48 protein-coding genes, 1 tRNA gene, 2 rRNA genes and 1 pseudogene (2 of these 52 running past the window's edge) are annotated in these 57023 nt (G+C 67.9%); 24 read left to right on the plus strand and 28 right to left on the minus strand.

Annotation, left to right across the window (positions count from 1 at the left end; translation table 11 throughout):
• The 3 genes from SPHPH_RS0115665 to SPHPH_RS0115675 all read left to right on the plus strand — a co-directional run.
• Positions 1 to 1709 (plus strand): 23S ribosomal RNA (locus SPHPH_RS0115665); it begins 1070 nt to the left of the window's first position.
• Positions 1710 to 1837: 128 nt separating this feature from the next.
• Positions 1838 to 1952 (plus strand): 5S ribosomal RNA (gene rrf, locus SPHPH_RS0115670).
• Between the two features lie 49 nt (positions 1953 to 2001).
• Positions 2002 to 2078 (plus strand) — tRNA-Met (locus SPHPH_RS0115675).
• A gap of 105 nt (positions 2079 to 2183) precedes the next feature.
• Here the strand turns inward: SPHPH_RS0115675 and SPHPH_RS0115680 are convergent.
• Positions 2184 to 3791, minus strand: a complete 1608-nt coding sequence (locus tag SPHPH_RS0115680) for a DUF5597 domain-containing protein (RefSeq protein WP_028967549.1) — start codon at positions 3789 to 3791, stop codon at positions 2184 to 2186.
• A 104-nt stretch (positions 3792 to 3895) separates the two neighbouring features.
• Here SPHPH_RS0115680 and SPHPH_RS0115685 point away from each other — a divergent pair, with 104 nt between their 5' ends.
• Positions 3896 to 6241, plus strand: a complete 2346-nt coding sequence (locus tag SPHPH_RS0115685) for a glycoside hydrolase family 31 protein (protein WP_028967550.1) — start codon at positions 3896 to 3898, stop codon at positions 6239 to 6241.
• Between the two features lie 172 nt (positions 6242 to 6413).
• Here the strand turns inward: SPHPH_RS0115685 and SPHPH_RS0115690 are convergent, their stop codons facing one another.
• From SPHPH_RS0115690 to SPHPH_RS19950, 3 genes are all read right to left on the minus strand, one after another.
• Positions 6414 to 7799 carry a family 43 glycosylhydrolase gene (locus SPHPH_RS0115690; protein ID WP_081668652.1) on the minus strand — a complete coding sequence of 462 codons (1386 nt, stop codon included), beginning with the start codon at positions 7797 to 7799 and terminating at the stop codon, positions 6414 to 6416.
• Complete coding sequence (locus tag SPHPH_RS0115695) at positions 7787 to 9250, minus strand: glycoside hydrolase (protein ID WP_238303130.1); 1464 nt, start codon at positions 9248 to 9250, stop codon at positions 7787 to 7789. The genes SPHPH_RS0115690 and SPHPH_RS0115695 overlap by 13 nt, the downstream gene beginning before the upstream one ends.
• A gap of 185 nt (positions 9251 to 9435) precedes the next feature.
• Positions 9436 to 11577, minus strand: a complete 2142-nt coding sequence (locus SPHPH_RS19950; protein ID WP_037488686.1) for a transglycosylase domain-containing protein — start codon at positions 11575 to 11577, stop codon at positions 9436 to 9438.
• Positions 11578 to 11646: 69 nt separating this feature from the next.
• Here SPHPH_RS19950 and SPHPH_RS0115705 point away from each other — a divergent pair, with 69 nt between their 5' ends.
• Positions 11647 to 12246, plus strand: a complete 600-nt coding sequence (locus SPHPH_RS0115705; protein ID WP_028967553.1) for an NADPH-dependent FMN reductase — start codon at positions 11647 to 11649, stop codon at positions 12244 to 12246.
• Positions 12243 to 13097, plus strand: coding sequence for an HpcH/HpaI aldolase/citrate lyase family protein (locus tag SPHPH_RS0115710; RefSeq protein WP_028967554.1), 855 nt, complete (start codon positions 12243 to 12245; stop codon positions 13095 to 13097). The genes SPHPH_RS0115705 and SPHPH_RS0115710 overlap by 4 nt, the downstream gene beginning before the upstream one ends.
• A gap of 273 nt (positions 13098 to 13370) precedes the next feature.
• Here the strand turns inward: SPHPH_RS0115710 and SPHPH_RS0115715 are convergent, their stop codons facing one another.
• Positions 13371 to 13826, minus strand: coding sequence for a hypothetical protein (locus SPHPH_RS0115715; protein WP_028967555.1), 456 nt, complete (start codon positions 13824 to 13826; stop codon positions 13371 to 13373).
• A gap of 103 nt (positions 13827 to 13929) precedes the next feature.
• On the opposite strand from SPHPH_RS0115715, the gene rpiB reads away from it, so the two are divergent.
• From rpiB to SPHPH_RS0115740, 5 genes are all read left to right on the plus strand, one after another.
• The gene (gene rpiB, locus SPHPH_RS0115720; protein ID WP_028967556.1) at positions 13930 to 14364 is read left to right on the plus strand and encodes a ribose 5-phosphate isomerase B; all 435 of its coding nucleotides are present in this window, start codon (positions 13930 to 13932) and stop codon (positions 14362 to 14364) included.
• A complete protein-coding gene (glyA, locus tag SPHPH_RS0115725) occupies positions 14361 to 15668 on the plus strand; it encodes a serine hydroxymethyltransferase (protein ID WP_028967557.1) in 1308 nt (435 codons plus the stop codon). The genes rpiB and glyA overlap by 4 nt, the downstream gene beginning before the upstream one ends.
• A 12-nt stretch (positions 15669 to 15680) precedes the next feature.
• Entirely contained in the window at positions 15681 to 15872 is a 192-nt protein-coding gene (locus SPHPH_RS0115730; RefSeq protein ID WP_028967558.1) for a hypothetical protein, read from the plus strand.
• Between the two features lie 8 nt (positions 15873 to 15880).
• Positions 15881 to 16342, plus strand: coding sequence for a transcriptional regulator NrdR (gene nrdR, locus SPHPH_RS0115735; RefSeq protein ID WP_028967559.1), 462 nt, complete (start codon positions 15881 to 15883; stop codon positions 16340 to 16342).
• A gap of 80 nt (positions 16343 to 16422) precedes the next feature.
• Entirely contained in the window at positions 16423 to 17595 is a 1173-nt protein-coding gene (locus SPHPH_RS0115740; protein WP_081668653.1) for a TrmH family RNA methyltransferase, read from the plus strand.
• A gap of 15 nt (positions 17596 to 17610) precedes the next feature.
• On the opposite strand, the gene SPHPH_RS0115745 is transcribed toward SPHPH_RS0115740, so the two are convergent.
• From SPHPH_RS0115745 to SPHPH_RS0115775, 7 genes are all read right to left on the minus strand, one after another.
• The gene (locus SPHPH_RS0115745) at positions 17611 to 18483 is read right to left on the minus strand and encodes a hypothetical protein (RefSeq protein ID WP_028967561.1); all 873 of its coding nucleotides are present in this window, start codon (positions 18481 to 18483) and stop codon (positions 17611 to 17613) included.
• Positions 18484 to 18939: 456 nt separating this feature from the next.
• The gene (locus SPHPH_RS0115750) at positions 18940 to 20262 is read right to left on the minus strand and encodes a dicarboxylate/amino acid:cation symporter (RefSeq protein ID WP_051273054.1); all 1323 of its coding nucleotides are present in this window, start codon (positions 20260 to 20262) and stop codon (positions 18940 to 18942) included.
• Between the two features lie 196 nt (positions 20263 to 20458).
• Positions 20459 to 21424, minus strand: coding sequence for an NAD-dependent epimerase/dehydratase family protein (locus SPHPH_RS20560; protein ID WP_028967563.1), 966 nt, complete (start codon positions 21422 to 21424; stop codon positions 20459 to 20461).
• Positions 21421 to 23046, minus strand: a complete 1626-nt coding sequence (locus SPHPH_RS0115760) for an FAD-dependent oxidoreductase (protein WP_037488690.1) — start codon at positions 23044 to 23046, stop codon at positions 21421 to 21423. Before SPHPH_RS0115760 ends, SPHPH_RS20560 begins: the two co-directional genes overlap by 4 nt.
• Positions 23047 to 23149: 103 nt before the next feature.
• Complete coding sequence (locus SPHPH_RS0115765; RefSeq protein WP_028967565.1) at positions 23150 to 23830, minus strand: SGNH/GDSL hydrolase family protein; 681 nt, start codon at positions 23828 to 23830, stop codon at positions 23150 to 23152.
• The gene (locus SPHPH_RS0115770; RefSeq protein ID WP_028967566.1) at positions 23782 to 24303 is read right to left on the minus strand and encodes a hypothetical protein; all 522 of its coding nucleotides are present in this window, start codon (positions 24301 to 24303) and stop codon (positions 23782 to 23784) included. The genes SPHPH_RS0115765 and SPHPH_RS0115770 overlap by 49 nt, the downstream gene beginning before the upstream one ends.
• Position 24304: 1 nt before the next feature.
• Complete coding sequence (locus SPHPH_RS0115775) at positions 24305 to 24571, minus strand: spike base protein, RCAP_Rcc01079 family (protein ID WP_028967567.1); 267 nt, start codon at positions 24569 to 24571, stop codon at positions 24305 to 24307.
• A gap of 189 nt (positions 24572 to 24760) precedes the next feature.
• Here SPHPH_RS0115775 and SPHPH_RS21455 point away from each other — a divergent pair, with 189 nt between their 5' ends.
• Positions 24761 to 26896, plus strand: a complete 2136-nt coding sequence (locus SPHPH_RS21455) for a metallophosphoesterase family protein (RefSeq protein ID WP_081668654.1) — start codon at positions 24761 to 24763, stop codon at positions 26894 to 26896.
• Between the two features lie 18 nt (positions 26897 to 26914).
• Here the strand turns inward: SPHPH_RS21455 and SPHPH_RS0115785 are convergent, their stop codons facing one another.
• From SPHPH_RS0115785 to gnd, 4 genes are read right to left on the minus strand one after another with little or no spacing between them, the layout of a single operon-like run.
• On the minus strand, positions 26915 to 27238 hold the full coding sequence (locus SPHPH_RS0115785) for a hypothetical protein (protein ID WP_037488694.1): 324 nt from the start codon (positions 27236 to 27238) through the stop codon (positions 26915 to 26917).
• Positions 27239 to 27242: 4 nt separating this feature from the next.
• Positions 27243 to 27989, minus strand: a complete 747-nt coding sequence (locus tag SPHPH_RS0115790; protein ID WP_028967570.1) for an HAD-IIB family hydrolase — start codon at positions 27987 to 27989, stop codon at positions 27243 to 27245.
• Positions 27986 to 28792: a Cof-type HAD-IIB family hydrolase gene (locus tag SPHPH_RS0115795; RefSeq protein ID WP_028967571.1), complete on the minus strand. Its 807-nt coding sequence runs from the start codon at positions 28790 to 28792 to the stop codon at positions 27986 to 27988. Before SPHPH_RS0115795 ends, SPHPH_RS0115790 begins: the two co-directional genes overlap by 4 nt.
• Entirely contained in the window at positions 28792 to 29772 is a 981-nt protein-coding gene (gnd, locus tag SPHPH_RS0115800; RefSeq protein WP_028967572.1) for a phosphogluconate dehydrogenase (NAD(+)-dependent, decarboxylating), read from the minus strand. Before gnd ends, SPHPH_RS0115795 begins: the two co-directional genes overlap by 1 nt.
• Positions 29773 to 29855: 83 nt before the next feature.
• Between gnd and wecB the strand changes: the two genes are divergently transcribed.
• Positions 29856 to 30995, plus strand: a complete 1140-nt coding sequence (wecB, locus tag SPHPH_RS0115805) for a non-hydrolyzing UDP-N-acetylglucosamine 2-epimerase (protein WP_028967573.1) — start codon at positions 29856 to 29858, stop codon at positions 30993 to 30995.
• An 84-nt stretch (positions 30996 to 31079) separates the two neighbouring features.
• Positions 31080 to 31859: a sulfite exporter TauE/SafE family protein gene (locus SPHPH_RS0115810; protein WP_028967574.1), complete on the plus strand. Its 780-nt coding sequence runs from the start codon at positions 31080 to 31082 to the stop codon at positions 31857 to 31859.
• A gap of 361 nt (positions 31860 to 32220) precedes the next feature.
• On the opposite strand, the gene SPHPH_RS0115815 is transcribed toward SPHPH_RS0115810, so the two are convergent.
• From SPHPH_RS0115815 to ubiA, 3 genes are read right to left on the minus strand one after another with little or no spacing between them, the layout of a single operon-like run.
• Positions 32221 to 33027 (minus strand): 3'(2'),5'-bisphosphate nucleotidase CysQ, encoded by an 807-nt coding sequence (locus tag SPHPH_RS0115815; protein ID WP_081668655.1) that lies wholly within the window; start codon positions 33025 to 33027, stop codon positions 32221 to 32223.
• Positions 33020 to 34366 carry a TldD/PmbA family protein gene (locus tag SPHPH_RS0115820; protein WP_028967576.1) on the minus strand — a complete coding sequence of 449 codons (1347 nt, stop codon included), beginning with the start codon at positions 34364 to 34366 and terminating at the stop codon, positions 33020 to 33022. The genes SPHPH_RS0115815 and SPHPH_RS0115820 overlap by 8 nt, the downstream gene beginning before the upstream one ends.
• A gap of 60 nt (positions 34367 to 34426) precedes the next feature.
• Positions 34427 to 35335, minus strand: a complete 909-nt coding sequence (gene ubiA / locus SPHPH_RS0115825; protein ID WP_037488701.1) for a 4-hydroxybenzoate octaprenyltransferase — start codon at positions 35333 to 35335, stop codon at positions 34427 to 34429.
• Between the two features lie 304 nt (positions 35336 to 35639).
• On the opposite strand from ubiA, the gene SPHPH_RS0115830 reads away from it, so the two are divergent.
• From SPHPH_RS0115830 to SPHPH_RS0115845, 4 genes are all read left to right on the plus strand, one after another.
• Positions 35640 to 36026 carry a DUF2147 domain-containing protein gene (locus SPHPH_RS0115830; RefSeq protein WP_037488704.1) on the plus strand — a complete coding sequence of 129 codons (387 nt, stop codon included), beginning with the start codon at positions 35640 to 35642 and terminating at the stop codon, positions 36024 to 36026.
• Positions 36023 to 36187 (plus strand): hypothetical protein, encoded by a 165-nt coding sequence (locus tag SPHPH_RS21460; protein WP_028967579.1) that lies wholly within the window; start codon positions 36023 to 36025, stop codon positions 36185 to 36187. The genes SPHPH_RS0115830 and SPHPH_RS21460 overlap by 4 nt, the downstream gene beginning before the upstream one ends.
• Positions 36187 to 36927 carry a 16S rRNA (uracil(1498)-N(3))-methyltransferase gene (locus tag SPHPH_RS0115840; RefSeq protein ID WP_028967580.1) on the plus strand — a complete coding sequence of 247 codons (741 nt, stop codon included), beginning with the start codon at positions 36187 to 36189 and terminating at the stop codon, positions 36925 to 36927. The genes SPHPH_RS21460 and SPHPH_RS0115840 overlap by 1 nt, the downstream gene beginning before the upstream one ends.
• A 67-nt stretch (positions 36928 to 36994) precedes the next feature.
• A complete protein-coding gene (locus tag SPHPH_RS0115845) occupies positions 36995 to 38368 on the plus strand; it encodes a glutamate--cysteine ligase (protein WP_028967581.1) in 1374 nt (457 codons plus the stop codon).
• Positions 38369 to 38598: 230 nt separating this feature from the next.
• Here the strand turns inward: SPHPH_RS0115845 and SPHPH_RS0115850 are convergent, their stop codons facing one another.
• The 3 genes and pseudogenes from SPHPH_RS0115850 to SPHPH_RS0115860 form a co-directional block, all read right to left on the minus strand.
• Positions 38599 to 39588, minus strand: coding sequence for an arabinan endo-1,5-alpha-L-arabinosidase (locus tag SPHPH_RS0115850; protein WP_028967582.1), 990 nt, complete (start codon positions 39586 to 39588; stop codon positions 38599 to 38601).
• A gap of 180 nt (positions 39589 to 39768) precedes the next feature.
• Positions 39769 to 40815: pseudogene (locus tag SPHPH_RS19960) on the minus strand (glycoside hydrolase family 43 protein); the annotation flags it as partial.
• Complete coding sequence (locus tag SPHPH_RS0115860) at positions 40815 to 42386, minus strand: alpha-N-arabinofuranosidase (RefSeq protein WP_028967583.1); 1572 nt, start codon at positions 42384 to 42386, stop codon at positions 40815 to 40817. The gene SPHPH_RS0115860 and the pseudogene SPHPH_RS19960, both read right to left, overlap by 1 nt.
• Before the next feature lie 158 nt (positions 42387 to 42544).
• On the opposite strand from SPHPH_RS0115860, the gene SPHPH_RS0115865 reads away from it, so the two are divergent.
• The 4 genes from SPHPH_RS0115865 to SPHPH_RS0115880 are packed head-to-tail and all read left to right on the plus strand — an operon-like array spanning position 42545 to position 45274.
• Positions 42545 to 43333, plus strand: coding sequence for a FadR/GntR family transcriptional regulator (locus SPHPH_RS0115865; protein WP_081668657.1), 789 nt, complete (start codon positions 42545 to 42547; stop codon positions 43331 to 43333).
• Between the two features lie 54 nt (positions 43334 to 43387).
• Complete coding sequence (locus SPHPH_RS0115870) at positions 43388 to 43936, plus strand: EF-hand domain-containing protein (protein ID WP_028967585.1); 549 nt, start codon at positions 43388 to 43390, stop codon at positions 43934 to 43936.
• Positions 43933 to 45066, plus strand: coding sequence for a tRNA guanosine(34) transglycosylase Tgt (gene tgt / locus SPHPH_RS0115875; RefSeq protein ID WP_028967586.1), 1134 nt, complete (start codon positions 43933 to 43935; stop codon positions 45064 to 45066). The genes SPHPH_RS0115870 and tgt overlap by 4 nt, the downstream gene beginning before the upstream one ends.
• 1 nt (position 45067) lies before the next feature.
• Positions 45068 to 45274: a hypothetical protein gene (locus SPHPH_RS0115880; protein WP_238303133.1), complete on the plus strand. Its 207-nt coding sequence runs from the start codon at positions 45068 to 45070 to the stop codon at positions 45272 to 45274.
• A gap of 339 nt (positions 45275 to 45613) precedes the next feature.
• On the opposite strand, the gene katG is transcribed toward SPHPH_RS0115880, so the two are convergent.
• From katG to SPHPH_RS0115910, 6 genes are all read right to left on the minus strand, one after another.
• On the minus strand, positions 45614 to 47833 hold the full coding sequence (gene katG, locus SPHPH_RS0115885) for a catalase/peroxidase HPI (RefSeq protein ID WP_028967588.1): 2220 nt from the start codon (positions 47831 to 47833) through the stop codon (positions 45614 to 45616).
• 152 nt (positions 47834 to 47985) lie between these two features.
• A complete protein-coding gene (locus tag SPHPH_RS19965) occupies positions 47986 to 48513 on the minus strand; it encodes a serine O-acetyltransferase (RefSeq protein ID WP_051273057.1) in 528 nt (175 codons plus the stop codon).
• The gene (locus SPHPH_RS19970) at positions 48510 to 49715 is read right to left on the minus strand and encodes a glycosyltransferase family 4 protein (protein WP_162143935.1); all 1206 of its coding nucleotides are present in this window, start codon (positions 49713 to 49715) and stop codon (positions 48510 to 48512) included. The genes SPHPH_RS19965 and SPHPH_RS19970 overlap by 4 nt, the downstream gene beginning before the upstream one ends.
• The gene (locus SPHPH_RS0115900; protein WP_028967589.1) at positions 49712 to 50794 is read right to left on the minus strand and encodes a glycosyltransferase family 4 protein; all 1083 of its coding nucleotides are present in this window, start codon (positions 50792 to 50794) and stop codon (positions 49712 to 49714) included. The genes SPHPH_RS19970 and SPHPH_RS0115900 overlap by 4 nt, the downstream gene beginning before the upstream one ends.
• Entirely contained in the window at positions 50794 to 51936 is a 1143-nt protein-coding gene (locus SPHPH_RS0115905) for a glycosyltransferase (protein WP_028967590.1), read from the minus strand. The genes SPHPH_RS0115900 and SPHPH_RS0115905 overlap by 1 nt, the downstream gene beginning before the upstream one ends.
• Positions 51937 to 52136: 200 nt before the next feature.
• Positions 52137 to 53939, minus strand: coding sequence for a serine/threonine-protein kinase (locus SPHPH_RS0115910; protein ID WP_156026052.1), 1803 nt, complete (start codon positions 53937 to 53939; stop codon positions 52137 to 52139).
• Between the two features lie 203 nt (positions 53940 to 54142).
• Here SPHPH_RS0115910 and SPHPH_RS0115915 point away from each other — a divergent pair, with 203 nt between their 5' ends.
• Both SPHPH_RS0115915 and SPHPH_RS20565 read left to right on the plus strand, forming a co-directional pair.
• A complete protein-coding gene (locus SPHPH_RS0115915) occupies positions 54143 to 55633 on the plus strand; it encodes a DUF6418 domain-containing protein (protein WP_156026054.1) in 1491 nt (496 codons plus the stop codon).
• 155 nt (positions 55634 to 55788) lie between these two features.
• Positions 55789 to 57023: the 5' end (the start) of a glycosyl hydrolase gene (locus SPHPH_RS20565; RefSeq protein ID WP_051273059.1), read on the plus strand. Its footprint extends 1375 nt past the window's final position; only the first 1235 of its 2610 coding nucleotides appear in the window; the start codon lies at positions 55789 to 55791; its stop codon lies beyond the right edge, outside the window.

Here is a 57023-nt window from a genome sequence, read left to right on the forward strand (position 1 = left end):
AGGAGGTTGGCTTAGAAGCAGCCATCCTTTAAAGAAAGCGTAACAGCTCACTGGTCTAGCTAAGGGTTCCTGCGGCGAAGATGTAACGGGGCTCAAGACGTGCACCGAAGCTTAGGGTGTGGATTTATCCACGCGGTAGCGGAGCGTTCCGTAAGCCTGCGAAGCGATCTGGTAATGGGTCGTGGAGGTATCGGAAGTGCGAATGCAGACATGAGTAGCGATAAAGAGGGTGAGATGCCCTCTCGCCGAAAGACCAAGGGTTCCTGCGCAAGGCTAATCCGCGCAGGGTGAGCCGGCCCCTAAGACGAGCCCGAAGGGGGTAGTCGATGGGAATGCGGTTAATATTCCGCAGCCTGGTGGTGTGTGACGGATGGTGTGTGTTGTCAGCTCTTAACGGATTGAGCTGGCTTCGAAACTGTCCCGGGAAATAGCCCCACCGTATAGACCGTACCCGAAACCGACACAGGTGGTCTGGTAGAGTATACCAAGGCGCTTGAGAGAAGTGTCCTGAAGGAACTCGGCAAATTGCCTCCGTACCTTCGGAAGAAGGAGGCCCCATGTAAGCGCAAGCTCTCATGGGGGGCACAGGCCAGGGGGTAGCGACTGTTTAGCAAAAACACAGGGCTCTGCTAAGTCGGCTTCAAGACGACGTATAGGGCCTGACGCCTGCCCGGTGCCTGAAGGTTAAGTGGAGGGGTGCAAGCTCTGAAATGAAGCCCAGGTAAACGGCGGCCGTAACTATAACGGTCCTAAGGTAGCGAAATTCCTTGTCGGGTAAGTTCCGACCTGCACGAATGGCGTAACGACTTCCCCACTGTCTCCAGGACATGCTCAGCGAAATTGAATTCTCCGTGAAGATGCGGAGTACCCGCGGTTAGACGGAAAGACCCCGTGCACCTTTACTGCAGCTTCAGAGTGGCAGTGGACAAGAACTGTGTAGCATAGGTGGGAGGCTTTGAAGCATTGGCGCCAGCCGGTGTGGAGCCACAGGTGAAATACCACCCTGTTGTTGTCTATTGTCTAACCTCGTACCGTGAAACCGGTACAGGGACCCTCTGTGGCGGGTAGTTTGACTGGGGCGGTCGCCTCCTAAAGAGTAACGGAGGCGCGCGAAGGTGGGCTCAGGCCGGTTGGAAACCGGCTGTTAGAGTGCAATGGCATAAGCCCGCCTGACTGCGAGACTGACAAGTCGAGCAGAGACGAAAGTCGGTCATAGTGATCCGGTGGTCCCTCGTGGAAGGGCCATCGCTCAACGGATAAAAGGTACGCCGGGGATAACAGGCTGATAACCCCCAAGAGCTCATATCGACGGGGTTGTTTGGCACCTCGATGTCGGCTCATCACATCCTGGGGCTGGAGCAGGTCCCAAGGGTTTGGCTGTTCGCCAATTAAAGTGGTACGTGAGCTGGGTTCAGAACGTCGCGAGACAGTTTGGTCCCTATCTGCCGTGGGCGTCGAAATTTGAGAGGAGTTGACCCTAGTACGAGAGGACCGGGTTGAACGTACCTCTGGTGTACCTGTCGTCGTGCCAACGGCGCAGCAGGGTAGCTATGTACGGACGGGATAACCGCTGAAAGCATCTAAGCGGGAAGCCTCCCTCGAGATAAGATTTCACAGGACGGTCGGAGACCACGACCTTGATAGATCGGATGTGGAAGCGCGGTAACGCGTGAAGCTAACCGATACTAATCGTCCTATTCGCGCTTGAGAGCACACACCCCCAACAACAGCGTTGGATGCAGGGTGATCACTCACAGCCAGTAAAACAGTGCATCGATTTGAACCCGTCTCCCCAGCCTTCACAGGCCGGGGATGACACTTTGTGCAGGCTCCATTGCCTGGTGGCCATAGCGTCGGTGAACCACCCGATCCCATCCCGAACTCGGACGTGAAACCCCTCTGCGCCAATGGTACTATCGCTCAAGCGATGGAAGAGTAGGTCGCCGCCAGGCATTGCAGCTCGCACAAACACAAGAACCCATCCACAAACACTCACCTCGGCGCGGGGTGGAGCAGCCCGGTAGCTCGTCAGGCTCATAACCTGAAGGTCACAGGTTCAAATCCTGTCCCCGCAACCAACACACACGACAGCCCCGTCTCGACAGAGACGGGGCTGTCGTGCGTTCCGGGCACACGCCAGCACGCAAGGCCGACGGAGGACATGCCCTCCGCCACCCACCACCTCAGCGATAACGACCCATCGTCACCTTCAATACCTGCGGACGGTCCGTCAGGTTGATCCCATAATCCGTCTGGTCGCCGTTCCACACCCGCGATGCCACCCACCGACCAGCCGCGAACCCGCCCTCCTCCACCCGCAACACCATCGCTCCAGTCGTCTTGTCGACGGCGTCGATCTGAACGCGGACATGATCGCCGACGATCAGGAACTCGTCGGCGGAGAGCTGCGCGACCGCCATTCCGCCGACCGGCTCGTCGGCCCACGGTGCGGGATCGGCCTTGAGCCACGTCCAATCGCGCATCCCAAACTGCCATTCGCCCCAGGTCGCCTTGATCGTCCACGCCCCCATGCGTGTGGACTGGGCCGAGCCATCGTCGGGCTTCGCAACGCCCCAGGTCGGACGCTCATAGGCGATCCGTGCCCAGTCACGCATGATCGAGCCGAACATGGCGTAGGTCAGCGTCAGTGGCGCGAGCGTCGCATCGCTCAGATCGCGCGCGCCGAGTGGAAAGTTGAAATAGCCGCTCTCGTCCATGCCGAACGGCGCATAGCCGATCGCGCCGCGCCCCAGCGCCGCATAGGCATAGCGGTGGAAGTCGCGTGCGTTGCCGACCTCGGGTACCATCAATGCATTGTCGGGGCGGGCATATTGGTCGAGATAGGCGGTCGCATTGGCGCTCTTGCGATCATAGATGTCCGGCGCGGCGAAATCGACATGCGGCGCGGCGGCCTTCCAGATGTCGAGCACGTCCTGCTGCGGTCCGCCGCTCGCCACGCCGTCCGGGTCGGGGACGTTCGACGGTCCCGCGAGTGCGGCATTAACGTACATCGGCAAGGGTTTGACGGCCTTGCCCGCGGCCGCGATCGCGTCGACGTAGGATGCCACGTACCAGGTGTTGAAGGCGCGGTCGGCCTGCGCGCCGAAGACCTGCGACCACGTTCCGTTGCGACCGACCCGCTTGGCGAGCGGCGCGGGAATGCCCTTGGCGAACAGCGCGTTCGCGGCCGGCGCGTAATCGCGCGGGTTGCGGTAGCTGCCGGTTTCGTTTTCGGGCTGGACCATGATCACGGTGTGCTGCGCATCATGATCGCGCAGATATTCCATCACCTTGACGAACGCCGCGCGATCCGCCGCCAGCGTCGCCGCGCCGTGCGGGCTGAGCACGCCGTGATCGCTACCATCGCGCTTCTTCATCCGCGGGAAGCGGCGGTTGTCGAGCTTCACCCAATCGGGCGTGTAGCTGGGCGACGTGTTCTTCCACGTTCCGAACCACAGGAGGACGACGCGCTTGTCGTGCGCCCGAGCCTGATCGAGCAATTGCTGGAGGAAGGACAGGTCGAAGCGCCCCTCCTGCGGTTCGACCTGTTGCCAGGCGATCGGCACCTCTACGGTATTGGCGTGAATGCGATCGAGAACCGGCCATGCGCTCTTCAGCACCTCCGGGTAATTGCTCGAATTGTTCACCTGACCGCCGAGGATTGTGAACGGCGCGCCATCGACGATCAGCGCGTGACGACCGTTGCGGCTCTCCAGCCGCGGCAGCTGCGCGGCAGCGACATTCGCGGTCGCGAGCAGCAGCCCCGCGGCGATGGTGGTACGTCCGATCATTCCCTCTCCCCCGCCACCTCGGCCGAGGTCGGCTTGTGCGGCGGTTCATCCTGCCGCAAAGGAATGGTAGCGCTACGAACGCTGAACGCAACGGGGAGTGGGTGATGATCGGGCAGGCGGATCGAGTCGAGGGCAGGCGCGTGTGGCGTGCCGCGCTGTTGGGGGCCGCCACGCTCGTCGCGGTGCCGGCGACGGCCGCGCCGCTTGCCACTGTCGATCGCAACGGAGCCTTGGTTGCGGTCGAGCCATATGCGCCGAACATCGTTCGCGTCACGATCGCGCTGGAGCGCAAGCTGGCCGACGCGCCGCCGGGTGAAGGACCGAATGCGAGCGCCGACTTCGCCGGCTGGCAGCATCGCGCCGACGCGAGCGGCGACGTTTTCGCCTCATCGGCGATGACGGTGACCGTCAAGGCGCAGCCGTGGCCCGGCGCGCCGTCGCAAATGCAGCGTTATTTCGCGCCGTCGTTGCCGCCGGTTTCGATCGGTTTCGCGGATGGCAGCGGGCGGGTGTTGACGGAGATGAAGGGGTGGGAGCGGGCGCCGCATACCGTCACCGGCGAGCAGACGTTTAAAGTTGGGGCCAGTTTTTCTGTGCAGCCGGACGAGCATTTCTATGGGCTCGGACAGAATCAGGAAGGTATTCTGGACCTTAAGGGGCGGACGATCGACTGCCGGCACAATTACGATGCCCCGGCGGGCGAGACGGTGTGCGTGCCATTCATGGTCACGAACAAAGGCTACGGTATCGTCTGGGACAATCCTTCGGCGCTCACGGTCTCGGCTGGCCTCAATAATAGCACCCACTTTCAGTCGAACGTGGGTGAAAGAGTCTCGTTTTTCGTCATCACGGGCGCAACGAGTGACGACTTGTACGCCGGTTATGCAAAACTGACCGGTACGACCCCGCTGCCCCCGAAAGCCGCGTTCGGGCTGATCCAGTCCAAGGCGCGCTATGAGACGCAGAAGGAGCTGCTCGATATCGCCGACGGCTATCGGCGGCGTGGCTATCCGCTCGACGTGATGGTGCTCGACTGGTTCTACTGGACGCGGATGGGGCAGCTGGACATCGACCACACCTTCTTCCCCGACCCCAAGGGAATGAACGACGCGCTGAAGGCCAAGGGGATGCGCTCGATCATCAGCGTGTGGCCGCGGTTCGAGAAGGAGTCGCGCTATTACGACATGCTGGCGGCGAAGGGCTGGCTGCTTCAGCACAAGGACGGCACGCCGGTCGACGGGCTGGCGGTGCGGTCCGACCGCGCGGGCGCGCTGATCGATTCGACCAACCCCGAGGCGCGCGGCTGGTTCTGGGAGAAGATCCGCGACAACCTCGGCTCGCAGGGGTTCGAATGGTATTGGCTCGACGAGACCGAGCCCGATCTGGTCCCGGACGGCTATCATTATTCGATCGGCACCGGCGACCGGTTCCACAACCTGTTCCCGCTGGTCCACACCGGTGGCGTGGCGCAGGGCAGCGCGCGCGATCGGCCGAACCTGCGCAACCTGATCCTGTCGCGCGCCGCCTATCTGGGCGTGCAGCGGACCGGTGCGCTGTTCTGGTCGTCGGACGTGCAGTCGACGTGGGAAGTGCTCAAGCGGCAGGTGCCCGCCGGGCTGGGCTTTACCGCGAGCGGCATGGCCTATTGGAGCAGCGATACCGGCGGGTGGCAGTGGCCGAACGGCCCGGTCGCGCCGCGCCCGGTGCTGCTCGATCCGGCCGGCGCGACCGCGATGGGGGCAAACTATCCCGATTACCCGGAGCTGTTCGCGCGGTGGTTCGCGTATAACAGCTTTACGCCGACACTGCGTATCCACGGGCAGCGCCCCGCGACCGCGATCTGGGAATATGGCGCGGCGGCCGAGCCGGTGCTCGCGAAGTTCCTGAAGCTTCGCTACTCACTCATGCCGTATCTCTATTCGCTGGGGTACGGCACCTACAAGACCGGCGCGCCGTTCATGCGCGCGCTGTTCATGGACTTCCCCAACGATCCGACCGTCGCGACGATCGGCGATCAGTACATGTTCGGGCCGGCGTTCCTCGTCGCCCCCGTGACCGATCAGGGGATCACCGAGCGCAAGGTGTATCTGCCGGCGGGGGCGGACTGGTACGATTACTGGACGAACCGCCGCTACACCGGCGGGCAGACGATCACCGCGGCGGCGCCGATCGACCAGATCCCGCTGTTCGTGCGCGCCGGGTCGATCGTGCCGTTCGGCGCGGCGGTGCCGAGCACCGCGACCGACCAGAAGCTGGAGCAGATCCGCGTCTATCCGGGGCGGAGCACCAGCTTCACGCTGTATGACGATGATGGCACGACCAACGATTATCGCACCAAGGGCGGGCGTAGCGCGACGCTGACGTGGGACGATGCCGCGGGGCGGTTGAGTGCGTCGGGGCGGTTGCCGAGCGGGCAGGATGCGGCGGGGTTGGTGCAGGTGGTGAAGTAGGGTGGGGCCTTCAGATCGCGGGAGAAGAAGCGGGGCCCCGGATCAAGTCCGGGGCGACGGAGACGAAATACGTCATTGCGAGCGTAGCGAAGCGATCCAGGGCCGGATCAGGACGCTCTGGATTGCTTCGCTACGCTCGCAATGACGGAGAGGTTCGCGGATGACGGGGAGGTTAGCGGCGTTGTGCCGTTTCGCCGTCGATCGACCATTCCCACAGGCCGGCGCCGGGCGTCGCCACGGTCAGGCGCAGATAGCGTGTGGTGACGGGGTGGCGCAGCGTTATCGGGGAACCCTGATGGTCACCCGGTGCGAGCAGCCGCGTCCAGCGCTTGCCGTCGCGCGAGGTGTCGAGGGCGTAGCGGTAGCGGCGGGTCGCGAACTCCGGGCGGAGGCGGCTGCCCGCGACCTGACGGATCGCGCCCAGATCCGCGACGATCGTGCCTGACCCGCGCGCGGGGGCGCGCCACAGCGTTGCGTAATTGTCGTCGGCGGCCCTAGCGGCCTCACCGTCACCGAGCGGCGTCCACTCTAGGCCGCGGTCGCGCGCGGCGGCGAAGCCCGCGACCGCGCTGCCGTGCGTCGGACGGACGGGCGCGAACGTGCCGTCGGGAGCGATCGTGAGCGGATCGACCGCCACCTGTCGCAGCACCGTATCGCCCGATTGCGGCCAGGGCAGCGCCTGACGGTGGTAGAGGATGTAGCTCTGCCCCTTCGCGCGGAACACGGCGTGGTGCCCCGGGCTGACGATGTCACGCGCGGCGTCGGTCTGGAGCAGCGGGCTGTTGGGTGCCTCATGAAAGGGGCCGAATGGTGTCGCACCGATCGCGTAGCGGACCTTGTACGTGTCCTTCGTGGTGTTGCCGTCGCTATAGGTGAGCAGATAGCGACCCTTGGCCTTCACCATGAACGGGCCTTCGAAGTAATTCTCCGGGGTGACGTCGCGCGGGGGGCCGTCGAAGGTGACCATGTCGGGCTTGAGCTTGACCACGAAGCAATGGCCGTTGGTCCAGTTCAGCCCCGATCCCCAGTAGAGATACGCCTGACCATCGTCGTCGATGAACGCCTCGGCATCGATCATGTGATAGGCGGGCGCGAAGTCGCGGGCGATCAGCGGCTTGCCGCCGTTGGCATCGCGCCACGGACCGGCGGGGGCAGCGGCGGTGCCGACCCACACCTCGCTGCCGACCGACACATACATGAACCAGCGACCGTTCGCGGCGCGGACCACCGAGGGCGCCCACACCTTCGAATCGCCCGAGGTCGGGCTGGTTGCGGCGGCCTTGGTCGGCCAGTTCGGGGTGGAGAAGCGCCAGTCGCGGCCGTTCTCCGACGTCCACAGCCCCAGCCGTTTGTCACCCCACGGATCGATCGTCGCGAAGATATACCAGCTGTTGCCGTCGTGGACGATCGAGGGATCGGCGAAATAGCCGGGGAGCAGCGGGTTGCCTGCGCCGGGCGCGTCCCAGCGCGCGGGTTCGTCGGCGGCGAGCGTCAGCGGCGCGGCGAGCAGCAGCAGCGCGGGCGCGAAACGGTGCAGGCGTGTGGTCAGGCGGGGCATGGCAGGTCCTTCGCGCCGTCGCGGCGCAGGATGAGGGTGACGATCGCGCGCGCAGGAACGAGCGTTCCCGGCACGCAGGTCGCGCGGTGCGTCGCATCGGTGACGACCATCTGCGTCGTCCAGCTGGCGGGGAGCGCGAGCTGGCGCGGCGTGACGCCGGGGTTGACGTGGACGAGCGTCAGGCGTCGTCCATCCGGCGACAGCGCGCCGATCGTGTCGAGATCGTCGACCGGGACCAGCCGGTCGCCCGGGCGGATGTAGCGGCTGAACTGCGCCATCGCCCAATATTTCTGCGTGACGTGGATGGCGTGTGCGGCGTTGGCAGGTGCGCGCAGATCGGCCTTCACCAGCCCCCAGTTGCTGCCCTTCGCGCCGTCGACGGTGCTGAGCGTCTCGACCGCCTGCCAGAAGACCCAGGCGGCGGGCTCCAGCCGCTTGATGTCGAGCACGATATGCTCGGCCATCGCCAGCGGCGAGGCCATCCCCGCGAAATCCTCCGGGTCCTTGTCGAGCGGGGCGTCATTCTCGCTCATCCACAGCCGGATGCCGGCGGCGCGGGCGGCGTCGCGGACCCCGGTCTGGTGGATGTTGCCATAGCTGTGGACGTTGAGCTGCCCGATCCGCGCGCGCGTCGCGTAGGGGTAGGCCGCCCAATCGGCGAGGAAGAGCACCGAGTTGGTTTCATCCGGCGCGGCGACGACCGTGTTCAGCCCCTGCGCCTTCAACGCGGCGTCGGTGGCGTCGATCATTGCCGCCTGTCGCGCCGGGCTCCAGTGCGCGCCTTCCTGCTTGTTGGCGGCGAACCAGTAATCGGTGTTGGGCTCGTTGACCGGTGAGAGCGTGCGGAAGGTGATGCGGTGGCGCTTCTGCAATTCGGCGACGCTGCGCGCGAGATAGGTCGCGAACGGCTGTTCGAAGCCGGGGCGCAGATTGTCGTCGGTCGCTTTCTCCGCCCCCGACACGCGGCCGGAAACGGCCATGAACCACGGCGGCGAATTGGAGAAGGCCTCGAAGATCGGCGTCTTCACGCGGTCGCGGATCGCGTCGAGCCACCAGCGCTGGCGCTGATCCTGCGACCAGTCCCACATCGCGGGATCGTCGGCGCGCCACCAGTCGCGGCCTTGCGTGCCGGCGGGTTGCCGCCAGAAGCCCGGCACCGCGCCGCCGGGACGCAGATACGGCTTGGTGCCCGCGGCATTGCCCCCGCCGATATTGTAGCGCGCGATCGTCCAGCCGAGCCCGTCCTTGCCGTAGAAGAGGTCGGCGAGCCGTTCGCGCTCGGCATCGGGCCAGCCGCCGGTGACGTCGGCGAACCAGGCGAGCGCGGTGCCCCAGCCCTCGAAGGTGGTCGACGGACGGTCGACCGCCGGGCGCAGCGTGACGGTGACGGCGCGCTCCTGGGCGGCGACGGGAGCGGCGAGCGCGGCCAGCGGCAGGGCGGCGGCTATCAACAATCGACCCGAAACAGCTCTTCTCCCGCTTTTTGTAAGACAATAAGCGTGAGGGCGGGTTGGTCAAGGAAGAGTGGTGACATGCCTCCGTCATTGCGAGCGCAGCGAAGCAATCCAGAGTCGGACCAGGACGCCCTGGATTGCTTCGCTACGCTCGCAATGACGGAGGACCTGTCATTCAGATTTTAGAAGCGGTAGTCGTACCCTTCGTCCGGGCCGCCTTCGTCCTCGCGGGGCGGGCCGCGATCGTCGGGATAGCGCTCGACCGGAGCGCGCTGGCGTGGCTCGGGCGGTTGCGGCACGTCGATCCCCAGCTCGCGCAGCCGGTCGACCGCTTCCTCGATCGACGGCTGCGCGCCGTCGAGCGCGCGGCCGAACTGGTCGAGCGCGTCGCCCATGTTGTCGAGCGGCGCGCCCATTTCGTCCGCCTCGGGGGCGACGACGACCGGGATGTGCAGCGCCGACATCATGAACTGCCGCCAGATCTGCGCCGGGATGCCGCCGCCGTGCAGGCCAGGGTTGGGCGAGCTGTCGTCCTTGCCGACCCAGACGCCGACGACGAGATTGCCCGCGAAGCCGATGAACCAGCCATCGCGCCCGCCCTGGCTGGTGCCGGTCTTGCCGAAGGCGTCGACGGGCAGGTTGGCGTCGCGTCCGGTGCCGCGGATCGACGAGCCGAGCAGCGAGCGCATCTCGTCGCGGACCTTGCCGGGCATCTCGGTGTCGCGGCCGGCGATCTTCTCATACCAGCTGGCGTTGCGATTGCCTTCCACGCCGCGCGGGGTGACCGGATAGCGGCCGTTGGCGATCGCGGCATAGGCGCCGGTCAGCTCCAGCAGCGAGACTTCGGCGGTGCCGAGCCCGATCGTCGCCTCATTGGGGATCGGCGTGCTGATGCCGAGGTCGCGCGCGGCCTTGATGACGTTGCGGACGCCGACCTCCTGCGTCAGCCGCGCGGCGACGACGTTCGAGGAACGCGCGAAGGCGCGGCGCAGGGTGATCGGGCCGAGATAGCGGCCGTCGTCGTTGCGCGGCTTCCACCCGGCGATCTCGACCGGCGAATCGTCGCGGACGTCGTCGGGGGTCAGCCCGGCGCGCAAGGCGGCGAGGTAGACGAACAGCTTGAAGGTCGAGCCCGGCTGGCGCTTTGCCTGCACTGCGCGGTTGAAGGCGCTGGTCTTATAGTCCTTGCCGCCGACCATCGCGACCACCTCGCCATCGGGGCGCATCGCGACGACCGCCGCCTGTAGCCCGCGCAGGCTCGCCTGCCGCACGACGCGCTCGGCGGTCGATTGCAGCCCGCGGTCGAGCGTGGTCTTCACGGTCGCCTCGGTGCCCGAGTCACCTGCGACCTCGCGCGCGGTGGGGAGCACCCAGTCGGCGAAATAGGTGCCGGTCGGCAGCGTGTCCGTGCGCGCGGCGAGCACACGCTGCGGCTGGACGGTCGCGGCCTCGGCCTTGGTGAGGAAGCCGGCATCGACCATCGCGCCGACCACGACTGCCTGCCGTGCGCGCGCGCCCTTGAGGTTGCCGGTGGGCGCAAGCCGCGACGGCGCCTTCACCAGCCCGGCGAGCATCGCCGCCTGTCCGACGTTCAGCTTCTGCGGGGTGCGGCCGAAATAATGTTTCGAGGCGGCGGTGATGCCGTAGACGTTGTCGCCGAAGTACACGTTCGACAGATAGCGCGAGAGAATCTCGTCCTTGCTGAGCCACGCCTCAAGCCAGAAGGCGATCATGACCTCGCGGATCTTGCGCGCGGCGGTCCGGTCCGAATCGAGGAAGGCGTTCTTCGCGAGCTGTTGCGTGATCGTCGAGCCGCCCTGTCGCACCCCGCCCGAGCCGACGTTCGCCCAGGCGGCGCGCGCGATGCCGCGCGGGTCGATCCCCCAATGCGAATAGAACCGGCGGTCCTCGATCGCGAGGAATGCCTCGCGGACGTGCGGGGGCAGCGTCTTCGCGTCGACGGGCGCGCCGATGATCGCACCACGCCGCGCGATCGGCGTGCCGTCCGCGGCGGTCAACGTGATCGACGGCGGCGTCGGCGGCTTGAGCGAGCGTGACAGCGGCGCGGTGACCGCCAGCCAGACGACCGCAAGTACGAACAGGACGATCGATGCCGCGAGCCCGCGGACGATCCACTTGCCCCATGCGATCCGGCGGCGGCGCGGCGGGGGATCGCCACCGTCGTCGAAGCGCGGGGCGTCGTCGTGCGCGGACTCGCCGTGCCACGCGCCGAACGACGGCAATTCATCGGGCGGACCGCCCGGATTGTCGCCGCGTGCGTGGTTGTAGCGGACGCGGCCGGTGTCGTAGGGGTCGGGGCGCATGGCTGTTGGTGTCTTACGCTGATATAACAGTTGTCGCAAGCCTCGCCCGCGTGAACCAAGGATAGCCAAATGCAGGATGATGCGAAAGGCGCGCTCGCGCCGCTGGTGGTGGGGATCGGGGGCACGATCGGCGGCGTGTCGTCGACCGAGCGCGCGCTGCGGATCGCGCTGGGCGAGGCGGCGGCGCAGGGGTTTCGCACGCAGATGTTCGGCGGCGCCGACATGGCGCGGCTGCCGCTCTACGATCCGCGCGCGACATCGCGCACGCCCGAGGAGCAGGCGTTCGTCGAAGCGGTGCGACAGGCGTCGGCGGTGATCATCTCCAGCCCCGGCTATCATGGCAGCATTTCGGGCGTGGTGAAGAATGCGCTCGACCTGCTCGAGGAAACCGCGCGCGATTCGCGCCCGTATCTCGCCGACATGCCGGTTGGCCTGATCGCCACCGCTTATGGCTGGCAGGCGACCGGCTCGACGATCGCGGCGCTGCGCTCGATCGTCCATGCATTGCGCGGATGGCCGACGCCGTTCGCGGCCGCGATCAACACGCAGGTGACGCGCTTCGACGACGAGGGCGGCGCGAGCGATCCCGCGGTGGTGGAGCAATTGCGGCTGATCGGACGGCAGGTGGCACGCTTCGCGCCGCTGTCGGGCGGTGGCGTCGCGGCATGACGCTGGCGGTGCGGCCGCGGCGGAGCGCGCTGTTCCTGCCGGCCTCGAACGCGCGCGCGATCGAGAAGGCGCGGAGCTTGCCGTGCGATGTCGTGATCCTCGATCTGGAGGATGCGATTGCGCCTGCGCAGAAAGACGCGGCGCGCGCGGCGGCGGTCGCTGCGGTTCGCCAGGGCGGATTCGGTGCGCGCGAGCTGGTGGTGCGGGTGAATGGGCTCGACACGCCGTGGGGCGCGGAGGATCTGGCGGCGCTTGCCGGGGCCGGGGTGGACGCGGTGCTGCTGCCCAAGCTGGACGACCCGGCGACGCTGGCGGACGTGCGCGCCGCACTGGGCGACGGGCCGGCGCTGTGGGCGATGATCGAGACGTGCGAGGGCGTGTTGCGGTCGCCCGCAATCGTCGCTGTTGCGGCAGCCCACGGGCTGACGGCGCTGGTCGCGGGGACGAACGATCTGGCGCGCGAGTTGCGGTGCCGGGTCGGTGCCGATCGCGCGCCATTGCTGCCGGCGCTCGCGCAGATCGTGCTGGCGGCGCGGTCCGCGGGGTTGGTGGCGCTCGACGGGGTCATCAACACGCTCGACGATCAGGCGGCGATCGCGGCGGAATGCGCGCAGGGTCGCGATTACGGCTTCGATGGCAAGACGTTGATCCATCCGGCGCAGATCGCGGCGGCGAACGCCGCGTTCGGGCCGTCCGAGGCGGAGGTCGCGGCGGCGCGGGCGCTGGCGGCGGCCTTCGACGGGCGCGAGGACGAAGGCGCGATCCGCATCGAGGGGCGGATGGTCGAGCGGCTGCATCTGGAGGAAGCGCGGCGAACGCTGGCGCTGGCAGAGGCGGTCCCGGCGCGGTGACGAGGTCGGTAGCCCCGGGGGCGCGAGAGATCTGCGAAATTCCCCTTCCTGTACCCCGGCGAAGGCCGAGGCCCAGTTGGGGGAGGTTTGTAACAAACTGAAACGCCTTCTCAACTGGACCCCGGCCTTCGCCGGGGAACGGCTTACGAAAGAAATGGACCGCAATCCGCAGAGGTCTCGTGAGGGCGGGGTTATCGAAACTCTGCCGTGGCGACTTAATGCGAAAACCTGCGCGTCTGAATTCCCGCCTGCGCGGGAATGACGGTGGGCGGGCTATTTCCGGCAGTAACCCTCGCCCGGCTTGACGATCAGGCATTCCTTCTTGCCCGCCAGCCATTTCAGCCCGGTCTGGTCGCCGTCGCCGAGCACCGCGGTTTCGGCGACGCCGTCGCGCATGAAGCGCAGCCCTTCCGCCGTCACCGATCCGTCGAATGTGCCGCGATGGTCGAGGTCCCATTGCATGTCGAGCGTCACGCCGCCCGCTTCGCGGCGCGTGACGTTCAGGTACATGCCCTCGACCCCGACCCAGCGGCCGAGATAGCGTTCCTCCGACGCGGCGGTGGCGGCGGGCTCGACCGCATTGTCGCGCATCTGGCCGGCGCCCGGCTCGTCACGCGGGGCCGCGACGGGACCGACGCGGTCGGTCGGCGTGCCGCTGGGCGAGGGGTCGGGCGCGGGCTGCGCACAGGCAGCGAGCGCGACGGGGGCGAGCAGGAGCGGAAAGCGCATCGTCATGGTACATCAACCAGCAGTGTCGGGCCCGCGTTCCGGGTAGCTTTGACGCGCGCGGATCGCTAGAGCGCGGCCATCCTATCATTCCGGGAGTCGATCCTTGCGTATCGCCATCGCCTGCGACCATGCCGCCGTTCCGTTGAAGGACGATCTGCGCGACTGGCTGGCGAGCGAGGGGCATGAGGTGATCGACCTCGGCACGCATGGCACCGCCAGCGTCGACTATCCCGATTACGGCCGCCGTCTGGCCGACGGGCTGGCGGCGGGTGAGGCGGAGCGCGGCGTCGCGATCTGCGGATCGGGGATCGGCATCATGATCGCCGCGAACCGCAATCCGGCGGTGCGCTGCGCCTTGGTAAGCGAGCCGCTGTCGGCCGAACTGGCGCGCGCGCACAACGACGCCAATGCCATCGCGTTCGGCGCACGGCTGATCGGCCCCGAGATGGCGCGCGCCTGCCTCCGCACCTTTCTGTCCACGGATTTCCTCGGCGGGCGCCATGCCGCGCGCGTCGACATGCTCAAGGAGCCCGCATGAGCACCAACCCGACCTCGCTTTCCGACATCCAGCCGGAGGGATTCTTCACCCGCGGCCTCGCCGACGCCGATGCGGCGGTGTTCGCCGGCGTCGAGCATGAGCTGACCCGCGAGCAGACGCAGATCGAGCTGATCGCGTCGGAGAATATCGTCAGCCGCGCTGTACTGGAGGCGCAGGGCTCGGTGTTCACCAACAAATATGCCGAGGGTTATCCGGGCAAGCGTTACTATCAGGGTTGCCACCCCTCGGACGAGGTGGAGCAGCTGGCGATCGATCGCGCCAAGCAGCTGTTCAACTGCGGCTTCGTCAACGTCCAGCCGCATTCGGGCGCGCAGGCGAACGGCGCGGTGATGCTGGCGCTGGTCAAGCCCGGCGACACGATCCTGGGGCTCAGCCTCGACGCGGGCGGGCACCTGACGCACGGCGCGCGCGCGGCGATGAGCGGCAAGTGGTTCAATGCCGTGCAATATGGCGTCACCGCCGACACGCATCTGATCGATTATGATGCGGTCGAACGCCAAGCCGTCGAGACGCAGCCGAAGCTGATCATCGCCGGTGGCTCGGCCTACCCGCGCCACATCGATTTCGCGCGTTTCCGCGCGATCGCCGACAAGGTCGGGGCGTATTTCATGGTCGACATGGCGCATTTCGCCGGGCTGGTCGCGGGCGGCGTCCACCCGACGCCGTTCGGCCATGCGCATGTCGTGACCACCACCACGCACAAGACGCTCCGCGGCCCGCGTGGCGGCATGGTGCTGACCGATGACGAGGCGATTGCGAAGAAGATCAACTCGGCGGTGTTCCCGGGGCTGCAGGGCGGACCGCTGATGCACGTCGTCGCCGCCAAGGCGGTGGCGTTCGGCGAGGCGCTGCGGCCCGAGTTCAAGAGCTATGCCGCCGCGGTGGTCGAGAACGCCAAGGTGCTGGCGGCGACGCTCAAGGAGCGCGGTGCGGACCTCGTATCGGGCGGCACCGACACGCATCTGGCGCTGGTCGACCTCACCCCGCTCGGCATCACCGGCCGCGATGCGGACGAGGCGCTGGAGCGCGCCGGGATCACCTGCAACAAGAACGGCATCCCCAACGATCCGCTGCCCCCGGTCAAGACCAGCGGCATCCGCGTCGGCTCGCCCGCGGGCACGACGCGTGGCTTCGGCACCGCCGAGTTCCGTGAGATCGGCAACATGGTCGCCGACGTGCTCGACGGCCTGCGCGAGAAGGGCGAGGGCGGCGACGCCACGGTCGAGGCGAACGTGCGGGAACGTGTTCGCGCGCTGTGCGCTCGGTTCCCGATCTACAGCTAAGGAGAACGATCGGTGGCCGATTTCGACAGCAAGGTGAACGAAGTGCGCGGCACGGTGAAGAGCACGCCGGGTCTGGGCAAGAGCATGGCGAAGTGGAGCGCGCTGGGCGCGGTCGTCGCGATCCCGCTGCCGGTGGTCGGGCCGATCTTCGGCGCGATCGCGGGTGCGGCCTGGGCCTATCACAAGGGCACCAAGAACAAGTGATCCGCTGAATGCGCTGCCCTTTTTGCGGACATGACGCCAGCCAGGTGAAGGACAGCCGCCCCACGGACGATGGGGCGGCGATCCGGCGGCGGCGGCAATGCGAGGGCTGTGCGGCGCGCTTCACCACCTTCGAGCGCATCCAGTTGCGCGATTTGACGGTGGTGAAGAGCGAATCGCGGCGCGAGCCTTTCGACCGCGAGAAATTGCTGCGCTCGATCTCGATCGCGGCGCGCAAGCGGCCGGTGGAGCCGGTGCGGCTGGAGAAGCTGGTCAGTGGTATCCAGCGGCAGCTGGAGACCAGCGGCGAGGCCGAGGTGTCGGCCAAACGGATCGGCGAGATGGTGATGGAGGGGCTGAAGGTCCTCGATTCGGTTGCCTATATCCGGTTCGCCAGCGTCTATCGCGAGTTCAGCGAAGCGCGCGACTTCGAGGAATTCGCGGGCAGCGTGGAGGAAGCCGGGCGGGGGTGAGCCCCAATTTGACATCCCCCCCGTTCGTCCTGAGGAGAGGCTGAGCTTGTCGAAGCCTCGTCTCGAAGGACCTGCCCCCCGTGAGTTTCTACACCTACCTCCTGCGCTGCGCCGACGGCAGCTATTATGTGGGGCATTGCGACGATCTCGAAGCGCGGATCGGCGCGCATCAGGCGGGGACGCTGCCGGGCTACACGCAAAGCCGACGGCCCGTCGAAGTTTTGTGGTCACAGGATTTTTCGACGCGTGACGAGGCGCTTGGTGCCGAGCGGCGGATCAAGGGCTGGTCGCGGGCCAAGAAGGAGGCGCTGGTGCGGGGTGACTGGGCGGCGATCCGGTCGCTCGCCAGCCGGGCGGTCCTTCGAGACGAGGCTTCGACAGGCTCAGCCTCTCCTCAGGACGAACGGAGGGGGGATGGTAAGCGTCTACTCGACGCTGGCTCGAACCGACCGGATGAGGGTGAGAGCGGTTCAAATCCGACTCATATCGTGGGCCCAGCCTCTGGGAACAAAACGAGGGGCGAGCAGCCTGCTGTTCCGCCTCCCGTCATCGTGCTCGTTCGCCCGCAACTGGGGGAAAACATCGGCAAGGCGGCGCGGGCGATGCTCAATTTCGGCCTGGTCGAGCTGCGGCTGGTCGCACCGCGCGATGGCTGGCCGAATCCGCAGGCCGGGCCGGCGGCGTCCGGGGCGGACATCGTGCTGGAACGGGCGGCGGTGTTCGACAGCGTGGCCGACGCGGTCGCGGATTGTGCGCACGTCTATGCCACCACCGTTCGCAAACGGGGCGTGACCAAGCCGGTCGTCACCCCGGCGGAGGCGGCGCAGACGATCCATGCCGGGCCGGCACGGTCGGCGATCCTGTTCGGGCCGGAACGATCAGGGCTGGAAACCGACGATGTCGCGGTGGCGCGGACGATCATCACCGTGCCGATCAATCCCGAGTTCGGCAGCCTGAATCTGGCGCAGGCAGTGATCCTGGTCGCCTATGAATGGTCGAAGGGGCAGGCGCTGGCGAGCCCGCCGGCGGTCGACGCCGATCCGCCCGCGCCGCAGATCGAGCTGGACGGGATGATCGCGCAACTCGACGCGCTGCTCGACGACGGCGGCTATTTCTATCCGCCCGATCGCACCCCCACGACGCGGCGGATGTTGCGGACGTTGCTGACCAAGCCGGGATGGTCGAGCCAGGAGGTGCGGACCGTGCGCGGGATCCTGTCGACGCTGGTGCCCAAACGGCCGCGCGGCGGCTGACGTCAGTCGATGCGGTTAGTCGATGCGGGGCGACGGTGGCCGCCCGTCGCAATAGGACGTCGCCGGATCGCGCAACGACAGACCCGCCGATACCGCGCGCTGGATGATCAGGCGGATCGATCCGTGCTTGGCGCTGTTGGCCTCACTGGGCTCCCCGCAGGCGCTCAGGCGATCGGTCGACACCAGGAGGCCGCTGGGTGTCCGCTTGTAGGGGCCGCCTTCCCCGGTCAGCGGCGCGACGCGGCGCCGCACCGTCGTATCGGGAGTCGATAGCGCGCGTGCGACCTGCGCGACGCGCACCGCATGATGCGGCAGCAGCGCGGGCGGCGCGCTGAACCCGCCGATCGCGCGATCGGCCTTCAATGCTTGATGATTGGCGTGCAGCACGACCGAGAAGATCGCCAGGTCGATCGGCTCCGCGCACAAGGCGCGATTGGCCTCGAACAGCGCGAGGAAGAGGTCGATCGCCGCACACAGGCCATCGGTCAGCGACAGTCGCGTGGAGACGCCGGGCGGCACCTTGGTCATGTCGATCAACCCCGTCGCCACCGCATCGGCGAGCAGCCGCACGAAGCAATCATGCGCGTATCGCAACTGTTGCCAATTGTCCGGGCGCTCCCAGAACGCGGTCGACAGCGTGACGCCGTTACGCATCCGTTCGCAGACCCGCGCTTCGAGCAGGGCGCAGATATGGCGACGGACAGTCTCGAACGGACGCCCCAGCGACATTGCTGCGGAATGGACCGAAATCGTGCCCCGCTGGTCCGGCTGCGACATGCTGGTACGCAGGAGCAGGCAGAAGACCATGAAGCGGTCGATGTTGCCGTTGAAGTACCTGAGGCCCGTTACGCTCATGCTGGTATGGAACTCGGCCAGCAGCACCGCCATGGGCGGCGCCGTTCGCGCGTGTCGCGGTAGCGTTTGGGGATTCCCCGATGGAACAGCATGTTGCCGTACGAGCGCGTAGTTCGGCACCAATTCCACCCCAATCAAACGTCACGAGTGACGCTTTTGCTGCACCCTGCAATCATGAACTCGGCGTCGGAAGACTGCGACCGGTCTTGCGCGTTTCTACTAGGGCGTATGAAGCGCGCAAGAAAGGTTGGCATGCCTTCGACCAAGTTCTTGTTACTACAGCTAATCTTCGAAAGCACCTGATGAATATGGTAAAGATCGTACCGTTATGCGCTTGGTAACCCAATCACACACGAAAGTACGGCGCTATACTTGCCGGGTTAGCGCTTACTAACTACCGGAAAAATAGGCGAAAGTATACTATCGGGGTTCGCGTTACCGGTATCAGAATGGGACGGCGGTCGCAAGCCGTCCCACAGGTGAAGGCGATTATTCAGCGAGTTGCGTGGCGTTCGCGATCGGAAGCGGACGCCCTGCGAGCGCCGCATCGAGCGCGTTGCGGTCGAGTTTCCCCTCCCACCGCGCGACGACGACCGCGGCGACCGCATTGCCGACGAAGTTGGTCAGGCTGCGGCATTCGCTCATGAAGCGGTCGACGCCCAGGATCAGCGCCATACCGGCGACCGGCACGGTCGGGACGATCGACAGCGTCGCGGCCAGGGTGATGAACCCCGCACCGGTGACGCCCGCCGCGCCCTTCGACGAGAGCATCGCGACGCCGAGCAGCAGTAGTTGTTGGCCAAGCGTCAGGTCGACGTTGCACGCCTGCGCGATGAACAGCGCCGCCAGCGTCATGTAGATGTTGGTGCCGTCGAGGTTGAACGAATAGCCGGTCGGGACGACCAGCCCGACGACGCCGCGGTCGCAGCCGGCGGCCTCCAGCTTGGTGAGCAGCCCCGGCAGCGCCGGCTCGGAGGAGGAGGTGCCGAGCACCAGCAGCAGCTCGCCCTTCAGATAGGCGATCAGGCGCAAGATCGAGAAGCCGTGCAGCCGCGCGACGATGCCGAGGATACCGAACACGAACAGCGCCGAGGTGAGATAGAAGGTCGCGACGAGCCCGCCGAGGTTGACGAGGCTGCCGACGCCATATTTGCCGACGGTGAAGGCGATCGCGCCGAACGCGCCGAGTGGGGCGACGCGCATCAGGATCGCGACGACGCGGAACACGACGATGTTGAGCCGCTCGATCAGGTCGAGGATCGGGGCGGCGGGCGCGCCGACGAGGCTGAGCGCGACGCCGAACAGGATCGCGACCAGCAGCACCTGCAGGATGTTGCCCTGCGTTAACGCGGAGATCAGCGTGTCGGGGATGATGTTGAGCAGGAAGCCGGTCAGCGTCGTGTCATGCGCCTTGGCGGCATAATCGGCGACCGCGCCGGTATCGAGCGTGGCCGGATTGATGTTCATCCCCGCGCCCGGCTGGACCACGTTGGCGACGATGAGCCCCACGATCAGTGCGAGCGTCGAGAAGAACAGGAAATATCCGAATGCCTTGCCGGCAACGCGCCCCACCGCGCTCAATTCGCGCAGGCCCGCGATCCCGCTGACCAGGGTCAGGAAGATGACCGGGGCGATGACCATCTTCACCAGCTTGATGAAGCCATCGCCCAGCGGCTTCAGCGCCGCGCCGAGTTGCGGATAAAAATGGCCGACGATCGCGCCGGCGACGATCGCGATCAGGACCTGGACATAGAGATGGTGGTGAAGGCGGCGGGGCCCTTCGGCCTCGGGGGGAATGATGGTGCTGTGCATAACCTCTCCTCGCGTCCGCATTCAGCGAACGTCTTGAGGGCGAGGCTATCGCGGATCGTCGCCGGGACGAAGCATCCTCTTGAGCAGGCTTAAACGCTTGAAACCGAACGACAAAATAAGCTACTGCTGTGCCCGGTCGCCGGAGATGTGCGGAACGCCGCCAGCGCGCGGACCCGCCTGTGCCATATTCCGCACGTCAGGGGCGTCCGGCGCGTTCCCAGGCGGCAATGTCGGCGACGCCGTCCGCCACGCTGATCCGCGGCGTGAAGCCGGTCGCCTGCATCCGGTCGATCGCATATCGAACCGAGGTGCGGAAGCGCGCGACCTCGTCATGCGAGGGCGTGCGCGCGACGAAACGTTCGAGCGGATCGAGCGACATGCCAGCCCGTCCGGCGGCGGCGCTGGCCGCCTTGGCGAGCTTGCGTGCCGCCAGCGTCGCAGTGCCCGGTAGCGAGCCGGTGCCGGCCGGCGCCTGCACCGCATCGCGCAACGCCTCGAGATAGCCATGCCACGTCGGGATGTCGGCACCGTTGACGTTGAAGGTGCCGGCGATCGGCGTCGCGCCGGTCGCGAGATGCGTGATGAACGCGGCGAGATCGTCGACATGGATCAGATTGGCATCGCCGCGTCCGGCGTCGCCCAGTACCGGCCAGCCGTCGTGCAGGCGGTCGAGATAGGCGGTGGTCCATGCCGCGCTGCGCGGGCCGTAGATCAGGGTGGGGCGCAGGATCGCGACCGACAGCGCATCACCCGCCTGCCGGCAGGCGGCTTCGGCAGCGACCTTCGCGGCGCCGTACGCGCCGTGCGGGTGGTCGGTCGGCGCATCCTCGTCGATCGTGCCGGTGGCGGCGCCATAGACCGCGACCGAACTGAGCTGGATGAAGCGCTTCACCCCCGCGGCGCGCGCGGCGGCGAGCGTGTTGCGCGTGCCGTCGACGATGACGCGGGTGTCGCGCGGGCCGCCGATCGCGGTGTGGACGACCGTCTCGATGCCGGGCATCGTCACCGCCAGCGCCTTGGGCTCCAGCACGTTGAGCGCGGTGCCGCCCGGGGGCGGGCGGCGATAGCCGGCGACGACCGGGACCCCGGCGGCCTGCAACGCCGCAACGACGCGTTGCCCGACGAAACCGCCCGCGCCCGTCACCAGCACCGTGCCCGTCATACGTGCCGCTCCTTCAGATGATCCGCCAGCCGCAGCGCCAGCGCGATCGCGGTCAGCGTGGGATTTGCCTGGCTCGACGTGGGCGTAACCGACGCACTGGCGACATAGAGGCCGGCGACGCCGTGCACACGGCAGTTGCGATCGACGACACCGTCGCGCGGACTGTCCGACATGCGGGTGGTGCCGCTGTGATGTCCGCCATAGGCCGCCGAATCGAGCAGCGCGTCCTCCAGCGCCGCCTCGTCATAATCGAGCGTGCCGGTGCCGGTGCGCACCAGTTCATCGCGGATCAGCCGGTAGGTGGCGCGTGCCGAATCGAAGTCGGCCGGGGCGACGCGCCAGTCGACGTGGAGGCGGCGCATCCCCAGCGCATCGCGCTCCGCCGACAAGGCGACGCGACTGTCCCAGTTCGGCGATTGCTCGCTGACGAACTCGAACGGGTAGCGATTGTCGCGCGACGGCAGCGCGATCGACGGGATCCGCCGCGATGCAAGATAGCGTTTCACGCCCCAGGTTCGGACGAAGTTGAACAATTGCACCGGATGGCGCGCGATATTGCCGACGTGGCGCAGATAGGGCCCGAGCGACCGATCGGCCTCGCGCGCGGCGCGGCTATATTCGTACTTCACCGCAAAGGCGGCGAGGAACATCAGCGACAATACCGGATCGCCGTGCGCCGGATCGTTGGCGTCGCGGATGTGGAGCCGCACGGTGCTGTTGAGCAACTGCCGTGCGCGCTGCGCCGCGGGCGTGGGGGCGAGGCGGCGGCGGATGTAGATCCCCTCCGCATCGCGCTCGTAATCGAAGCCGATCGTCTTGGGATCACCGGTGAAATGCGCCATGCCGAAGGTCGCGGCGAGATGGCACATATAGCCGCGCCCCAGCCAGCCGCCGGCGTTGCCGGGGCCGTCGGGCAGCACGTCGTCGGAGGCGAGCAGCAGGCGTGCGGTTTCCAGCCCGCCCGCGGCCAGCACGTAATTCTTCGCGCGGATCGGCCAGTTGCTGCCGTCCGGCGCGCGCACCTCGAGATGGTCGACGCTGTTGCCGTCGGCGGCCAGCCGGATCGCGGTGACCGGCACATGGGTGACGACCCGGACGTTCGGCGCGGCGGTCAGTTGCTCGCCGTAGCGGGTCCAGAAGTTGGTCGGGCGGCTAAAGCGCTCGATCGTGGTGTGAAGCGTTTCGCCTTCGAGGCCGGGGACGATCGGTGCGGAGGGCGTGTGATCAAACGCGCCCGCCTCCGCCGCCTCCATCGCGGCGGGATAGTGAAGCGCGACCTCGTCATAGCCGATCGGCCAGCCCGAATGCGCGACCCACGGCCGCGGCTCGAAGTCGATCGGATCGAACGGAATCGACCGGCCGCCCCACAGTGCCGTCGTGCCGCCCAGCGCGCGCACGCGATACGTGTCGAGCGGCCAGTGGACGCGCGGATCGGCAACCTGCCCGGCATAGGCGTCCTGCACGGCGGGATCGGCATTCGGGCCGCCAGCCTCGAGCACCAGCACGTCCAGCCCCAGCGCGGCGCAGCGCGCGGCGAGCGTGAGGCCGGCTGCCCCCGATCCGACGATGCAGACATCGGCCGGGGCGGGCGGGGCGGTCAATTCGCTGGCATCGGCGCGCACGCTGTCTCCTCCGGGCTGTGCCGGCAGGGCGTAGCATGGTGCGGCGCGGGAGCAAGCATTGCGGCTCCGCCCCGAAAAGGCGGAGCCGTGTCATTTTGGGCGGTTAGAGGATCGCGCGCGCGATCGCCGCGGCCTGGACGTCATAGGCCCAGGCGGCTTCGTGCAGGCTGTCGGCGAACGCCCCGCTCGCCTGCGCGGTGGCACGCCCGCCGAGCATCGCCTCCTCGTCGATGAAGAGGCATTCACTGTCGAGCGCGAGTGCGCGCAGCGCGCTGCGCCACTGCGCGCGGTTCGCATCGCTGCCGCCCGCCGCGCCGACGCCGCCGACCGCCGGCCAGGTCAGGATCACGCTGCCGCTCGGCCGCGCCTGTTGGACGATCGTGCGGATGTTCGTCAGCCACGTCGCCATCGCCACCCCCTGCGCGCTGTCGTTCGTGCCCAGGTTCACGATCGTCAGATGCGGCGCGTATGTGGCGAGCGCACTGGCCGGGGAGAACGCGTTCGTCATGTCGGCCTGAAAGCCGGAGACGACGCCATAGACACCGAAATTGGCGATCTCGACGCCTGGGCGCGTGCTGTCCCACGCGATCATCCCCGCCAGTTGCAGATTGCCTGCAGTGCCGGCGCGCGCGATCGCGATCGGGGCGGCGTCGCGGGTGGCGAAGGTCGCCTCCAGCCGGGCGAAGCCGCCGCTTGCTCCCGATGGCGTCAGGGTCACGCTTTCGCTGCCCTTGGTCACCGTGAACGCGGGCCGGTCGCTGCCGTTGCGGACGATACCGAGCAACGATCGACCGGCCCGCCGGGCTGGAATTGCCCGGGGTTGGCGTTGCCCGCGCTCATCATCGCGCCGCCCAGCGAGTTGCTGCCCCCGCCCCAGCCGGCGAAACCGCTGCGGCGCGGATCGTACGCAAGGACGTCGGCGATGCTGCCGAAGCCGGCGCAACCGAAGAAGGCGTCGGTGCGGGTGGTGAGTGCGGCCGCGGCGAGCAACGCCGCGACGCGCGCCGGGCGCGACCGCGCGAAGGCGCCGACGGTGAAGGTGCTGCCGGTGCCCGCGCCGGCCCCCACGGTCTTGCTGTCGCCGACAAAGGCGATGCGCGCGACGTCGCTCATCCCGCTGCGCACGCGCCCGCGCGCCGCCGCCCAGCCGAGCAGCGCGGTGGTCGAGGGCGCCTCGACCGTCGGCACGGGGGCGCCCAGCCGCGCCAGCGCGGCGGCGGTGACGGCGCCGCCGATCGATCCAGAGGTCCGCGTCATCTCAGGCCTCCGCGATCAGATTGGTGGCGGTGGTGCCGGTGGCGCGGACATAGAGCGCGCGCACCGCTATGTAGCTGGCGTCGGGCAGGTTGCGGTACGTGACGTCCTCGCTTCCCTCGACGCCGCGCAGCACGATCGTGCCGCCGCCGCCGACATAGATGCCGCGCGGCACGCTGGGCAGCGGCGCGGTGTCGTCGGGCTGGATCGGATAGGGGGCGGTCGACGGCGCGCTGGCGCTGTCGCTGCTGTTCTGGAACTTGTCGGGCATGTCGTCGTCCTCCTTCTGTCGAAAACGTTCCCTTTATGTTCATAACAGGCTTGTAGGACAGCCCCGCGATGTGCCGGGATGGGAGCGGCTTTTTCGGTTGGCGGTCGACCGCTTACCCTTTAGCGTTGCGGCGGTGACGGATCGCCCGGCGATCCGCCGGTTCGCCATGCCCAGGGATTGCGTAACACGATGGCACGATCGCTGACCCTCGACTCTGCCCCGATCGAGGGCATGGAGCGCGCCGCGCGCGAACCGGCCGAGCGCCGCGCGCGCAGCGATGCGCCCGCCGCGCCGCCCAGCTTCGAAGACAAGGTGGTGCTGGCGATCTTCGCGGTCGGCCTGGTCGGCAATGTCGTGCTGCAGAAGATCGCGCTGCCGCTGAAGGCCGGCGGGTTCGTGCCGCTGGTGCTGCCGCTGTTCGTCGCGGCGATCGCGCTGGGGCCGATCCTGATCCGGCCGAAGTTCGACGCCGTGCGGATCGGCGGGTTCTTCCTCGCCTTCATCGTCGCGTCCTTCTCCACCTTCTTCCTGGCGCCGCGCTACAGCGCGTCGAGCCTGATGCTCTTCGCCGCGCTCTATGCGCCGTTCATGATCCAGTATGAGACCAGCGCTGCCAATTACCGGCGCTGCATGAACCTGTTCATCTCGGTGATGCTGGCCTACGTCGGCGTCACGCTGGCGCAGCACATGATCCAGCTCGCGATCTCGTGGCGGGCATGGCCCAACCTGAACCTATTGCTGCCCAAGGCGTGGCTGATCCCGGATTACGTCTATATCCAGCCGATCATCTACGGCTCGCGCTACATGAAGCCCAATGCGGTGAGCTTCCTCGAAGTGTCGCTGCTGTCGCAGTTCATCGCGCTGGCGCTGGCGTTCGAGCTGACCTTATTCCGCCGCCCGATCCGGTTGATCGTGCTGGCGGCCGGCCTGCTGATGACGATGGCGGGCACCGGTTCGCTGCTGATGGCGCTGACGCTGCCGGTGCTGCTGGGGCGGATGCGGATGCGCAACGCGATCGTCATGCTCGCGATCCTGCTGGTCGTGTGCGTGGTCGCGTTCCGGCTGGGATGGTTCGACATCGTCAGCACGCGCATGGACGAATACAAGCACAACGGCACCAGCGCCAACATGCGCTTCATCCTGCCGCTGGAGCGACTGCTGGAGTTCCTGCACGATCCGAAGGGATTGATCGCGGGGATCGGCGCGGGCCAGATCGAGAAGGGCGGCAATTTCATCTGGTGGCCGTTCGTCAAGACGGCGATCGAATATGGCCTGGTCAGCGCGATCCTGTTCTACGCGTGGGTGATCTACTGCCTGTTCCGGCGCGCGCCGCAGGGGGCGATCGCATTTGTGCTGATCGTGTGGTTCTCGTTCGAGGGCACGCTGCTGACCGCGCACAACGTGCTGTCGCTGGTGATGTTCGGGACGTTGCTGCGCATCGCGCCCGAGGATTCGCTACGCCGCCGCAGCAAGGAGCCGAAGCCGCAGCTGGACGGTGCGCCGCTGCCGACCGCGAAGATGCCACCGCGCCAGAGCCGCACGCCGCTGCCCGAGCCGGTGCCGGCCGGCGACGTGAGCGGCGCGGCGCTGGTGCGCGTGCTAGGCACCCCCGACAGCGGCGGGCGGCTGATCTACGCGATCGGCGACCTGCACGGGCGCGTCGATCTGTTCGACCGGCTGATCGCGCGCATCCGCGACGATATCGCGGCGCATCCCGGCGGGTATGACGGCAAGCCGATGGTGGTGTTGCTGGGCGACTATATCGACCGCGGCCCCGCCTCAGCGCAGCTGATCGACCGTATCCTCGCGCTGCGCGAGGACGAGACGATCGAATGGCGCGCGGTGCTGGGCAATCACGAGGATGCGATGGTCGCGTTCCTCGATGCGCGGAGCAGCGGGCAGAGCTGGGGGCGGCATGGCGGCGCGACGACGCTCGCCTCTTATGGCATTGCGGCACCCGAGACGCCTGAAGGCTGGGACGCGACCCGCGAGCAGCTGCGCGCGGTGGTGCCGGCAGCGCATGATGCGTGGTTGCGCGGGCTCGACCATTATATCGTGCAGGGCGGGCTGATCTTCGTCCATGCCGGGCTGCGTCCCGGCGTGCCGCTGGAAAAGCAGCGGATGAAGGACATCCTGTATATCCGCGAGGAGTTTCTGGGCGCGCCGGTCGATAGTGACCTGTTGATCGTGCACGGCCATACGCCGCAGGACGAGGCCTATGGCGCACCGGGGCGGATTTGCCTCGACAGCGGTGCCTATGCGACGGGCGTGCTGACCGCGGCGCGCTTCGACGGCGGACCGGTCAAGCTGTTGACATCGCGATAGGCGGCTGACCTGCTGGCGTCAGCGCCGCCGGATCGGGCGCATCGGGCGGAGCCGAACCGCGAGGCAGATGACGGTCGGCCAGAACAGGGTGTTGACGACGTCGGGGATCGTGTCCCACCAACGCCAGCTATGATAGTGGAGGCGATCGAGCACTTCGTTCGCCAGCTCCGCCGCCACCACCACCGATAGCGGGATGAACGTGCCGAGCGAGCGGCGCGTGACGATCCGCGCGATCATCAGCACCGCCATCCCGGCGTGGATGTGCAGGACCGTGTCGGTGGTACCGGTGCCGTCGCCGATCCAGTTGATGAAGCGGGCGTACAGCCCCGGTACGTCGGTCACCGGGTCACTTCTGGCAGGCGACGATCGCGGTCACGACGCTGATCGTCTCCTGCGGATCGCGGACCCGCACGCAGTCGACCCCCGCCTCGTGCGCGGGATAATCGTTGCCCCCCGGGAAGATCGCGTCGCCGATGAACAGCATCTCCGACAGATCGAACCCGCTCTCCTTGGCGAGCCGGCGCAGGCCATAGCCCTTGTCGACGCCTTCGCGGGTAATGTCGATCGAGGTCGCGCCGCCCATGTTGATCGCCAGCCCTGGCAGGCGTTTGCGCAGATCGGCCTGGATCACCTTGCGCTTGGCGAAGTCGGGATCCCAATGTTCCTTGGCCTCGATCGGCGCTTCCTGCCCGAGCGCGGAGAAGGTGATCTGGCTGCCGCGATCCTCGATCCGCTCGCCCCAGGTCTGTTCGGGGACGAAGCCGGTCGCCTCAAGCGATTCACCGAACGCGGTGATGATCTTCTGCTTCTCGGCGTCGTCGAACAGTTCGGCATAGACCGTCTGCCACGCACCGTCCTTGTGGACATACAGCTTGGTGCCGGTGGTCGGCATCAGCCACAGCCGTGCGCGATCGGCGCGTTCGGGCAGGCGGCTGGCGACCTGTTTCTCGAACTGCGGCCAGTCGCCGCCCGAGATCACCGCAACGTCGGCGACCGTCAGCAGATCGGCCAAAGTCTCGCCCATATCGTCCTTCAGCGGTTGCTTGCTGAGCGCGAGCGTGCCGTCGAGGTCGAAGGCGACGAGCTTCTTCATTCGGTATCTCCGGTGCGCAGAATAATCGTTTCGATGGCGTGCGCTACGCCATCTTCGTCGTTTGCGCGAGTGGTGGTGTGTGCCTTCGCCTTCACCGCGTCGGGCGCGTTGCCCATCGCGATCGACAGGCCCGCGCGCGCCAGCATCGGCAGGTCGTTGGCCTGATCGCCGATCGCGGCGGTGTCGGCGAGATCGACATCCAGCGCCCTGGCGAGCGCGGCGATGCCGTCGCCTTTGTTCGCGGCCAAAGCGGTTACGTCGAGATAATAGGTTTGCGACTGTGCGACGGTCGCGTCGGTGCCGTAGCGGGCGTTGACGCGTTCGTAGAGTGATCGGAGCGCGGCCTCGTCATCGCTGACGAAGGTGATCTTGTCCGCGTGGTCGAGCAGGTTGTCGAACGAGGCCACGAAAACCGGTTCCTGCGCGCTGCTGCGGCGCTCGCTTTGCGTGTGCGGGCCATCGCCGTTGCTGGCAAACCATTGATCGTCGGCGAAGACCCAGGTGTCGACGCCGTCCGCCATCGCCATGACGCCGCCCGCGACGTCCGCCGGGATCGTGACGTGGCTGACGATCGTGCCGTCGCGGCGGAACACGATCCCGCCGTTGAACGCCGCGACGTCGCCGTCCAGCCCAAGCGGTTCGAGCAGCGGGCGAATTCCCGACATCGGTCGCGCGCTGATGACCGTGAAGCCGACCCCCGCCCCGCGCAGCCGGTCGACGGCGGCGATCGTGGCGGGGGTGAGGTTCTTGTCCTTGTCGACCAAGGTGCCGTCGAGATCCGACACCAGCAGGCGGATCGCCATTACTGCGGCATCTCGACATGGCCGCCGAAGCCGAAGCGCATCGCCGACAGGACCTTTTCACCAAAGGTATGTTCGACGCGGCTGCGGTAGCGTGCGAACAGCGCGGTGGTGAGGACGTTGGCCGGCACCGCCTCCTCCATCGCCGCCTCGATCGTCCACTGGCCCTCGCCCGAATCGGCGACGTTGCCGCTGAACTTCTCGAGCTTGCCATCGGCGGTGAGTGCGTCGGCGGTGAGGTCGAGCAGCCACGACGAGATCACGCTGCCGCGCCGCCACACTTCGGCGACGTCGGCGAGATCGATGTCATAGCGTTGATCTTCGGGCAGCTTTTCGGAAGCTTTGCCCTTCAGAATGTCGAAGCCTTCGGCATAGGCCTGCATCAGCCCGTATTCGATTCCGTTGTGGACCATCTTCACGAAATGGCCCGCACCGGCCGGGCCGGCGTGGATGTAGCCGTTCTCGGCGCGGGGGTCGGTATCGTCCTTGCGCCCGACGGTGCGGGGAATGGTGCCCATGCCGGGGGCCAGGGCAGCGAAAATCGGGTCAAGATCTTTGACGACGTCCTTGGGTCCGCCGATCATCATGCAATAGCCGCGTTCCAGCCCCCAGACGCCGCCCGAAGTGCCGACGTCCACGTAGTGGATGCCCTTTTCGGCGAGCGCCTTGGCGCGGCGAATATCGTCCTTGTAGAAGCTGTTACCGCCGTCGATCACCACATCGCCGGCGCTGCCGCCGGCGGCGATCTGGTCGACCATCCCGTCGGTGATCTCGCCATGCGGGAGCATCACCCACCAGATCGCCGGACTGCCCGCCTTGGCGCGCGCATCGTCGACCGAAGAGGCGGCGATCGCGCCATCGGCGACAAGCTTTTCAACGGCTTGTGCGTCACGATCGAAGGCGACGATCTCGTGCCCGGCCCTCATCAGGCGGCGTGCCATGTTGCCGCCCATTCGGCCGAGGCCGATCATCACCAGTCGCATTGCAAACTCCCTCGCTGGCCGCTTAATCACCCGACCATGCGTCAGGTTCCGCTGGCGCAACAACCCCTGGGAGCGCCCGCGCGTTGCATCGGCCCCGCTTGCTCATCGTCTTCGGGACACGACCGGAGGCGATAAAGATGGCGCCGGTGATCGCCGCGTTGCGCGATCGGCCGCAAATTACCACGCGCGTGCTGGCGACGGGGCAGCATACGATGCTGTTGACGCAGGCGTTGGACGCGTTCGGGATCGTTCCGGACGCGAACCTGTCACTTACGCGCGAAGGCGGATCGCTCGATGCCGCGCTGGCGCAATTGCTGGTCGGGATCGGCTGCGCGATCGAATGCGAGCGACCGCAGCGGGTGGTGGTGCACGGCGACACGCTGACGACCCTGGCCGCCACGTTGTCCGCTCATCTGCGCGGGATCCCGGTGGCGCATGTCGAGGCGGGGTTGCGGAGCGGCGACCTGTCCGCGCCGTGGCCCGAGGAGGGCAGCCGGCGGGTCGCCGGGGTGCTGGCCGACCTGCACTTCGCGCCGACCGCGGCGGCGGTGGCGGCGTTGCGCGCGGAGAACGTGCCGGAGGCGGCAATCCACCTGACCGGGAACACGGCGGCCGATGCGCTGTGCGCCATCCGCGCGCGGATCGCGGCGGAACCGGCGTTGACCGCTGCGATCGAGCCGGTGCTGGCCCGCTTCAAGGCCAAGCGGATCGTAACCGTCACCGTGCACCGGCGCGAGAATTTCGGTGCGCCGTTGCGCGGGATCGCGGAGGCGATCGCGCGGCTCGCGAGGCGGGAGGACATCGGGGTCGTGGTGCCACTGCATCCGAATCCGGCGGTGGCGGCGCCGCTGGCCGCGCGGCTCGACGGATGCGACCGCGTCGCGTTGATCCCGGCGCTCGATTATCCGGCGTTCGTGTGGCTGATGGCGGCGAGCGCGCTGATCCTTACCGATTCCGGCGGCGTGCAGGAGGAAGCCCCCGCGCTGGGCGTGCCGGTGCTGGTGCTGCGCGATCTGACCGAGCGGCGGGAGGGCGTGGTGGCCGGGGGCGTGCGGGTGGTGGGGACCGAGGCCGCGCGCATCGTCGCCGCGGCGGGCGAGGTGCTCGACGATGCGCATGCCTATGCCGCGATGGCGGTAGCGCGCGATTGCTATGGCGACGGACAGGCGGCGCGGCGGATCGCCGACGTCCTGCTGGCTACGATGACGGGTAACATGGGTTGAGCCATCGCGACCCCAAGCTTTTCTGCGGTTGCCCCGGGCAGGGGCATCGGCGCAGGTATGGCCGATGAACGGGGGCAGGCAGCTTTGGACCTACTGAGCACGCTGGCCGGATTTCTGGTCGGCACGATCGTCGGGCTGACCGGGGTCGGCGGCGGATCGCTGATGTCGCCGCTGTTGATCCTGCTGTTCGGGGTCGCGCCGACGACGGCGGTCGGCACCGATCTGTGGTTCGCGGCGATCACCAAGATCGTCGGCGGGACGATGCACCACCGCCAGAACAACGCCGACTGGGCGATCGTCAAGCGACTGTGCTGGGGCAGCCTGCCGGCGGTGGCGATCACCTTGTGGTGGCTGTCGAGCCATGGGCACAAGGCCGAGAGCAACGGGCTGATCGTGCGGGTGCTGGGGGTGACGTTGGTCATCTCCGCGCTGCTGACGCCGTTCCGCGCGACGCTGGCGCGGCGGTTCGCGCGCGCCGAGGGGGCGCGGACCGAGGCGCTGTTGCGCTGGCAGCCGCTGCTGACCGCGGCGGCGGGGGCGTTGCTGGGGACGTTGATCACGCTGACGTCGGTGGGGGCGGGGGCGCTGGGAGCGACGTTGCTGCTGATGCTGTATCCGTTCCGGCTGAACGCCAAGCGGCTGGTGGGAACGGATATTCTGCACGCGGTGCCGGTCGCGCTGATCGGCGGGATGGGGCACGCGGTGATCGGGAACATCAATCTGCCGCTGCTGGGGTCGTTGCTGCTCGGGTCGGTGCCGGGGGTGATCCTCGGCGCGAAGCTGACCGACCGGTTGCCCGAGCGGGTGGTGACGCCGGCGCTGGCGGTGGTGTTGCTGATCGTCGGGGTGCGGTTGTTGATGTAGAGTTTGGGTTCGTCATCAAGCGTTGACTTGCTCCGTTTGACCGCCCCGGCGGAAGCCGGGGCCCAGTTGGGAGACGCTGGTGATGCCTGCTGCGCTTCGTTTCGTCAGCCTTCTCAACTGGGCCCCGGCGTTCGCCGGGGTGGAAGCTCGGGCATGAGGCGCGGCCCCGGATCACGTCCGGGACGACGGGTTTGGGTAAGTTCAAGTCCGGTTTCTACACGATCGGCGCGGCGGAAGACGACGGCGGTTCAATCGTTGGAAGGGGCGATCGCAGCGCTATAACCGTAGGCGTCAGCAAGAAGCGGGATCCCGGATCAAGTCCGGGATGACGAAGGATTGAGGGGGTAGTGGCTGCGACGGTTCAGCCCAGCGCCGCCTTTACGCGGTCGGCGAGGCGGAGGATCGCGGCGTCGTGGATGCCGGCGGTGCTGACGAGCACGCCATAGGCGCGTGGGTCGGGCTTGTTGAACACCAGCGGCGCGCCGACCGCGTCGCTGACCGAGGCGCCCGCCGCGCTCGCCACCAGCACCGCGGCGGCGATGTCCCATTCGTTGCCCCAGCGCAGCGTTGCGACCAGATCGGCGTGGTCGGCGGCGACCATCGCGACGCGCAAGGCGATTGAGTTCGGTTTCTCGACCGCGGTCAGGTCGCGATCGACCTTGGGCAGCGCGTCCACCGGGACGCGCGCGCCGGGCAGCGACTCGCGTCCCCCGGCGGTGACGCGGACGCCGTTGCGGGTCGCGCCGCCGGGCGCGGTGGCGCACCAAACTTCCTCGCGCGCGGGGGCGTCGAGTACGCCGATCACCGGGCGGCCGTCCTCGACCAGCGCGATCGACACGCACCAGCCGGTGCGCCCGCGGATATAGTCGCGCGTGCCGTCGATCGGATCGACCACCCAGACGCGGCGGCACGCCAGCCGGTCGGCGTTGTCGGCGGTTTCCTCCGACAGCCAGCCGGCGTCGGGGAGCAGAGCGCTCAGTCGGGCGCGGACCATCCGGTCGACGTCGAGATCGACCTCGCAGACCGGACTGCCCTCCGATTTCTCCCAGCGCGCGAAATCGGTGCGCCAGCGCGCGAGCGCCATTTGCCCCGCATCGCGCGCAACCGCGACGACCGCCTCGACCAGACCGGGGTCGGGGGCGAGAGCGGGGGCGGCGGCGTCAGCCACCGGCGACCGTCATGCCGTCGATGCGCAGCGTGGGCACGTTGACCCCCTGTCGGAAGACGAGATCGTTGGCGGGGGTGAGCGCACGGTACATGGCGAGCAGATTGCCCGCGATCGTGAAGCCGGCGACCGGCGCGACGATCTCGCCACCGCGGATCGCGAAGCCGGCCGCGCCGCGGCTATAGTCGCCGGTGACGGGGTTGACGCCCTGACCGATCAGCTCGGTGACGTAGATGCCGTCCTCGATATCCTCGATCAGCGTCGCGACGGGGACCTTGCCGGGTTCCATGTACAGGTTGCTGGTCGAGACGCCCGGCGCGCCGCCGATCCCGCGTGCGGCATGGCCGGTCGGCTCCAGCCCCAATTGCCGCGCCGAAGCGCTGTCGAGCAGCCAGCTTTCGAGCATGCCGTTTTCGATGATCGCGAGCGGCGAGACGGGAAGCCCCTCGCCATCGAACGGGCGCGAGCGCAGGCCGTGCGGGCGGTGCGGGTCGTCGCGGATCGTGACGCCGGGCGCGAACACCTCGGTGCCGAGCGAATCGAGCAGGAAGCTAGTGCGGCGGGTGATCGCACCGCCGGTGATCGCGCCGCTGAGATGACCGAGCAGGCTGGCGCCGACGCGCGGATCGAAGACGATTGGCATCGTTCCGCTGCGCGCCACGCCCGGATCGAGGCGGGCGACGGCACGCTCGCCAGCGAGCTGGCCGATCGCCTCGGGGGTGTCGAGATGCGCGAGGTGGCGGGCCGAGTGAAAGGCATAGTCGCGCTGCATCGCGCTGCCCTCGCCCGCGATCACGCTGGCCGAGACGCTGAACCCGGTGGTGGCGTAGCTGCCCGCGAAGCCGTGGCTGGTGGCGAGCGCCCAGACGCTTTCCGACGCCGAAGCGCCGCCGCCCTCGCTGTTGGTGACGCCGTCGACCGCGCGCGCAGCGTCCTCGGCGCGCAGCGCGGCGGTGCGGAGCTGTTCGGGGGTGCAGGCGTGGCGGTCGGCGAGGGCGAGCGCGGGCGGCGCGCCGTGGAGCAGACGCTCCTGCGGGGCGAGCCCGGCCCAGCGATCCTCGGGGGCCTCGCGCGCCATCGCGACCGCGCGTTCGACCAAAGCGTCCATCGCGGCGGACGACAGGTCGGAGGTCGAGACGCTGGCCGAGCGGCTGCCGACGAAGACGCGCAGGCCGAGGTCCTCGCCCTCCGAGCGGCCGACATCCTCGAGCTTGCCGAGCCGGACCGAGACGTCGGTCGAGGCATTGGCGGCGAACACCGCGTCGGCGGCGTCGGCTCCGGCGGCGGTGGCGCGGCGGACGATGTCGTGGGCGCGATCCTGCGCCTGGGAGGGAGTCAGCATGACGTCGACTTAGGGGCGAAAGGTTGCGGTTGCCATATCGCGGAGAACGTCGCGGCGACGTTATTGGATGCGCGTGCCGACGACGAGGCAGGCGAGGAACATCAGCAGCCCGGCGGTGCGATTGCTGCGGAAACGGTCGAGCGCGCCTTGGCCGTCGTCGTCGCGCAAGGTCGCGACCTGCCAGAACAGGTGGAGCGCGAGCGGGGCGAGCGCGGCGAGGATCAGCGGATCGGCGCGCACTTGCCATAGCGCCGCGGCCCAGAGCGCGAGCGCGAGCGCGTAGCAGATGCTAACCCCGGCGCGGACGTGGCGGCCGAGCGCGAGCGCCGAGGAGCGGATGCCGACCAGCGCATCGTCCTCGCGGTCCTGCAGCGCGTAGATCGTGTCATAGCCGACCACCCAGAAGATCGTGCCGGCGTAGAGCGTCAGGCCGGGGAGCGTGAGCGCGCCCCATGTCTCGGTCCAGCCGACCAGCGCCGCCCACGAAAACACCAGCCCGAGCCACGCCTGCGGCCACCAGGTGATGCGCTTCATGAACGGATAGGCGGCGACCGGCGCGATTGCGGCGAGCGAGACGAGCGCGGCGGGCAGGTGCAGCTGAAGCAGCACGACCAGCCCGATCAGGCAGAGCGCGAGCAGGAACGCCCAGGCCGCCTTCGCCGAGACCGCGCCGCTGGCGAGCGGGCGGCTGCGGGTGCGCGCGACGCTGGCATCGAGATCGCGGTCGACGATGTCATTGTAGACGCAGCCCGCGCCGCGCATCGCGATGCTGCCGACGAGCAGCCACAGGATCAGCGGCCAGCGCTCGATGACGCCGCCGGCGAGCGCGACGCCCCACGCGCCGGGCCAGAACAGCAGCCACCAGCCGATCGGCCGGTCGAAGCGCGCCAGCGACGCGAACAGCCGCGCGCGCGGCGGAAGGAGCGACAGCAGGCCGCGGTGCTGGGTGTCGGGGACGATGTCGGTCACGTCGCCTCGATAGCGGGGGATGGGGCGGGCGTCAGCGGCTATCGTGCGTGCGGGCGGTGAGTCCTTCTCACCTCCGCCCTCTCATTCGTCGCCTCGGACTTGATCCGGGGCCCCGCTTCTTCTTGTTCTTGGCGGACGACGTAAAGAAAAAGCGGGATCCCGGATCAAGTCCGGGATGACGGGTGGGGTGGCTTTTCCGCCTAAACCCGGCCGCGCCGCGTGACGGAAGTATGTGGGTGGCCGGTTCACGCCACCGTCAACCGCGCCTACATACAACGACACCGGTTTCGTAAGGATCGTGCGTATGTTGACCCTTCTCGCAATGCTCGTCGCCGCTGCCACCGATCCGCTGGCGGGGACGTGGCGCAATGCGGCCGACAGCGTGCGGATCCGTGTCGCGCCGTGCCGCGGCGAGCCGGGCATGTGCGGCACCGTGGTGTCGGCGAGCGACAAGGCCAAGGACGATGCCGCGGCGGGCGGGACCGAGCGGCTGGTCGGCACGTCGCTGTTCCGCGGGTTCGAGCGCGATGGCGACGGGACGTGGGCGGGGACGGTGTTCGTCCCCGACATCGGGCGCGAGGTCGACGGCACGTTGCAGCTCGACGGGCGCGATACGCTCGTGGCGCAGGGGTGCCTGTTCGCGGGCTTCGGGTGCAAGGAGCAGCGCTGGACCCGCGTCGCGCGCAAGTGATCCATCTGTCGGTCGCGATCGGCCGGTTTTTCGAGGCGCTGTTCTATGCCATCCTGCGCGTCGCCGGGGTGGTGACGGGCGTGGTGCTGGTCGTCGCGCTGGCGGGGGCGCTGTTGTTCCTGATCGCGCGCCTGTTGATCGGACGGGGAAGGAAGAAATGATGGGGGCGGTGCCCGCCTGGCCGCCGCGCTCGACGCCGCGGCTGTTCGTCGAGACGGCGCTGTCGCCGGGGCCGCTGGCCCTGTCAGGGCCGCAGGCGCATTATCTGGTGTCGGTGATGCGCACCAAGGTGGGCGACCCGGTCAAATTGTTCGATGACGCCAGCGGCGAATGGCTGGCGGTGGCGAGCGCGGTCGGCAAGCGCGACCTGACGCTCGACGTGCAGGAGCGGTTGCGCGAGCGCGAGGCGGTGCCCGATCTGTGGCTGGTCGCCGCGCCGCTCAAGAAGGGGCGCGTCGACTGGATGGCGGAGAAGGCGTGCGAGCTGGGCGTCGCGCGGCTGGTGCCGGTGGTGACGCGGCGGACGGTGGTCGACAAGCCGAACACCGAGCGGCTGCGCGCGCATATGATCGAGGCGGCCGAGCAATGCGGGCGTACCGCGGTGCCGGAAGTGACGGAAATGGTGAAGCTGCCGGCGTTGCTGCGCGACTGGCCGGCGGACCGCGCGCTGTTCTTCGCCGACGAACTGGGGGGCGAGCCGGCGGCGGTGGCGATGCGCGAACGGCGGGGGCCGGCGGCGGTCCTGATCGGCCCGGAAGGCGGGTTCGACGACGAGGAACGCGCCGCGATCCGCGCGCATCCGGCGGCGATCGGCATCGCGCTGGGGCCGCGGATCCTGCGCGCCGATACCGCGGCGGCGGCGGCGATCGCGGTGTGGATGGCGGTCGCCGGCGACTGGTGACCCGGCTTTACCCATCACAACCCGATCCGCTCTAGCGCCGGTGTTCATCGCGGCGTAAGGCGCGGCCATGACGACCAAGACGGTTTCGGACACGCCAGCAGCGACCATCGAATCGCGCGACGCCCTGATCGCGCGCTTCGCGAGCGGCGAGAAGCCCGCGGAGCGCTGGCGGATCGGGACCGAGCACGAGAAGTTTGTCTATGCCACCGGCGATCATCACGCGCCGTCCTATGACGAGGCGGGCGGAATTCGCGCGCTGCTGGGCGAGCTGGAGCAGCATGGCTGGCAGCCGGTGGTGGAAGGCGGCAACGTCATCGCGCTGAGCGGCGCGGACGGGTCGGTCAGCCTCGAACCCGCCGGGCAGTTCGAGCTGTCGGGCGCGCCGCTGGAGAATTTGCACCAGACCTGTGCGGAGACCGGGCGGCATCTGGCGCAGGTGAAGGCGGCGGGCGAGAAGCTGGGGATCGGCTTCCTCGGGCTCGGCATGTGGCCCGACAAGACGCGCGCCGAGCTGCCGATCATGCCCAAGGGCCGGTATGCGATCATGCTGCGCCACATGCCGCGCGTCGGCACGATGGGGCTCGACATGATGCTGCGCACCTGCACGATCCAGGTGAACCTGGATTATGCCAGCGAAGCCGACATGGTGAAGAAGTTCCGCGTCGGGCTGGCGCTGCAGCCGCTCGCCACCGCGCTGTTCGCCAATTCGCCTTTCACCGAGGGCAAGCCCAACGGCTTCCTGAGCTATCGGAGCCATATCTGGTCGGACACCGACCCGGCGCGGACGGGGATGCTGCCGTTCGTGTTCGAGGATGGCTTCGGGTACGAGCGCTATGCCGAGTACATGCTCGATGTGCCGATGTACTTCGTCTACCGCGACGGGCGCTACATCGATGCGGCGGGGCTGAGCTTCCGCGACTTCCTGCGCGGCGAGCTGTCGGTGCTGCCCGGCGAGAAGCCGACGATCACCGATTGGGACGATCATCTGTCGACCGCCTTCCCCGAGGTGCGGCTCAAGACCTTCCTCGAGATGCGCGGCGCGGACGGTGGTCCGTGGAACCGGATCTGCGCGCTGCCGGCGTTCTGGGTCGGGCTGTTGTATGACGGCGTCGCGCTGGATGCTGCGTGGGATCTGGTGAAGCACTGGACGCTCGACGAGCGGCAGGCGCTGCGCGACGCGGTGCCGAAGCTGGGGCTGTCGGCGCCGATCCCCGGTGGCGGGCAGTTGCGCGACATCGCGGCGGCGGTGCTCAATATCGCGCATGGCGGGCTGAAGGCGCGCGCGCGGGTTAGCGCGGCGGGCGAGGACGAGACCGGGTTCCTGGAGCCGCTGCGCGAGATCGTGCGCGCGGGGAAGGTGCCGGCGGAGCGGTTGCTCGACCTGTACAACGGCGCGTGGGGCGGGGATTTGTCGCGCGTTTATCGTGAGGCGAGTTTCTGAGCGCCTCATCGTCCGGGATGTGAGCCGGAACGACGCTGCTGCCATAGCCGGCTGGCCCACAACGACAGGTCGAGCACAACGTTCGTCATTGCGAGCGTAGCGAAGCAATCCAGGGCGTCCTGGTCCGGCTCTGGATTGCTTCGCTACGCTCGCAATGACGGGTAACGTAGAGGTTATCGGGTCTCAAAGAGGCAGCGGGGCCCCGGCTCGAGGCCGGGGCGACGGCGAACCTATTCCGCGTGGGGCCAGCCTGCCGCGTCCCAGCGGAGCCGCTGGATGCGAAGCGTCGGGATGCCGTTCCGCTGTGTATCGTAGGCGTGGTAGACGATACGGTCGCCGTCGGGGCCTTGCAGGATCGCATTGTGGCCCCGCCCGACATAGCGGCTGCCACTGCCCTGACCCGAGGCGAGCACCGGGGTGCCGCCGCCCTTGAGCATCGGCGTGCCGGCGCGATCGAGGTAGGGGCCGGTCGGCGCGGCCGCGCGGCCGACGACGGTGTTGTAGCTGCTCTTCGCACCGCGACAGCAGAAGTCGAACGAGACGAACAGGTAGTAATAGCGCCCGTGGCGGATCACGAACGGCGCCTCGATCGCGCCGGGCGACGGGCGTCTCGCGAGGCTGTGCATGGGCGTGCCCGGTTGCCGCAGCCCGGTGGCGGGGTTTAGCGCAATCAGCTTGATCCCGCTCCAGAAGCTGCCGAACGCCAGCCATTGCTTGCCCTCAGCGTCGGTGAAGGCGGCCGGGTCGATCGCGTTATAGTCGCCGCCGGCGGCGGATTCGACGACCGGGCCCTTGTCGACCCAGTTGGCGGCGGGCGCTTCGGGGTCGAGCCGGCGCGCGGTGGCGAGGCCGATCGCCGAGCGGTTCTTCCCGAAGGTCGATAGTGAATAATAGAGGCGATATTCGTCGCCGGCTTTGGTGATGTCGGGCGCCCACATGCCGGCGCTGCCGGGGACGTGCTTGCTCGCCCACACCGGGAGTGCGGGAAAGGACGCGCCGCGCAGCGTCCAGTGGGTGAGGTCGGTCGAGGTGCGGAGCGGGATCAGACCGTCGCGGCTGCGGACGTGGCCGGTGACGAAGAGGTAGTAGGTGCCGTTGTCGGCGATGATCGCCGGGTCGTGGACGGGGGTGAGGTCGCCGGTCAGCGGCGGCGGGACGGTCGCAGCGGGGATGGTGGCGAGCAGGAGCAGCGCGCCAGCGCTGCGGAGAAACGTGCGCATCGGGGGGACTCCTGCGGAGATGCAGACACGATCTGCAATACTCATACAATAATTGGCTTCCCCGTCACCCCGGACTTGATCCGGGGTCCCGCGTCTTGCCAGCGTCCAAGAAGAAAGTGCGGCCCCGGATCAAATCCGGGGCGACGGGAGGAGCTATGCCCGAATATCCTACGCTCCGCGCGGGAGCGGGCCGTTGGCGACCGGTGGGTCGAACTGCGGGACGCCGGCCGCATCGTAGCGGATCGGCTGGACGCGGGTGTGGCGATTGGGGTCGAACAGCGGGTCGCCGACGATCTTCTCGTAGTCGCGCGCGTGGAAGACCAGCATGTCGCGCCCGCGCTCGTCGATGGTGAAGCTGTTGTGGCCGGGGCCAAAGATCTTGTGCGCCCGCGAAGTCTTCATCACCGGCTCGGGCGATTTGGTCCATACCGCCGGGTCCATGATGTCGGCGTCGTCGCGCGCGGTGAGCATCCCCAGACAGTAACGCGCATCGGTGGCGCTGGCCGAATAGGTCATGAACAACCGGCCGTTGCGCGCAAGCAGCGCGGGTGCCTCGGCGACCTTGAAGCCGCGGATTTCCCACGGCAATTCGGGGATCGTCAGCCGCGTCGGCTTCGCCGCGAACGTCAGCGGGGTGGCAAGCGGGGCGAGATAGAGGTTCGAGTTGGTGTCGATCCCTTCCTCGCGCTGCGCCCACGCCAGATAGCGCCGGCCGCGGTGGACGAAGCTGGTCGAATCGAGATTGAAGCTGTCCCACGGCGTCTGGAGCTGGCCGAGCACCGTCCATTTGCCGGTCATCGGATCGGCCCCATCGCAGACCACCGCATGCGTGCGGATGCGGAACACGTCCTCGCCGCCGCCGCTGGGGCCGGCGGCGAAATACATGATCCACTTGCCGTCGATCAGGTGCAGCTCGGGTGCCCACAGGAAGCCGGACAGCGGGCCGGTCTTCTCGTGCCGCCACAGCACCTTCTCGGTCGCGGTCGTCAGGCCCGCGATCGTCTTCGAGCGGCGCAGCACCAGCCGGTCATATTCGGGCACCGAGCCGGTCATGTAATACCAGCCGTCGGTGTGGCGGAACACCTGTGCGTCGGCGCGCTGGCGGACCAGGGGGTTGACGATGGTGCCGGCCCCCGCGCGGGTGCGGGCCAGCGCGGGGGCGGCGGCAAGCGCCGCGCCCCCGGCCACGAACAGGCGGCGTGAGACCCGCGACAGGTCGTCCGTCATCAGTTCAGGTCCAGCATGACCACCGACTTGGCCGGCAGCGTGACGGTGAGCTGCCCGCCGTTCAGCTGCGCGCCGTTGAAGGCGACGGGAACGACGGCGTTGGGCTGCTCGAAGGTGTTGAGCGAATTGACCTTCGGCCCGGTCAGGATCGTGCCGCCGACGCGCGACGCATTGACCCCGGTCAGCGTCGTCGTGACGGTGATCGTGCGGTTCGGATCGGCATTGGCGAGCGCGACGTGCGTCACGCCGGCCTTGTCGCGGACCGCCGAGGCGCTGACCGCCGGTATCGTCCACTGCTCCTTGTTGTACCACGGCGACTTGATGTCGATCGGCAGCACCGTGCCGTCCATATACGGCTTGTACATCTTGAAGACGTGATAGGTCGGCGTCAGCACCATCTTGTTGCCGTCCGTCAGGATCATCGCCTGCAGCACGTTCACCATCTGCGCGATTGCGGTCATCTTCACACGATCGGCATGCTTGGCGAAGATGTTGAGGTTGATCGCGGCGACCAGCGCGTCACGAAGCGAGTTCTGCTGGCGCAGGAAGCCGGGGTGCGAGCCCGGATCCTGATCGTACCAGGTGCCCCATTCGTCGACCGCCAGATACACTTTCTTCTGCGGATCGTACTTGTCCATGATCGCGCTGTGCTTCGCGATCAGCTCCTCCATCTTCCACGTCTTGGCGAGGGTGAGCGCCCAGTCGTTTTCGTCGAAGTCGCTCGCCGAGCCCTTCTTGTTCCAGTCGCCGGGCACCGTGTAGTAATGGAGCGAGATGCCGTCGAGCATCCCGCCCGTTTCGCGCATCATCACCTCGGTCCAATTGTAATCGTCAGCGTTGGCGCCCGAAGCGATCTTCTCGATCTTGGTGCCGGCCGGCGCCTTGACGAAGGTGGCGTAGCGGCGCGTCACGTCGGCGGCATATTCCGGCTTCATGTTGCCGCCGCAGCCCCACAGTTCGTTGCCGATGCCGAAATAGGGCAGCTTCCACGGTTGCTTGCGGCCATTCTTCGCACGCTCGTCCGCGAGCGACCCGGCGGGGGAGGTGATGTACTCGACCCACTCGGCCATTTCCTGCGGCGTGCCATTGCCGACGTTGCCCGAGATATAGACGTCGGCGCCGATCTGCTCGGTCACGTCCATGAACTCGTGCGTGCCAACGGTGTTGGGCTCGGTGACGCCGCCCCAATGGGTGTTGATCTTGACCGGACGCTTGTTCTTCGGCCCGACCCCCTCGCGCCAGTGATATTCGTCGGCGAAGCAGCCGCCCGGCCAGCGGATGACCGGGGTGCCGAGGTCGCGGAGCGCGCCGACCACGTCGTTGCGGAAGCCGCGCGTGTTCGGGATCTTGCGGTCGTTGCCGACCCACAGCCCGCCATAGATGCCGTTGCCGAGATGCTCGGCGAACTGGGTGAAGATGCGCTTGTCGTAGACCGGACCCGGCGTGTCGCCGCGCACCGCGAGCGTCGCGGATTCTGCTGTGACCGCGGGGGCGTCCTGCGCGGTGGCGGGCGCGAGTGCGGCGCACCCGATGGCCAGCGCTCCGGCATAAGCGAACAGACGTGCCTTCATCCTATCCTCCCGAAAGAAGCGAGGTCGGGGCATTGCCCACCTCACTGTTTTTGCTCATTACTCGGACATTAGGTTTGGGTTACGGGCATTGCAACGACCATTTGCCGCGCGGCGTGCGCTTGCCACGGCGCATTAAAGCAGGTCACAAAGGAGAGGTGATGGCGGATCGGGAGAGCGGCGTGCCGCAGCAGGAGAGCGATGCGCCGGCAGCCGGCGTCGAGACGCCGGAGACGGCGCGCGCATCGGTGCGCGGGACCGGGCGGCGGCTGCATGGCGCGATCGCGCACAAGCTGGGCACCGCGATCGTCTCCGGCGAATATTTGCCTGGCGACACGCTGTCGGGCGAGGTCGCCTTCTCCGAGGCGCTCGACGTGTCGCGCAGCGCGTATCGCGAGGCGATGCAGGTGCTCGCGGCCAAGGGGCTGGTCGAGAGCCGGCCCAAGGCGGGGACGCGCGTGCTGCCGCGCGAGCGCTGGAACCTGCTTGACCCGGATGTGCTCGCCTGGGCGTTCGCCGGCGCGCCCGACGTGCAGTTCGTCCGTGCGCTGTTCGAGTTGCGCGCGATCGTGGAGCCGGCGGCGGCGGGGCTGGCGGCACAGCGCCGCGACAAGGCCGACCTGAAGGCGATGAAGGACGCGCTGGCGGCGATGCGGCGGCACACGCTGGCGACCGAGGCGGGGCGCGCGGCCGACAAGGACTTCCACAATGCGGTGCTGCGCGCGACGCGCAACGATGCGTTGATGGTGCTGAGCGCGAGCATCGGCGCCGCGATCCACTGGACGACGCAGTTCAAACAGCGCGCGCGGGCGCTGCCGCGCAACCCGATCCCCGACCATGTCCGCGTCCACGACATGATCGCCGCCGGGGATGTGGTCGGCGCGACCGCGGCGATGCGGACGCTGGTCGACCTCGCGCTGGAGGATACGAAGTCGGCGATGGAGGGATAGGCGCGCGGGCCGAAGACGCTGGCGATCCGCGCAGGCTTCTGCCACGGAGCAGTGATGATTCCGTTTGCGTTGCTCCTGCTCGCCGCGGCCCCGGTGCAATATACGCCGCAGGACGGCGACATCACCGTCCGCGCCCCGCTGCCCGCCACTCCGCAGACCCCTGCGACGATGGTGGTCGAGCCGGTGGCGATGATGATCGCCGCCTGCGACCGCGACGGCGACGCGAAGGTCGAACGCTATGAGCTGGAGGAATGCGTCGCCGCGTCGCTGGCGGCGTTCGATCCGAACAAGACCGGCAAGCTGCGCTATATCGCCTTCGGCGACTGGGCGCTGCGCTATCTGGGTGATCGCGCCGCGCTGCCGAGCCCGTATGAGGTCGATCGCGACAACGACGGCGAGGTGACGCTCGCCGAGTTGCAGGACCATTTCTCGCGATTGTTCGCGCGGTATGACCGGGACGGCGATCATGCGATCAGCCGGGCCGAGCTACTGACGTATCGCACGATGCCGGTCGATGCGCGCGGGCCGACCGCGGGACGACGGCCGGAGAAGAAGGACGACGCACCCGGAGCCGATACGAAGCGGCGCGGAGGACGGCGATGACGCGGTTCGCGTTCGAGATCGCCGCGACCGACGGCGCGGCGCGCACCGGCACGATCACGATGCAGCGCGGCGTGATCCGCACGCCCGCGTTCATGCCGGTCGGCACCGCCGCGACCGTGAAGGCGATGAAGCCCGGCGATGTCGAGCGCGCCGGCGCGGACATCATCCTGGGCAATACCTATCACCTGATGCTGCGCCCTGGTGCGGAGCGGGTCGCGCGGCTGGGCGGGCTGCATGGCTTCATGGGCTGGAACAAGCCGATCCTGACCGACTCCGGCGGCTATCAGGTGATGAGCCTGTCGGCGCTGACCAAGCGATCGGAGGAGGGCGTGGCGTTCGCGTCGCACCTCGACGGGACGCGGCACATGATCTCCCCGGAGCGCTCGATCGAGATCCAGCGGCTGCTGGGCAGCAACATCGTGATGGCGTTCGACGAACTGGTGCCGACCACCTCGACGCGCGAGGTGCAGGCGGCGGCGATGGAACGCTCGATGCGCTGGGCGAAGCGCAGCCGCGATGCGTTCGACAGCGGCGGCGATCATGCCGCGAACAATGCGATCTTCGGCATCCAGCAGGGCGCGCTCGACGAAGGGCTGCGCAAGGCGAGCGCCGATGCGTTGATCGATATCGGGTTCGATGGCTATGCGATCGGCGGGCTGGCGGTCGGCGAGGGGCAGGAAGCGATGTTCGGCTGCCTCGACTTCGCAACCGGGCAATTGCCGGTCGAACGTCCGCGTTACCTGATGGGAGTCGGCAAGCCGACCGATATCGTCGGCGCGGTCGAGCGCGGGGTCGATATGTTCGACTGCGTGATGCCGACGCGATCCGGGCGCACGGGGCAGGCGTTCACGCGAACCGGGCCGATCAACATCCGCAATGCGCGGTTCGCCGAGGATCAGGGGCCGCTCGACCCGGAATGCGCGTGCGCGGTGTGCACGACATGGAGCCGTGCCTATGTGCATCATCTGGTGCGGGCGGGCGAGATGCTGGGCGCGATGCTGATGACCGAGCACAATATCGCCTTCTACGAGGCGATGATGGCCGATCTGCGCGCCGCGATCGCCGAGGGGCGATTGGCGGCGTTCGCCAATGACTTCCGCGCGCGCTATGACGCGCCAAAAGGAGAGTGACGTGAGCGACGAGCAACCCAACGAGATCCTGGAAGCCGCCGCGGCCGCCAAGGCGCACGAGGAAGCCGGCGCGCCGGGCGCTGCCGCGCATCAGCGCAAGGGGCGGTGGCAGCCGGGCAAGACGTGGCTGGGGGTCGGGATCGGTTCGGCCGCGGTGGCGGCGGCGGTGCTGTTCGCGAACTCGCGGAAGGACGAGGGGAAGAAGTAAGCGCGGGACCGAGCTGAACGCTCACTCCCGGCCTTCTTCGTCGCCCCGGACTTGATTCGGGGCCCCGCTTTTTTGACCACCCGCAAGGAAGAAGCGGGGCCCCGGATCAAGTCCGGGGCGACGAAAATGAGAATACGTCATTGCGAGCGTAGCGAAGCAATGACGGAAGAGGGGGAGTTCGGCCGCCGGCGTGGGGGGCACGCCGGCGGCCCCGACTGTCCAGCCACGGGGCGACCCGAAGGGCTGTTCGGCCGGTACAAGGAGGAAGGGACCGGAACGCAGCCAAAACGGCCGCCGCCCGGTCCCTCCCAATTCTTCAATGGCTTGCTAGCCGATCAATCAGTGCGTGACCAGATCAAAACGATCCGCATCCATCACCTTGGTCCACGCGGTAACGAAGTCCGCGACGAACTTGTCCCTCGCGTCGTCGCAGGCATAGACCTCCGATAGCGCGCGCAGCTGCGAGTTGGAGCCGAACACCAGATCGGTGCGCGACGCGGTCCACTTCTGCTCGTGCGTCGTGCGATCGGTGCCGACGAACTCCTCGTCGCTCTCGTCGCTGACCTGCTTCCACGCGGTGTTCATGTCCAGCAGGTTGACGAAGAAGTCGTTGGTCAGCTGACCGACGCGCTTGGTGAACACGCCGTGCTCGCTGCCCTGCGCATTGGCGCCGAGCACGCGCAAGCCCCCGACCAGCACCGCCATCTCCGGCGCGGTGAGCCCGAGCAATTGCGCGCGGTCGACGAGCAGCTCCTCGGTCGGCACGTTGAACTTGACCTGCAGGTAGTTGCGGAAGCCGTCGGCCTTGGGCTCGAGCACGTCGAAGCTTTCGGCATCGGTCTGCTCTTCGAGCGCGTCGGCACGGCCCGGCGTGAACGGGACGGTCACGTCATGCCCGGCATCCTTCGCTGCCTTCTCGATCGCTGCGCTGCCGCCGAGCACGATCAGGTCGGCGATCGAGACCTGTTTGCCACCGGTCGCCGCGCCGTCGAAGTCGGCCTTCACCTGCTCGATCACGCCGAGCACGCGCGCGAGGTTTTCGGGGTCGTTGACCTCCCAATTGCGCTGCGGAGCGAAGCGGATGCGCGCACCGTTCGCGCCGCCGCGCTTGTCGGAGCCGCGATAGGTCGAGGCCGAGGCCCAGGCGGTCTTGACCAGATCCTGCACCGACAGGCGGTCGAGCAGCGTGGCCTTGAGCGATGCGACATCGGCGGCGTCGACCAGCGGGTGGGTGACCGCCGGGATCGGGTCCTGCCAGATCAGGTCTTCCTGCGGCACCTCGCTGCCGAGATAACGAAGCTTCGGCCCCATATCGCGGTGGGTCAGCTTGAACCACGCGCGCGCCCACGCGTCCGCGAAATAGGCGGGGTCGGCGCGGAATTTCTCCATGACCGCTCGGTACTTGGGGTCGACCTTCAGCGCCATGTCGGCCGACGTCATCATCGTCGGCACCTTCTTGCCCGGCGTGTGCGCTGCGGGGGCCAGCGTGTCATCGGGGTTGCCGACCGGCTGGAACTGATGCGCGCCGGCCGGGCTCTTCACGATCTCATATTCGTGGTCGAGCAGCATGTCGAAATAGGTCATGTCCCACGTCGTCGGGGTCGGCGTCCACGCGCCCTCGATCCCCGAGGTGATCGTGTGATCGCCCATACCGCTTTCGTGCGTCGACGCCCAGCCGAGCCCCTGCGACGCGATGTCCGCGCCTTCGGGCTCGCGGCCGACTAGCTTGGGATCACCCGCGCCATGCGCCTTGCCGAAGGTGTGGCCACCGGCGGTGAGCGCGGCGGTCTCTTCGTCGTTCATGCCCATGCGCGCGAACGTCTCACGCATGTCGCGCGCCGAGCCCATCGGGTTCGGGCAACCACCCGGACCTTCCGGGTTCACGTAGATCAGACCGTGCTGGATCGCGGCAAGCGGCGACTCAAGGGCAAGCCCGGCTTCCTCGTCAATGCGGGTCTGGCCGAGCCATTCCTCCTCGGTGCCCCAGTAGACGTCCTTCTCGGGCTCGAACACGTCCTCGCGTCCGCCGCCGAAGCCGAAGGTCGGACCACCCATCGATTCGATCGCGACATTGCCGGCGAGGATGAACAGGTCCGCCCAGCTGAGCGCGCGGCCGTACTTCTGCTTGATCGGCCATAGCAGGCGGCGCGCCTTGTCGAGATTGCCGTTGTCCGGCCACGAGTTGAGCGGGGCGAAGCGCTGCTGTCCGGCCGACGAGCCGCCGCGGCCGTCGCCGGTGCGGTACGTGCCCGCCGAATGCCAGGCCATGCGGATGAAGAACGGGCCGTAATGCCCGTAATCGGCCGGCCACCACGGCTGGCTGTCGGTCATCAGCGCGGTCAGGTCGGCCTTCACCGCCTTCAGGTCGAGCTTCAGGAACTCGGCGGCATAATCGAAGTCGTCGCCGAACGGATTGCCGCTCTTGCCCTGCTGGTGAAGGATGTCGATCGACAGCGATTCCGGCCACCAGTCCTTGGACGTGCGCCCCAGCAGGGTCCGCAACGCGGCGGGCTGCTTCTTCGGATCGTTGATCGGGCTACCTTCGGTGATGGCGTCCATGTCTCGTCTCCTCTCGCGACCGGTATCCGGTCTGCTGCTGCCGCTGCACGCGGGCGAACACGACCTTTCCCGCGATCTGTGACGATGGTGGTAGCGGAAGGAGATTGATCGGGAAAATGCGAAAAGTCGGACGGTATGATCGACGGCGTCGATCAGGGGGCGGCGTGGAGCCTGCCCGGCCGAATCGCGCCCGAGGCGGGGAGGGCGACGCCGTGCGCCGGAACGTCGTGACGGACCAGCGCGCCGGCCGCGATCGTCGCGTCGTGGCCGACGGTGATCTCGCCGGTGACGATCGCACCGGCATAGATGATCGTGCCGTCCTCGATCACCGGATAAACCGCCTCGTTCGCGGCGCGACGACCGAAGGTGACGTTCTGATAGACGGTGACGTCGGCGCCGATCACGGTGTCGGCGCCGATCACGATCCCGACCGGGTGCGGCAGGCGCAGCCCGGGGCCGATCTTTGCGCTGGGATCGATATAGCAGCCGTAGCCGAAGACGATCCGCCGCCAGACCAGTTTCTCGACCAAGCGACCGAGCGGCCCGCCGCGCAGATAGGCGTAGCGCATGATGCGGTACAGCGTGACGACCGCGAAGCCGGGATTGAGGAACCAGCCGATCAGCGCGCCCTTCACGCCGTGGCGCGAGGCGTTGGCGTAAAGGTCGCGCCGCCAGCTCATCGCGCCGCCACCGCCGCGATGGCGTCGGTATAGGCGGCGTGATTCTCGGCGACGATCTTGTCCTCCGCGAACCAGCCGAGCGCCTGCGGGTCGCTGAGCCCGCCCGCGCGCCACGCGGCGGCGTCGCCGAGCGCGGTGTCCATCGCTGCGGCGAGCGCCTCGACATCGGTCGGTTCGTAGGTGATCGCATGGCGCGCGAGGTCGGCGATCTCGGGGATGCCGCCCGCCTCGGCACAGATTGCCGACAGGCCGTAGGACAAAGCCTCGATCAAGGTTCGCGGCAGCGGCTCGGGCCAGACCGAGGCGATCAGTACCGTGTCGATCGCGCGGTAGAAGTCGCCGGCCTGCGAGAAGCCGAGCCATTCGATGCGCGGATCGGGATAGCGCGCCTTCAGGTCGGCGACGTACTCGGGCACGCCGACACCGGCGATACGCAGGCGCCAGTCGGCGCGGGTGACGCGGGTGGTCGCCTCCAGCACCACGTCGATGCCCTTTTCGGCCTCGATCCGGCCGATGAAGCCGAACACGAACGGCGCGTCCGGCGCCTTGGTGTCGCGCGGCTGTTCATCGAGCGGCACGATGTTGAAGATGCGCCGCGCGGGCACGCCGGGGAAATAGCCCTCGGCATGGTGGCGGCGGATGACGTAGTCGCTGTTCGAGACGAGCTGGTCGACGCGGGCGGACTCGGTCTTGCCGGGCGCGGTGAGCACGCGGCATTCGAGGCAGCGCGTCGTGCAGTTCGCGCCGTTCTTGAACAGCGCCGAGCGGGTGCACATCACGCCGTAATCGCGCAGCGTCTGCACGAGCGGCAGCTTGCGCTTCTTTATCTCGCGCCAGATCGCCGGGCTGAACCCGGTGATGACGTTGCAATGGACGACGTCGGGGCGGACCTCGTCGAGCAGCTTGCCCATGCGGCGCGCGGCGGCGCGGTTCCAGCGGTTGCGCGCGTGCCATTGCAGCCGCTTCAGCTTGGGCTGCGCGGGCGCGTCGGGGTCGTACGGCCAGTAGATGTTGTCGATCGGTAGGCGACGCAGCGTCACGCCGTTCTTCACCTCGGTAACCGGCGCGGCGATATCGTCGAGCGTCGCGACCACCACCTCGTCGCCGGCGCGGACCAGTGCCTCGGCGAGCAGCGACACCGATTTCTCCGCGCCGCCGATCTTGTGCGGCGGGTAGAGGACGTTGACGATCAGGACCTTCATCGCGCCGCCACCTTCGCGCAGGCGTCGGCGAGGATCTGCGCCGAGCCACGCCATGTGTAGCGCGCGACGCGCTGTTTGCCCTTCGCCAGCCGATCGCGGCGGAGCGCGCCGTCGTGGTCGTCGAGCAGCATCTGCATGAGCCGCGCGAGCGTGGCGTCGTCATGCGGCTCGAAATAATCGGCGGCGTCGGCGCAGACTTCCTGCACCGCGGGTGCGGTGCTGGCGAGCACCGGGCATTCGTTGACGAACGCCTCCAGCGGGGGAATCCCGAAGCCCTCGTAGATGCTCGGGAAGATCAGCGCGCGCGCGCCCTGCATCAACCCGGCGACCTCGGCATCGTCAAGCCGGCCGGGGAGCAGCACGTCGGCACCCGGCTCGGGCAGCCCGGCCGAGCCGAACACCGAGCGGTCCATCCGCCCGACCGCGACCAGCTTCGCGCTGCCCGGCTGGAGCCGCGCCAGCGCCCGCAGCGCGACCGCGAGGTTCTTGTTGCGGGTGAGATTGCCGAGCGTGAGGAAATAGCCGCCCTTGGTCAGCCCCAGTCGCTCGATCACGCCGGCATCGGGCGCGATCGACAGATGCTCGGCGCCGTTCGGGGCGACGACAATGTCCTTCGCGGCGACCGGCAGCACGTCGGCGAGTTCGCGGCGCGAGAATTCGGAAACGGTCGCCACCACCGCGCGGCGCGCGAGCAGCCTGTCGAGCCAGCTATGCGCGAGGACATAGGGCTTGCTGAAATGTTCGGGATGACGCTGGACCGCGGCGTCGTGGATCACGACGACCTGGCGGCGCAGCGCGACCGGGCCGGTCATCGCGAGGCACAGAGCGGTACCGCGGCTGGCGGCGCGGGCGTAATCGACCTGATCCCAGTAATGGCCGGCGCGCTTGCCGATCGTCTGCGTCTCGATATGCCGCAGCGGCAGCGTGCGCGCGCCGGGCGGGGTGAGCAGGACGTAGCGTGCTGGGAGCGCACCGTCGCCGGCCAGCGCGTCGAGCGCGGTGACAATTTCCTGCGCATAGCGCTGCACGCCGCTGATCGGCTGGGTCAGGAAGCGCCCGTTGATGAAGACGCTCTGCATCAGCGCGTGCCGACCAGTTGACGGTAGAGCCGTTCGGTCTCGTCGATCATGCGCATTCCGTTCACCTCGTTGCTGCGCCGCGCGGCGGCGGCGGCCATCGCGGCGCGCGCGTCCGCATCGGTACCGATCAGGGTTGCGGCCTCGACCAGCCGGTCGACCACCGCTTCGTCATTCGCGACGATCATGCCGCAGCCGGTGTCGCCGATCACATCCTGCGCGCCCGCCACCTCGGTGGTGACGATCGGGACATGCGCGGCGAGGCTTTCGAGCAGGACGTAGGACAGCCCCTCGTAGCGGCTGGTCATCATCACCGCGTCGAAGGCGGGCAGATAGTCCTGCGCCTTGGCGGAGCGTTTCCAGATGAAGCGATCCGCCATGCCGGAGGCGGCGAGGTCCTGCTCGACCGCCTCGGCGCATTCGCCGTCGCCCAGCAAGACCGCGCGCAGCGCCGGCACCTGCGTCATGGCGCGACGCATCGCCTCGACAAAGCGCTCGGGCGCTTTCTGATAGGAAAGCCGTCCGACGAAGCCGATCACCGGCGCATCGTCGGGCAGGCCCAGCGCGGCGCGCGCCTGCGCACGCGTCACGTCGGGAATGGTGATGACGCCGTTGCGGATCAGGTGGCAGCGGCCGTCGGCGATATGCAGCTTGCGCGCGAACGCCAGCTCCTCGCTGGACACCGCGATCAGCGCATCGGTGCGCGTCAGCCCGAGCGCGATCTCCGCGCCGTTGAACAACACCCGCGCGGGCAGCGAGGCGCCGGCATCGAGCCCGCGGAAGGCGTGCGGCGTATAGACGCGCTTCGCCCCGCCGACATCGGCGAGCCGGACCAGTGCGCCCGCCTTCGAACTATGGCCGTGAACGATATCGAACGGCCCGGCGCGGCGCACCGCGACGCCCAGCGCGCGCGCCGAGGCGAAATCGTGCAGCCCGAGCGAGCGGTGCATCTCCAGCGGTTCGGCAGTGATCGGCAAGGCGGCGATTTCCGCCAGGTGCCGCGCCTCGGCACGCACCGCCGAATAGATCAGGTGAACGTGATGGCCGCGCGCCTGGAACGCGCCGGCAAGATCGAGGACGTGGCGGCTGGCACCGCCGCCGCCCGCCTCGATCACGAGACAGATGCGCAGGGGCGCCCCCGTCATCGTCCTGCCGCCATCGCCGCCACGCAGGCCCCGCCGCCGTTTCGCGACGACATCCCACGCTTGGGCACAACCCGTTGCACCAGCTCAAACTCCCTGCCGTATTATGAACACGGCCGCTCGTCCCGGCGGCAGCCTCGCACGCCGCGCCTTCTAGCCGTGTGGTTCCGCCACGCGCAAGCGCGTAACGATCCGGCGTGTGGTCAGCGCGAGGAGTCGGTGTCGACGCGCGCGGTGTTCGAAGGATCGATCCACACCCCGCTGCCCGCGGCGACATAGGCGGTCTTGGCGGGCAGCCGCGCCAGCCCGGTGGCGACGTCGGCGCGATCCGCCAGCATCCGCATCGTGCCCGGCTGACGCGCGAAGCGGCTGCAGCTATTGTCCTTCAGCACGACATCGGCGGCGTTCGACACCGCGATACACCCCTGGTCGACGCCGTCGATCTGGTTGTCGCGGATCAGCAGCCCGGCGTTGAGCGGCCCGGGGGCGAGCGGCGCCTGCCCGCCGGGGCCGTTGCCCGCCAGCTCGCCGAAGACGGTGATCGCCGCCCAGACCCGGCCCGGCCGTGTATCCTGCCCGGTATCGGCGATGCGGTTGTTCGCGACGACGACGTTATAGGCGCCCGCGCCTTCCTTCCACGCGGCGCTGGTGAGCAGGCGGATCGCATTGTAGCGCAAGCCGGCGAACTGATTGTCCTTGATCAACCCGTTGGGCGCCTGCGCCAGCACGCCGTGGCAGATGCAATCCGCCATCCGGTTGCCCACGATCGCATAGCGTTGCGACAGCAGGTCGAGGTTGCGCGCATAGCGGGCCGCACCGGCATCCACCGGCGTGGTGAAGGTCACGCGCATCCGCCCGGCGGGATCACGCGGCGCGCGCGTGGCGACGTCGGCGGTGCCGAGCAATTGCAGCCCGGCGTCGAACAGCGCCAGCCGCGCGCCCGGATAGACGCGCGCCGTGGCGCCCGACAGCGTGGCGGTGCGCCCGCCAGCGTCGACGCTGGCGTCGATGATCGGGCTGGCGATGTTGATCGCATCGTCGCCGGTGCCGGTGAAATCGCTGTCCTCGACCAGAATGTCGCCGCCGGCCGCCGTGACGTGGAAGCCGTCATAGGCGATCGCGCTGCCGCCCCCGCCCAGCCTGGCGCCGACGATCGCCAGCCCGCGGCCCATCAGGTCGGCGACGATCCCGCCGCCCGCCGAATCGCGCACCGTGACATGATCGAGAATGATGTCGTGCGAGACCGGCTTGTCGCCCGGATCGCCGATGCGGATCGCGCCGCCCTTGTACCAGGTGAGCTTCACCTGCACCGGGGCGCCCGGCGCGAAATCGCCGAGCCCGCCGGGCAGCATCCCGCCCGCGCCGAGCGCCTTGCCCTGCTTTCCGAACAGCGTGCGCACGCCGGCGGGGCCGGCGGCCGAAACCTGATAGATCGGTGCGCCGGCGTCGGGAGCGGGGCCGGAGAAGGCGAGCCGCCCGCCCGAGACGCGCGCCTTCACCACTGGTGGTCGCGCATAGCCGACCGACAGGCCGCGCAACGTGACGCGCGCCGCATTGGAGATGAGGATCCCGTCGCCCCATTGCGCGAACACGAGTTGCGCGCCCGGCCCGTCGATCAGCACGTCGCTGAGCCCGTCGAGCGCCAGCGCCGGTGGACCACCCGCGATGGGCCAGGTGCCGGCGGCCAGCCGCAGCGTGCCGCCCCCCGCCGCACGCAGTCGCGCGAGCGCCGCAGCGATCGCGGGGCCGTTGTCGCCGGGTGTCGGATCGAGCGCGATCACCGGCCGTCCCGCGACGCGCGGCGCCAGCACCGCCAGCGTGACCGGGCGTCCGTCCGCCCCCGTCCAGGTGCGGCGCAAGCCGTCGCCGCTGGCAGGGGACTGGCGCGGATTGGTCGCCAGCGCAGCCCAGTCCGCAGTGGCGCTTTGGGATGGCGCAGGGGTGCAGCAGGTCGCCACCAGCACGGTGAGTGCGGCAGGGAAGCGGAATGCGAGAAGACGGGACAAGGGAACCCTCCACGATAGGCATCATCTACATAGCGCGAGCCCGGACGTGCGGGCACGCGGACGCTCCGCAGATCGACGGTTCCCTGCGCCGCCTTGCCGCATTTCGTCGAGCGTCCCAATGCGCCAACATGTCACGCGGTTGCGTGTATGGTGCAGTGCACGCTATCAGCGGCGCCATCAGAAAAGGCGTAAGGACCAGCATAATGGCGCTCGTAGGCGGAGACCGATTGCCGTCCGCACGGCGCGCGCCCGCGGGGCGCGTACCCTTCGTGCCTTATGGTACGCGGGCCAAGGCGTTCGGCGGCATGTTCGCGCTCCACTTCGCGTTGGGCGCGGCGATCGCGTTCGGCGCGGTGACCGCCCCGTCGGCGGCCTGGGCCTATCTGGCGTTGCTGCTGTTCGGATCGATGTCGTTCGGGCTGCTGCGGACGTCGCCCGCCACGTTCCTGCTGTTCGTGCCGTTGATCGCGTTGCGGATCACCGAGTTCATCTCGGGCGCGGCGATCGAGGGCGGCGCGTACATGGTCGAAACCGAGATCACCGGTCGCGCGACGGGCGCGTTTGCGCGATTGTTCCTGATCTACGTGCTCTTCTTCCTGACGGCGACCATCGTGGTCGAGGCGTCGTGGCCGCGATTGAAGCCGCTGTTCCGCGAGGCGCCGACCCGCTGGCTGCCGCAAGGACGGCTGATCTCGATGGGGTTGCTGGTCGTGATGCTGGCGGCCACGGCCTATCTGGTGCGGCTGGGCCTCAACAACGGCTTCCCGCTGATCTCGCACCTCGACCGGTTCGAATATCTCAACAAGATCAACTCGCCGATCTACTCGGGCTGGATGACAAACCGGACGGTGCTGGCGCCGTTCATGGGGGCGCTGTTCTGCGTTCCCGCCTATCGGTTGCGAGCCGCGCTGTTCCTGGTGTGGATGCTGGCGCTGTCGGTGCTGTTCGGCGAGAAGTTCACGTCGTTGTTGATGCTTCTCAGCATCTTCGCGATCCCGGTCGGGCTGGTCCATATCGCCAACGACCGTTCGATCCCGACCGGTGCGATCGGCGGGATCGCGGTGGCGGTGGTGGTCATCACAGTGCCCGCGGTGCTGATCGCCTATGGCGCGCTCACCAACTTCGACAATGCGGTCCAGAGATACGGGCAGCGCGTCGCGTTGCAGGGGCAGCTCTGGTATGTCGCGGACGACAAATATCTGGCGACGACGCGGCTGGACGACCGCGCGATCGGCGCGGACGTCGCGTCGTGGATGCAACCGGGCGAGCAGAATGCCGAGGGCGCGGGAACGCGATTCGGCCTGTACTACGTCATGCAGCGCTTCACCGCGTCGCGGCTGCTGGGCTGGGCGATGGAAGGCGGCACCGGATTCGTCTTCTCGCTCTATCCCTATCTGTTGATGACGATGGGGATCATCGGGCTCTTGCTCGTCTCCTCGATCATCGCCGCGTTCCACGCCTTCGTCATGCGGATGGTGGCGCAGACGATCGCGGAGAGTAACTGGATCGCCTCGATCCTGTTCGGTCGCGCGATGAGCTCGCTGTACGGGGGCTATACGACCGGCTTCCTGTGGAATTTCTTCGGGATCAAGAATCTGGTGACGATCGCCGTCGCGCTGTTCCTGACGTGGGAAGGGCAGCGGCGCGACAGCCGGGTGCGCCGGATGATGCAGACGCTGGCGCGTCGCCGCTGATCGCGCGCCCCGGCCCCCGTTCCGGGCCGGGGCGAATGCCGTACGCGCCAAGATGCTAGGCGCGTAGTTAACTTGCCATAAACCTCACTTATAAAGGTGATCGTGGGGCGTGCTTGGTATCGGGGGATATCAGGCATGGGTGGGAAGTATTCGGCATGTTGAGCTCTGTCTACAACGCGTTCAGCGTTGATGATTACTTGAAGGATCAGGCGTGGGCGGGCGGAAAGCTCGACGCAATCCAGTTGCATGGCGGTACCGCGGGCTGGAAAGACTGGCTGTCGTCGGTGCAGTGGCAGGCCGACATGTTCGCCAATCAGGACGTGTCGATCATGTGGTCGATCCCGCTGATCCCGTACGGCGCTAAGCTGGGCGACGCGGGCGCGGGCAAATACGACGCCAATTATCTGGCGATGGCCAAGCAACTGGTCGCGTCGTCGGCCGGCGATGACAAGATCTATGTGCGGCTGGGCTGGGAATTCAACGGCAAGGGCTGGAATTCGTCGTCCGCAGTCGGCGAGCCGGACAATTACGCTGCGGCGTTCCGCAAGTTCGTCGATGCGGCGCGTACGGTGTCGGACAAATTCGTCTTTGAATGGTGCCCCGGGCTCGACGTGTGGGACATGAATCCCGAAGACGCGTATCCGGGCGACAAGTATGTCGACGTGATCGGCGTCGACATGTATTATAACACCGCCTGGCACAACAAGGATCCGGTCAAGGCGTTCGACTGGTTCGTGAAGCAGCCCTATGGTCTGCAATGGCAGCAGGACTTCGCCGCGGCGCACGGCAAGGAAACCGCGGTCGCCGAATGGGGCATCAACACGGACTCGCCCGAATTCGTGAAGCTGGCCATGCAGTGGATGGCCGACCACGACATGGTGTACCAGAATTACTGGGATTCGAACGCGGCATTTCCGGGTGAGCTAAGCAAGGGCCAGTACAAGCAGGCCGCGGCCGCCTATCTGTCGATGCTCGATCAGGTCGCCAAGCCTTCCGACGCGGTGACGCGCGTGTCGGCGATCGACAATTACCTGCGTGCGGGCGAGGTCGCGCTGACGCTGACCGGCGATGCGATCAAGGGCTCGGGCAACGCCGACCACAATGTCATCACCGGCAACGCGATGGACAACGACCTGTTCGGCGGCGCGGGCAACGACAAGATCTATGGCGGCGCGGGCAACGATCGCCTTGACGGCGGCACCGGCGCGGACACGCTGGTCGGCGGCACGGGCAACGACACCTATATCGTCGACCATGTCGGCGACAAGGTGGTGGAGCGCGCCGGCGAGGGGATCGACACGGTCTATTCCAAGGTCGACTACACGTTGGGCGACAATGTCGAGAACCTGTATCTGGTGAGCGGCGCGACCAAGGGGACCGGCAACGCGCT

Source organism: Sphingomonas phyllosphaerae FA2 (genome assembly GCF_000427645.1).
Lineage (GTDB): Bacteria > Pseudomonadota > Alphaproteobacteria > Sphingomonadales > Sphingomonadaceae > Sphingomonas > Sphingomonas phyllosphaerae.

Excerpts from the sequence above, each read along its gene's own strand:
- SPHPH_RS0115680 (WP_028967549.1), bottom strand. The coding sequence starts at position 3,791 with ATGATCGGACGTACCACCATCGCCGCGGGGCTGCTGCTCGCGACCGCG.
- SPHPH_RS0115685 (WP_028967550.1), top strand. The coding sequence starts at position 3,896 with ATGATCGGGCAGGCGGATCGAGTCGAGGGCAGGCGCGTGTGGCGTGCC.
- SPHPH_RS0115690 (WP_081668652.1), bottom strand. The coding sequence starts at position 7,799 with ATGCCCCGCCTGACCACACGCCTGCACCGTTTCGCGCCCGCGCTGCTG.
- SPHPH_RS19950 (WP_037488686.1), bottom strand. The coding sequence starts at position 11,577 with ATGCGCCCCGACCCCTACGACACCGGCCGCGTCCGCTACAACCACGCA.
- SPHPH_RS0115705 (WP_028967553.1), top strand. The coding sequence starts at position 11,647 with ATGCAGGATGATGCGAAAGGCGCGCTCGCGCCGCTGGTGGTGGGGATC.
- SPHPH_RS0115710 (WP_028967554.1), top strand. The coding sequence starts at position 12,243 with ATGACGCTGGCGGTGCGGCCGCGGCGGAGCGCGCTGTTCCTGCCGGCC.
- SPHPH_RS0115715 (WP_028967555.1), bottom strand. The coding sequence starts at position 13,826 with ATGCGCTTTCCGCTCCTGCTCGCCCCCGTCGCGCTCGCTGCCTGTGCG.
- glyA (WP_028967557.1), top strand. The coding sequence starts at position 14,361 with ATGAGCACCAACCCGACCTCGCTTTCCGACATCCAGCCGGAGGGATTC.
- nrdR (WP_028967559.1), top strand. The coding sequence starts at position 15,881 with ATGCGCTGCCCTTTTTGCGGACATGACGCCAGCCAGGTGAAGGACAGC.
- SPHPH_RS0115745 (WP_028967561.1), bottom strand. The coding sequence starts at position 18,483 with ATGGCGGTGCTGCTGGCCGAGTTCCATACCAGCATGAGCGTAACGGGC.
- SPHPH_RS0115750 (WP_051273054.1), bottom strand. The coding sequence starts at position 20,262 with ATGCACAGCACCATCATTCCCCCCGAGGCCGAAGGGCCCCGCCGCCTT.
- SPHPH_RS20560 (WP_028967563.1), bottom strand. The coding sequence starts at position 21,424 with ATGACGGGCACGGTGCTGGTGACGGGCGCGGGCGGTTTCGTCGGGCAA.
- SPHPH_RS0115770 (WP_028967566.1), bottom strand. The coding sequence starts at position 24,303 with ATGACGCGGACCTCTGGATCGATCGGCGGCGCCGTCACCGCCGCCGCG.
- SPHPH_RS0115775 (WP_028967567.1), bottom strand. The coding sequence starts at position 24,571 with ATGCCCGACAAGTTCCAGAACAGCAGCGACAGCGCCAGCGCGCCGTCG.
- SPHPH_RS21455 (WP_081668654.1), top strand. The coding sequence starts at position 24,761 with ATGGCACGATCGCTGACCCTCGACTCTGCCCCGATCGAGGGCATGGAG.
- SPHPH_RS0115790 (WP_028967570.1), bottom strand. The coding sequence starts at position 27,989 with ATGAAGAAGCTCGTCGCCTTCGACCTCGACGGCACGCTCGCGCTCAGC.
- SPHPH_RS0115795 (WP_028967571.1), bottom strand. The coding sequence starts at position 28,792 with ATGGCGATCCGCCTGCTGGTGTCGGATCTCGACGGCACCTTGGTCGAC.
- gnd (WP_028967572.1), bottom strand. The coding sequence starts at position 29,772 with ATGCGACTGGTGATGATCGGCCTCGGCCGAATGGGCGGCAACATGGCA.
- SPHPH_RS0115820 (WP_028967576.1), bottom strand. The coding sequence starts at position 34,366 with ATGCTGACTCCCTCCCAGGCGCAGGATCGCGCCCACGACATCGTCCGC.
- SPHPH_RS0115830 (WP_037488704.1), top strand. The coding sequence starts at position 35,640 with ATGTTGACCCTTCTCGCAATGCTCGTCGCCGCTGCCACCGATCCGCTG.
- SPHPH_RS0115840 (WP_028967580.1), top strand. The coding sequence starts at position 36,187 with ATGGGGGCGGTGCCCGCCTGGCCGCCGCGCTCGACGCCGCGGCTGTTC.
- SPHPH_RS0115845 (WP_028967581.1), top strand. The coding sequence starts at position 36,995 with ATGACGACCAAGACGGTTTCGGACACGCCAGCAGCGACCATCGAATCG.
- SPHPH_RS0115850 (WP_028967582.1), bottom strand. The coding sequence starts at position 39,588 with ATGCGCACGTTTCTCCGCAGCGCTGGCGCGCTGCTCCTGCTCGCCACC.
- SPHPH_RS0115860 (WP_028967583.1), bottom strand. The coding sequence starts at position 42,386 with ATGAAGGCACGTCTGTTCGCTTATGCCGGAGCGCTGGCCATCGGGTGC.
- SPHPH_RS0115865 (WP_081668657.1), top strand. The coding sequence starts at position 42,545 with ATGGCGGATCGGGAGAGCGGCGTGCCGCAGCAGGAGAGCGATGCGCCG.
- SPHPH_RS0115870 (WP_028967585.1), top strand. The coding sequence starts at position 43,388 with ATGATTCCGTTTGCGTTGCTCCTGCTCGCCGCGGCCCCGGTGCAATAT.
- tgt (WP_028967586.1), top strand. The coding sequence starts at position 43,933 with ATGACGCGGTTCGCGTTCGAGATCGCCGCGACCGACGGCGCGGCGCGC.
- katG (WP_028967588.1), bottom strand. The coding sequence starts at position 47,833 with ATGGACGCCATCACCGAAGGTAGCCCGATCAACGATCCGAAGAAGCAG.
- SPHPH_RS19965 (WP_051273057.1), bottom strand. The coding sequence starts at position 48,513 with ATGAGCTGGCGGCGCGACCTTTACGCCAACGCCTCGCGCCACGGCGTG.
- SPHPH_RS19970 (WP_162143935.1), bottom strand. The coding sequence starts at position 49,715 with ATGAAGGTCCTGATCGTCAACGTCCTCTACCCGCCGCACAAGATCGGC.
- SPHPH_RS0115900 (WP_028967589.1), bottom strand. The coding sequence starts at position 50,794 with ATGCAGAGCGTCTTCATCAACGGGCGCTTCCTGACCCAGCCGATCAGC.
- SPHPH_RS0115905 (WP_028967590.1), bottom strand. The coding sequence starts at position 51,936 with ATGACGGGGGCGCCCCTGCGCATCTGTCTCGTGATCGAGGCGGGCGGC.
- SPHPH_RS0115915 (WP_156026054.1), top strand. The coding sequence starts at position 54,143 with ATGGCGCTCGTAGGCGGAGACCGATTGCCGTCCGCACGGCGCGCGCCC.